Source organism: Bradyrhizobium sp. 2TAF24, assembly GCF_052115025.1.
Taxonomy (GTDB): Bacteria; Pseudomonadota; Alphaproteobacteria; order Rhizobiales; family Xanthobacteraceae; genus Bradyrhizobium_A.
In genome coordinates, this window is record NZ_JBFRFW010000005.1 from 57,672 (window position 1) to 113,562 (window position 55,891).

A 55,891-nucleotide genomic window follows, 5' to 3' on the forward strand; every position below is an offset into this window, starting at 1 on the left:
GTGAACGCGCTTGCTCCGAACCATCCCGACCGCGGGGAGCCTGCATGACCAACCTGCTGGAGATGCGTGGCATCGGCAAGGCTTTCGCCGGCGTCAAGGCGCTGAGTGATGTCAGCTTCACGGTCAGGCCGGGCGAGATTCATGCCCTGGTGGGCGAAAACGGCGCCGGCAAGTCGACGCTGATGAAGGTGCTGAGCGGGGTCTACCCCCATGGTAGCTATGACGGCAGCATCATCTACGACGGCGCGGAACGGCGCTTCCGCGACATCACCGAGTCCGAGGCGCTCGGCATCATCATCATCCATCAGGAGCTGGCGCTGATCCCGCTGCTGTCGATCGCGGAAAACATCTTCATCGCCAATCCGCCGGCGCGGTTCGGGGTGATCGATCGCGACGAGGTGTATGCGCGCGCGCGGCGGCTGCTGGCCAAGGTCGGGCTCGACGAGGCGCCGGACACCCTCGTCACCAATCTCGGGGTGGGCAAGCAGCAACTGGTCGAGATCGCGAAGGCGCTGTCCAAGGAGGTGCGCCTCTTGATCCTGGACGAGCCGACCGCCAGCCTCAACGAGAGCGACAGCGCGGCGCTGCTCGACCTGCTGCTCGAGTTTCGCGCCCAGGGCCTGTCCGCGGTGCTGATCTCGCACAAGCTCAACGAGGTGTCGCGCGTCGCCGACCGCATCACCGTGTTGCGCGACGGCCGCACCGTCGACACCATGGATTGCCACAATGGCGCGGTCGAGGAAGACCGCATCATCCGCAAGATGGTCGATCGCGACCTCGAACATCGCTATCCCCGGCGTGAGCCGAAGATCGGTGAGCCGGTGTTCAGGGTCGAGAACTGGTCGGTCCATCACCCGCAGCACCGGGACCGGCAGGTCATCCGCAATGTCGACTTCCAGGTGCGGCGGGGCGAGATCGTCGGCATCGCCGGCCTGATGGGCGCCGGCCGCACCGAGTTCGCCATGAGCCTGTTCGGGCGGTCATGGGGGCGCAGGATCACCGGCCGCGCCTTCGTGCACGGGCGCGAAGTCGATCTGTCCACCGTCAGCCGCGCCATTGACGCCGGCCTCGCTTATGTCACCGAGGATCGCAAGCAGCTGGGACTGCTGCTCGCCGACGATGTTCGCAAGAACATCACGCTCGCCAACCTCGATGGTGTCGCGTCCGGTCATGTGATCGACGATCTCAGAGAATTGCAGGTGGCGAACGAGCAGCGCAATCGCCTGCGGATACGCTGTTCGGACGTCTACCAGGCCGCGGGCAACCTGTCCGGCGGCAACCAGCAGAAGGTGGTGCTGTCGAAATGGCTGTTCACGGATCCCGAGATCCTGATCCTGGACGAGCCGACCCGCGGCATCGACATCGGCGCCAAGTACGAGATCTACTGCATCATCAACGACCTCGCCGATGCCGGCAAGGCCGTGATCATGATCTCGTCGGAGATGCCGGAGCTGCTCGGCATGTGCGAGCGCATCTGCGTGATGAACGAAGGCGCCTTCGTCGGCGAGTTCGGCCGCGACGAGGCGACCCAAGAGGGGATCATGCGCGCCATCGTTCGCAGGAGCGAGCGCCTCGTCGACCGCCATCTGGCCGAGCGGCTGCAAGATGACGGAGAGGAAGCTTCAGGAGAGGCACATCCATGAGTGACAAGACCGTGGCGCTTCCCGAGGCGCGCAAGCAGGGCGGCTTCCTCAAGGCCAACTTGCGCGAGTACGGCATGCTGCTGTCGCTGTTCGCCATCATGGCGTTCTTCGAGGTGGTCACCGACGGCACGCTGCTGCGACCGCTCAACCTCACCAACCTTGTGCTGCAGAACAGCTACATCGTGATCATGGCGCTTGGCATGCTGCTGGTGATCGTCACCGGGCATATCGATCTCTCGGTCGGCTCGGTGTCGGGCTTCGTCGGGGCGATCGCCGCGGTGCTGATGGTGCGTTATGGCGTGCATTTCATTCCGGCGACGATCATCTGCCTGCTGCTCGGTGCGCTGATCGGCGCGGCGCAGGGCTACTGGGTGGCCTATTTCAAGATCCCGTCCTTCATCGTCACGCTGGCCGGCATGTTGGTGTTCAAGGGGCTGGCGCTCGCGGTGCTGCAGGGGCAATCGGTCGGGCCGTTCTCGCCGACCTTCCAGAAGCTGTCCTCGGGCTTCATCCCCGAGCTGTTCCCGGCGGCCGGTGCGCTCTATCCGACCTCGCTGCTGATCGGCGCGGTGCTGGCGCTGGGGCTGGTCTATGTCAGCGTCAAGACCCGCGCGCGGCGGGCGAGCCATGGCGTCGAGGTCGAGCCCGTCGGCCTCTTCGTGCTCAAGAACGCGATCCTGTTCGGCGTGGTCATCTATTTCACCTATCTGATTGCGTCCCATCGCGGGCTGCCGAACGTGCTGGTGATCATGATCGCGCTGATCGCGTTCTATGGCTTCGTCACCGCGCGCACCATCGTCGGCCGGCAGATCTATGCCGTCGGCGGCAACGAGAAAGCGGCAAAACTGTCCGGCATCAGGACCGAGCGGCTGACCTTCCTGACCTTCGTCAACATGGGCGTTCTCGCCGCGCTCGCCGGGCTGGTGTTCGCCGCCCGGCTCAACACCGCGACGCCCAAGGCCGGGCTCGGCTTCGAGCTCGACGTCATCGCCGCCTGCTTCATCGGCGGGGCGTCGGCCTATGGCGGTGTCGGCCGGGTCGCCGGGGCGGTGATCGGCGCGCTGATCATGGGCGTCATGAACAACGGCATGTCGATTCTCGGCATCGGCATCGATTACCAGCAGGTGATCAAAGGACTGGTCCTGCTCGGTGCCGTCTGTCTCGATGTCTACAATCAGCGGCGGTGACGGCCTGCGCCCCTGATGACAGGGGCAGGCGAACCATGGAATATAGCGGTACACCATGGCCTCTCATCCGCTCGCCCGCATCGTCAGCCAGTTCAAGCGTGAACCCTCGCGCACCGGCTCGCTCATCATCACCTTTCACGGCGACGCCATCCTGCCGCGTGGCGGCTCGGTGTGGCTGGGGACACTGCTGCAGTTTCTCGAGCTGCTGGAAATCGACGGCGGCGTGGTGCGCACCGCGGTGTCACGCCTTGCCGCCGACGGCTGGTTCGACCGCGACAAGGTCGGCCGCAAGAGCTTCTATCGCCTGGCGCCGACCGGACGCGAGCGCTTCGAAGCCGCGATCGAGCATCTCTACAACCCGCATGTCTCCGCTTCGTCCGGACATTTCGAGCTGCTGCTGATCGAGAACGGCGCCGACCGTGACACCGCGCGAGCGGCGCTGGCCGAGGCGGGCTTTGGCAATCCGCTGCCGGGCGTCTGGGTGGCACCGAAGGGCGTGGTGGTGCCCTCAGCCGCTGCCGGAGCGATCCGTGTCGATGTCGCCGCCGCCGGCGAGATGGGGCGGCGCCTGATCAGCGCCAGCTGGTCGCTGGAGCGCATGGCGGACTCCTACCGTGCGTTCGTGAAGACGTTTGCACCGCTCGATGCCTGGATCGCGGCGCCGGACGCCGTGTCGCCGGCGGATGCCATGCTCGCGCGGGTGCTGCTGATCCATCAGTACCGCCGGGTGATCCTGCACGATCCGTTGCTGCCGGCGGAGCTGCTGCCGGCCGACTGGCCGGCGGCCGCGGCGCGGGCGCTGTGCGCCCGGATCTATCGGGCGCTGCTCGGTCCGTCGGAGAAATGGCTGGATTCTCATGGCGAAAGCCCGGCCGGCGTGCTCCCGGCGCCAGGACCGGAACTGCGTCGGCGCTTCGCTGATATGTTACAAAAATAGATTGCGAATGAACATTTTTGTTATATATTAGGAGCGCCTCTAGGGAGAAGACGGCCATGTACACGCAAGCGCTGAATGCGCCGCAGAGCGATGACCGCCACGTTGAAGACGCCGCCAGGTCTGCTGCGTTCCAGGCCCGCATCGATGCCGAGGACCGCATCGAGCCCAATGACTGGATGCCCGCGGCCTACCGCAAGACGCTGACGCGGCAGATTTCCCAGCACGCCCATTCCGAGATCGTCGGCATGCTGCCGGAGGGCAACTGGATCACCCGCGCGCCGACGCTGCGCCGCAAAGCCGCGCTGCTCGCCAAGGTGCAGGACGAGTGCGGCCACGGCCTCTATCTTTACGCCGCCGCCGAGACGCTCGGCACCTCGCGCGAAGAGCTGGTCGACCAGATGCTCAGCGGCAAGGCGAAGTACTCCTCGATCTTCAACTATCCGACCCTGACCTGGGCGGATATCGGCGCGATCGGCTGGCTGGTCGATGGCGCTGCGATCATGAACCAGATCCCGCTGTGCCGCTGCTCCTACGGCCCCTATGCGCGCGCGATGATCCGCGTCTGCAAGGAAGAGTCGTTCCACCAGCGCCAGGGCTACGAGATCATGCTGACGTTGTCGCGCGGCACCGCGGACCAGAAGGCGATGGCGCAGAACGCGCTCGATCGCTGGTGGTGGCCTTGCCTGATGATGTTCGGCCCGCCGGACCAGCACAGCCAGCACGGCGACCAGTCGACGCGCTGGAAGATCAAGCGCTTCTCCAACGACGAGCTGCGGCAGAAGTTCGTCGACGCCACCGTGCCGCAGGCGCAGTATCTCGGCCTGACGATGCCGGACCCGGATCTGAAGTGGAACGATGCGACGGGCCACTGGGACTACGGCGCGATCGACTGGGATGAATTCCGCGAAGTGCTGTCGGGCAACGGCCCCTGCAACCGCGATCGCATGGCGGCGCGGCGCAAGGCCCATGACGACGGCGCCTGGGTCCGCGAGGCCGCGGTCGCCCATGCCGAGAAGCAGCGCGCCCGCAAGGCCGCAGCGGCCGTCGCCGCGTGATGACAGGAGAACGGCGATGACCGTACAGAACATTCAGCTCTGGGAAGTCTTCATCCGCAGCCGCAACGGCCTTGCGCACAAGCATGTCGGTTCGCTGCACGCGACCGATGCAACGCTGGCGCTGCAGGCGGCGCGCGACATCTACACCCGCCGCGGCGAAGGCCTGTCGATCTGGGTGGTGCCGTCGAACGCCATCATCGCGTCCGATCCCGCCGAGAAGGACATGATGTTCGAGCCGGCGATGTCGAAGATCTATCGCCATCCGACCTTCTACGACGTGCCGGAAGAAGTCGGGCACATGTGATTGTCCGTCATGGCCGGGCAGTGCGATCCGTCTTCGGCGGATCGCTAGGGCTAAGGTCTCCCGGCCATCCACGTCTTTGTTGTTGAAGCATCGTGAATACGTGGATGCCCGCGACAAGCGCGGGCATGACGAGCTTGAAAACAAGCGCCGGGCCGTGCGGCCCGATCAACAGAACGGATGTCCCATGGCCGCCGCCTCCATTTCCGTCACCGAAAGCCCGCTGGTGCTCTACGCGCTGCGCCGCGCCGACGATGCGCTGATCCTCGGCCATCGCCTGTCGGAGTGGTGCGGTCATGCGCCGATGCTGGAAGAGGACATGGCGCTCGCCAACATGGGCCTCGACCTGATCGGCCAGGCGCGCGAGCTCTACACCTATGCCGCCGAGGTCGAGAACGCCGGCAACGACGAGGACAAGCTCGCCTATCTGCGCGACGTCCGCCAGTACCGCAACCTGCTGCTGGTCGAGCAGCCCAACGGCGACTTCGCCCGCACCATCGTGCGCCAGCTGTTCTACTCCGCCTTCGCCGATCCCTATTGGCGCGCCATGATGGCCTCGAAGGACGCCACGCTGGCGGCGATCGCCGCCAAGTCCGAGAAGGAAAGCGCCTATCACCTGCGCCACGCTTCGGAATGGGTGATCCGTCTCGGCGACGGCACCGAGGAAAGCCATCGCCGTGCGCAGACCGCGGTCGATGATCTCTGGGCGTTCACGGGCGAACTGTTCCACGCCGACGATAGCGACGCCGGACTGATCGCCAGCGGCATCGCGATTGATCCCGAGACCCTGCGCACGCGCTGGGAGCAGACGGTCGCCGGGGTGATCGGCACCGCCACGCTGAAGCTGCCGACCGCAAGCTGGATGCAGAAAGGCGGCCGCTCCGGCAGCCACAGCGAGCATCTGGGACATCTCCTCAGCGAGCTGCAGTCGATGCAGCGCACGTTTCCGAACGCCACATGGTGACGGTATCAGACCATGCCGTCGACCTGCGCCAGCTCGCCTGGGACGCGGCGGCATGCGTGGTCGATCCGGAGATTCCGGTGCTGACGATCGCCGATCTCGGTGTGCTGCGCGACGTGACTGTTCACGACGATGCCGTCGAGGTGTCGATCACGCCGACCTATTCCGGCTGTCCGGCGATGAACATGATCGCGCTGGAGATCGAGGTCGCGCTCGCCAAGGCCGGCATCCGCAACGCCAGGATTCACACCGTGCTGTCGCCGGCGTGGACGACCGACTGGATGAGCGAGGAAGGTCGCGCCAAGCTCAAGGCCTATGGCATCGCGCCGCCGCAGGCGGGCGGCGGCCGCCGCGCGCTGTTCGGTGAACAGCAGGTCGCCTGTCCGCAGTGCGGCTCGACCGACACCGAGGTTCTGTCCGAATTCGGCTCGACGTCGTGCAAGGCGCTGTGGCGCTGCAAGAGCTGCCGCGAGCCGTTCGATTACTTCAAGTGCCATTAATTCGTCATGCCCGCGCTTGTCGCGGGCATCCACGTCTTCACGTTGCTTCAACAGGAAAGACGTGGATGGCCGGGAGACCTTAGTCCTAGCGATCCGTCGAAGACGGATCGCGCTGCCCGGCCATGACGAAAGAAACGACAGTCGATACGAGGTAGGTAGCCGATGTCCCATGCACCGAAATTCCACCGTCTCGCCGTTCGCGACCTGCGTCGCGAAACCGCCGACGCGGTCTCGATGACCTTTGCCATTCCCGATGCACTTGCGGCCGACTACGCCTTCGCGCCAGGCCAGTACCTGACGCTGCGCACCACCATGGACGGCGAGGAGGTGCGGCGCTCCTACTCGATCTGCTCCGGTCCCGATGATCATGAGCTGCGCATCGCGGTGAAGCGCGTCGACGGCGGCGCGTTCTCGTCCTACGCCATCGAGGAGCTCAAGAGTGGCGACGAGCTCGACGTCATGACGCCGACCGGCCGCTTCGGCGTCGCTCATGCGCCGGGCGAGGCCCGTGTCCATGTCGGCTTCGCCGCCGGCTCCGGCATCACGCCGATCCTCTCCATCGTGCGCGGCATCCTGGCGCGCGAGCCAAACAGCCGCTTCTTCCTGTTCTACGGCAACCGCGCCACCAACGGCATTCTGTTCCGCGAGGCGCTGGAAGAGTTGAAGGACCGCTTCATGGGCCGCCTCTCGGTGTTCCATGTGCTGTCGCAGGAGGAGCAGGATCTGCCGATCCTGCACGGCCGGCTCGACCGCGCCAAGGTCGAGGTGCTGCTGCGCGCCATGGTGCCGGCGGCAAGTGTCGATCATGTCTTCATCTGTGGTCCGGTCGCCATGAGCGAGGAGATCGAGGCGGCCTGCCACGGTCTCGGCATCGCTCCGGAGCGGGTGCATGTCGAGCGCTTCGTCTCCGAGTTCGGTGGCAAGCCGCGGCCCAAGCCCGTGATCGCGCCGGAAGCGCCGCCGAAGGCGGTGGCTGCGTTGATCGTCGACGGCAAGCGCAAGGATGTGCCGGTGGCGGACGGCGAAGCCATCCTCGACGCCGCGCTGCGCGCTGGCATGGACCTGCCATACGCCTGCAAGGGCGGCATGTGCAGCACCTGCCGCGCCAAGATCGTCGAGGGCGAGGTGCAGATGGACGTTAACTACTCGCTGGAGCCGTGGGAGCTGAAGGCCGGCTTCGTGCTGACCTGCCAGGCCCATCCGGTGTCGGAGCGCGTGGTGGTGGACTACGATCAGATGTGAGGGGCGGGCCGGTGCGCCGCAATGGACGCTGCGCTTCGACATCCACCATCGTCATGCGCGGGCTTGACCCGCGCATCCGGCTTGCGGCGCCTCGCTCTTGTTGAAGTCTTCAAGATGGATCACCGGGTCACGGCGCTTCGCGCCGGCCCGGTGATGACGCCGAAAAAATGAGCGTTGCAGGCTACGGCCGAGGCTCGGCTTGCAATGTGGCCGTCCATCCTTCGAGGCTCGCTGCGCTCGCACCTCAGGATGACGGATTAATTCACGGCGTCCTGCCTCGACGCAGCCCTGTCACTTCCCTTCCCGCATCAGCGCATATGCCGTCTGGGCCATCGCCACCGGCCGCGCGTCGCCGTCGGTTGCGATGGTGATGCTGCCATAGGCCATGGTGCGGCCAAGCCGCACGACTTTCGCGTGTGCCAGCAGGTCGGCGCGCACCGCCGGGCGCATGAAGTGGATGGTCTGGTCGACGGTGGTCATCGGCAGGTATTCGCCCGCAGCGGCGGAGACGGCGAATACCATGGAGGTGTCGGCGAGGCTCATCAGCGCCTGGCCGCAGACGACGCCATTGTCGCGGCACAGCTTGTCCGAGAACCGCATCCGCAAGGTCGCGCCTTCGGGCGAGATGGTCTCGATCGACAGGTCGAGGTCTCCGACCCAGGAGGCGAATACGGTCTGGAGCAGGGTGGTGGCGGTGGCCTTGTCGAATGTCGGCATCGGAACGTTCCGGCGTTGTGGGATGAAGGAGGGACTTACGCGAGCCGCACCGGCAGCGTGGTGAAGCCGCGGAAGCGGGCACGGCGGGCGCGGTGGGCTGGGCCGTTGGCGGAGAAGGTCGGGAAACGGGCGAGGAATCGACCGATCGCGATCCGTCCTTCGAGCCGCGCCAGGGCGAGGCCAGCACAGGCGTGGGCGCCGGTGGCGAAGGCGAGATGGCGGTTGGGCGAGCGGCCGACATCGAGGCGATCGGGGTCGGAGAACTGTTCGGGATCGCGGTTGGCGGCGCCGATGCACAGCGTCACCAGCGTGCCTTCCGGCAGCGTGACGCCATCGATCTCGGCGGGCTGCACCACGCGGCGGTTGCCGAGCTGGTTGGAGCTCTCGAAGCGCAGGAATTCCTCGACCGCGGTCTTGATCAGCGAGGGATCGTCGCGCAGGCGCTGCTGCTCGTCCGGGAATCGCATCAGCAGTTCGAGGCCGTTGGCGATGAGATTGGTAGTGGTCTCGTGGCCGGCGTTGAGGATGAAGATGCAGTTCTGCAGCAACTCGATCTCGCTGAGCCGCTCACCGCTGGCCTCGCCCTGGATCAGGCGGGTGAGCACGTCATGTTCGGGATTGCCAGGATTCTGCCGGCGGTCGGCGACGAGATCGCGGAGATAGGCGAGGAAGTCGGCCACGGCCTGCTCGCCGGTCTGCTGCATCTGCGGCGACAGCACCGGCTCGAGCGCGCCGAGGATCGCCAGCGACCAGCCACGCAGCGGATCGCGGTCGGCATGCGGTACCGCCAGGAGATTGCCGATCACCTCGACGGGGATCGCGGAAGCAAAGTCCTCGACGAGGTCGGCCTCGCCCTTCGCCTGCATGCGGTCGAGCAGCTTGTCGACCAGCGCGACCAGCGCCGGCTCCATCTCGGCGATGGCGCGCGGGTTGAGCGCCCCCGCGATCAGCCGACGGACGCGGGTGTGCAGCGGCGGATCATTGAACACGAGGCTGGTGGTGTGGTGCTGGAACAGCAGGGACGACGTGCCGTACTTCGGCGCGAACTCCACCTTCTTGTCGGAGCTGTAGCGCGTGGTGTCCTTGTAGATCGCCTCGAGATCGCGGTGGCGGGTCAGGAACAGCGAGCCGTCCGGCATGCGGTGCACCGGATCGCGCTCCAGCAGCGCGCGATAGGTCGGGTAGGGATCGTCATAGAAGGCGTCGTGCAGGTTCTGCAGCGAGAAGTCGCGAACGAGGGCGGCTGCGTCGGTACCGACCACGGTGGATGGGGTCTTAAGAGAGGGAGATTCCAAGGCGGTCATCCTGCCAGCTCCTTCCAAATGATGTTCAGGCGATTTCGCCGAACGCCACGTCAGGGTTCGTCGTGACGCCGGAGTCGTTCCACATCTTCGGCGTCATCACCGGGCCGGCGCGGAGCGCCGTGACCCGGTGATCCAGCTTCAAACACTCCACGCCACTGTGAGCAAGCTGGATTGCCGGATCAAGTCCGGCAATGACGCAGAGGGTGTGAGGCGCTTCGAGGCCAAGTGAAGCTTGGCAAGTGAAATTAGGCCTCGGCCTCATCCCTCGAAACGCGGCGCAGAGCGCCGCTCCTCAGGATGAGGAGGAACTGCAGCGGCGCTATTCCACCACGTCGTTGATCTGCACGACGGCCTGGGTGTTCGTGAACTTCGGGATGTCGGCGAAGATCTCGCGGCCGTGGGCCTTGCCGGCGGCCTTGAAGTCGTCGAGCGAGCCGAAGGTGAGCAGCGCCATCATCTGGTAGTCGGCGGCGCTGCCGTCGGGCTTGCCGGCGCCGCGCAGCACCTGTGCACTCTTGAGGCCGTAGGGCATCCAGCGCTCCCGCACCAGCGGAATGTGTTTCTGCAGATAGTAGTCGTGGTCGAACGTCGCGTCGCCGCCGGCGGGATACATCACGGTGACAGTAATCATCTGCTTCCTCCATTGTTCTTGTTGTCGTGGGGTCGGGCCGTGGATGGGGGCCGCGGCCGGCCCATAGGCCGGCAGCGGTGTGAGGGTTACGCCTGCGGGCGCACCGCGTTTATGGTCAGCAGCTCGTAGGTCGCCGCCGTCTCGCCCTTGTCGGTCGTGATCTCGACGTCCCAGCGCACCTCGCCATACTGTTTGTTGCGCGGCGACTTGTCCTTGGCGGTGAGCCGCACCCGGATAGCTTCGCCCGGCTGGATCGGCTTGAGGAAGCGCAGCGAGTCGAGGCCGTAATTGGCGAGCACCGGGCCCGGATCGGGATCGACGAACAGGCCGGCGGCGAACGACAGCAGGAGATAGCCATGGGCGACGCGTCCGGGGAAGAATGGATGGCCCCTGGTCGCCTCTTCGTCCATGTGGGCATAGAAGGTGTCGCCGGTGAAGTGGGCGAAGTGCTCGATATCGTCGAGCGTGACGGTGCGGTCCTTCGAGATGAAGGTCTGGCCGATGGCGAGATCCTCGAAGTGGTAGCGGAACGGATGGCGCTCCTGCGTGACTTGCGGCGCGCCCTTGATCCAGCTGCCGGTGACGCCGGTCAGCATCCGCGGCGAACCCTGCAGCGCGGTGCGCTGCATGTAGTGGCTGAGGCTGCGCACACCGCCGAGCTCTTCGCCGCCGCCGGCGCGGCCGGGGCCGCCATGCACCATGTGCGGCATCGGCGAGCCGTGGCCGGTCTGCTCCCTGGCGCAGTCGCGATCGATCAGCACCAGGCGGCCGTGGAATGCGCCGATGCCGAACACGAGGTCGGAGGCGACGCGCGGATCGTGGGTGTAGACGGAGGCGACAAGGCTGCCGCCGCCGCGATTGGCAAGGGTGATCGCCTGGTCGAGGCCGTCATAGCCCATCACGGTCGCGACCGGGCCGAACGCCTCGACGGAATGCACGGCCTGCGCGCGCATCGGGTCGGCGCAATGCAGCAGCAGCGGCGGGATGAAGGCGCCGCGCACCTTGTCCGCCCCCTCGACCGCGAAGTTGTCGGGATCGCCGGCGACCAGCTCCGCCTCCTGGCGCAGCTTCGCCACATGGGCGAGCACGTCGCGGCGCTGAGACTGGCCGACCACCGGGCCCATCCGCACCGTCTCCAGCTCGGGGTTGCCGATCTGGATCTTGGCGAGGCGCTCGCGCAGGGCGTCGATCACAGCGGAAACATGGCCAGCCGGCGCCAGCGCGCGGCGGATCGCCGTGCACTTCTGGCCGGCCTTGACCGTCATCTCCTTGGCGACCTCCTTGATGAAGAGGTCGAACTCGGGCGTGCCGGGTGCGGCATCCGGCGCGAGGATGGCGGCGTTGAGTGAGTCTCGTTCGGCGACGAAGCGCACCGCCTCGCGCGCGATCACCGGATGGCGCTGCAGCATCTCGGAGGTTGCCGCCGAGCCCGTGAACGACACCACATCCTGACAGGTCAGGTGGTCGAACAGGTCGCCGGTCGGGCCGACGACGAACTGCAGCGCGCCGTCGGGGAGGATGCCGGAGGCCTGGATCATGCGGACCAGCGCATGCGCCACATAGGCGGTCACGGTCGCCGGCTTGGTCACCACCGGCACGCCGGCGAGCAGCGCGGGGGCGAATTTCTCCAGCAGGCCCCAGCACGGGAAGTTGAAGGCGTTGATGTGGACGGCGACGCCCTGCAGCGAGGTCACGATGTGCTGGCCGGCGAAAGCACCGGTCTTGCCCAATGGCTCGACGGCGCCGTCGAGCAGGAAGGTGCTGTTGGGCAGTTCGCGGCGGCCCTTGCTGGCATAGACGAACAGCGTGCCGATGCCACCGTCGATGTCGATCATGTTGTCGGTGCGGGTCGCGCCGGTCTGGAACGACAGCTTGTAGAGTTCGTCCTTGCGCTCGGTGATGTACTGGCCGAGGCGCTTGAGGAGGTCGGCGCGCTGGTGGAAGGTCAGGCGCCGCAGCGCCGGCCCGCCGACGCTGCGGGCGTAGGCAAGGATCTCGGCCATGTCGAGGCCGCCGACATTGGCGTCCGCCACCACGTCGCCGGTCACGGCGCTGCGAATATCGATGAGGTCGCGGCCGGGAGCCGCCCAGTGTCCGCGGACGAAGCTTTCGAGTTTCATGGCAGCGCTCTGTGGTTGGGGGTGAACATCATCATTCCGCCGCGGCGGTGCGCCGGCCGGCCGAGGCTGCCGGCGCGCGCAGCTCGCGCGTGCCGTCGGCGATCAGGCGGGTGACGAGCTCGGCATAGTCGGCGCGGGTGACCTCGCCGCCGCTCTTGAACCAGAGATAGTGCCAGTTGAGCATGCCGAACAGCGACATGGTCACGGGCTTCAGCATCTTCGTGCCCTTGAGCTGCGGCGCGACGCCGGCGACCGCGTCGGAGAAGATGCGCACGAGCTCACGCTCCATGCCCTTGAGTTCGGTCTGGCGATCGTCCGGGAGGAAACGCATGCTGTTGATCTGCACATTGTGCTGGGCGTCGGCGTCGCGATAGGCCTCGAGCAGCGCGCCCGCGAGGCCGCGCAGGCGTGCTTCCGGTGCATCGCCGGGCCGGTCCGCAGCCTCCACCGTCTCGAGCAGTTCCTCGAGGTGAAAGCGGATGACGTCGAACAGCAGCTCTTCCTTGTCCTTGTAGTAGTGATAGAGGTTCGCCTTCGACACGCCGCAGGCGTCCGCGATCCTGTTCATCGAGGCGCGGTCGTAGCCGTGCTCGGAGAACAGCTCCGCCGAGCGGTTGAGGATTGCCCGTCGCTTGTCGTCGTAGTCACTGGCGCGGCTGCGTGCCATGTCGTCCGTCGTTCCCTTGTCTTCCGAGCCGAGGCCCGGGCCTCGTCCTTCGAGATGCCCGCTGCGCGGGCTCCTCAGGACGAGGGACGTCTTCAATCCTCATGGTAAGAAGAACCATGAGGCCGATGTATCAGCACCTATTCCTTCGGTCGCCGGTCGATGATGCGCTTGGCCTTGCCGAGGGAACGCTCGATCGTCTCCGGCTCGCGCACGGTGACACGAGCGGTGATGCCGATGGTGTCCTTGACCGATTGCTCCAGGCGGTCGGCCGCGGCCTGGCGCACATCGGCGGTGCGCGCTTCCGGGCGCGCCTCGACCTGGATCTCCATCTGGTCCATGCGGCCGTCGCGGGTCAGGATGATCTGGTAGTGTGCCGACAGCGCCGGAATGGTCAGCAGCTTTTCCTCGATCTGGGTCGGGAACACGTTGACGCCGCGCACGATCATCATGTCGTCGGAGCGGCCGGTGATCTTCTCCATCCGCCGCATGGCGCGCGCGGTGCCCGGCAGCAGCCGCGTCAGGTCGCGGGTGCGATAGCGGATCACCGGCATCGCTTCCTTGGACAGCGACGTGAACACCAGCTCGCCCTTCTCGCCGTCGGGCAGCACCTGGCCGGTTACCGGGTCGACCACCTCCGGATAGAAATGGTCTTCCCAGATGTGCAGGCCATCCTTGGTCTCGACACACTCATTGGCGACCCCGGGACCCATCACTTCGGACAGGCCGTAGATGTCGACGGCGTGGAGGTCGAACGCCTCCTCGATCTCTTCGCGCATGGCGTTGGTCCAGGGCTCGGCACCGAAAATGCCGACCCGCAGCGACGACTTGCGGGGATCGAGCCCCTGCTTCCTGAACTCGTCGAGGATCGCCAGCATGTAGGATGGCGTCACCATGATCACGTCGGGCTGGAAGTCGGTGATGAGCTGCACCTGCCGCTCGGTCATGCCGCCGGACATCGGAATCACGGTACAGCCCAGCCGCTCGGCGCCGTAATGCGCGCCGAGGCCGCCGGTGAACAGGCCGTAGCCATAGGCGATATGCACCTTCATGCCGGGGCGGCCGCCCGAGGCGCGAATCGAGCGCGCCATGCAGTCGCTCCACACCTCGATGTCGCGCTTGGTGTAGCCGACGACCGTGGGCTTGCCGGTGGTGCCGGACGAGGCGTGGATGCGCGCCACCTGCGACTGCGGTACCGCGAACATGCCAAACGGATAGTTGGCGCGCAGGTCCGCCTTGGCCGTGAACGGGAATTTCGCGAGATCCTCGAGGCTTTTGAAATCGTCGGGATGGACGCCCGCGGCGTCGAACGCCTTGCGATAATGCGGCACGTTGTCATAGGCGTGGCGCAGCGACCAGCTGAGACGCTCACGCTGATGGGCGCGCAGTTCGTCGCGCGAGGCGCGTTCGAAGCGGTCGAGAGCGGCCGGCGCGGGGGTCAGCTCGGTGAGCTTGCGGAGTGGGATCTGCTGCAATTCGTCCTCCCGGAAAGTGTCTTGTTGTTCAGGCACGCGTCGCGCTGTCGCCACGGGGCGTGAAGGTGCGCGAATGTCCACGGAATTCAGCGACAACGGCGCCGTGGCTGTCGCGCACGGTGACGTCGTAGATCCCGCCGCGGCCGACCCGCGAGCGCTCCACCGCATGGGCGGTGAGTGTCTCGCCCTCCGGCACCGGGCGGATGAAGGTCACCGCGCATTGCTGCGCCACCGTGGGTTCGCCATAGCTGTTGCAGGCAAAGGCGAAAGCGGAGTCGGCCAGTGTAAAGACGAAGCCGCCATGGCAGATGCGATGACCGTTGACCATGTCCGGCCGCACCTTCATGGTCATGATCGCCTCGCCGATCGCGCTGTGCGCCAGCACCATGCCGAGGCCCTGGCTCGCACGATCCTGAGCCCACATCGCTCGCGCTTCGTCGAGCAGCTTCGCCTCGCCGGCGGGATTGCGGGTGTCCATCAGAATCTCCCCACGAATTTCGCCGGACGCTTGTCGAAGAACGCGGTAACGCCTTCGATATAGTCCGGCGTGCGCCCTGCATCGCCCTGCAGTTCGCATTCGAGGTCGAGCTGGGTATCGAAATCGTTGGTCTCGGCGGCGTCGAGCGCCTTCTTCATCAGCGCAAGGCCGGTGGTCGGTTGGGTGGCGAAATGCGTGGCGAGGCGATGCGCTTCGGTCATCAGCGCGTCGTCGTCGAGCACCTTCCAGATCAGGCCCCAGGCTTCCGCCTGCTCGGCGCTGATCGGCTCGCCGAGCAGTGCGAGGCCCCGTGCGCGTGCGCGGCCGGCAAGGCGCGGCAGCAGCCACGAGCCGCCGGAATCGGGCACCAGGCCGAGCCTGGCGAACGACTGGATGAATTTGGCCGAACGCGCCGCGAGCACGATGTCGCAGCCCAGCGCGATGTTGGCACCGGCGCCGGCCGCGACGCCGTTGACCGCGCAGATGATCGGCATCGGCAGGTCGCGCAGCTTGCGCATCAGCGGGTTGTAATGGCGCGCGATGGTGATGGAGAGATCGGGCGTCTCGCCCGGCGTGAACACGCCGTCGGACAGGTCCTGCCCGGCGCAGAAGCCGCGGCCCGCGCCGGTGAGGATCAGCGCACGGCAGCTCTTGTCGGCGTCGGCCGCCTCCAGCGCCGCCATCAACGCTCCGTGCAGCGCGGCGCTGAACGCGTTGAGGAGGTCGGGGCGGTTAAGGGTGAGAACGCGATAACCGTCGCGCATATCGGTCAGAATGAGATCTTCTGCCACCTTGTCCTCCCGTCGGGCGCGTCCTTCCATGGGCGCCATTGCGACCAATCGTACTATTGACCAACCGTCCGGTCAATTATATTGATGGAGGAAAGCGGGATCGCGACCGAGGCGGCCATTGTGGCTGTGCGGCCGACCCGTGCCGGGCAAGCTCATCAAAAAGAGTACCCCCGAAACCAGGAGGAAACGATGACATCACTTTCCGTGAAGAGTCTTGTCGCGGCCGGCGTGCTCAGCCTCGCCCTCGGCCATGGCGCATCCGCGCAGCAGACCATCAAGATCGGCTCGATCCTGTCGTCCACCGGTCCCGCCTCGTTCCTCGGCGAGCCCGAAGACAAGACGCTGCGCATGTACGTCGACAAGATCAACAGCGCGGGCGGCGTCGACGGCAGGAAGCTCGAACTCGTCGTCTATGATGATGGCGGCGACGCCAACAAGGCGCGCACCTTCGCGACCCGCCTCGTAGAGGACGACAAGGTGGTGGCGATGGTCGGCGGTTCGACCACCGGCACGTCGATGGCCATGATTCCGGTGTTCGAGGAAGCGCAGGTGCCGTTCATCTCGCTCGGCGGCGCCATCGAGATCATCGATCCGGTGCGCAAGTACACCTTCAAGACGCCGCACACCGACAAGATGGCGTGCGAGAAGATTTTCGAGAATCTCAAGCAGCGCAGCCTCACCAAGATCGCGCTGATCTCCGGCACCGACGGCTTCGGTGCCTCGATGCGGGCGCAATGCGTCAAGGTGGCGCCGACCTACGGCATCCAGGTCGTCACCGAGGAGAGCTACGGTCCGCGCGACAGCGACATGACCGCGCAGCTCACCAAGATCAAGAACACCGCAGGTGTGCAGGCGGTGGTCAATCCCGGCTTCGGCCAGGGCCCGGCGATCGTCACCCGCAACTACGCCCAGCTCGGCATGAGCAGCACGCCGCTCTACCAGAGCCATGGCGTCGCCTCGAAGAGCTTCATCGAGCTCGCAGGACAAGCGGCGGAAGGCGTGCGGCTGCCGGCCGCGGCGCTGCTGGTCGGCGACAAGCTGCCGGATAGCGATGCGCAGAAGAAGGTCGTGGTCGACTACAAGAAGACCTACGAGGATGCGACCAAGCAGCCGGTCTCGACCTTCGGCGGCCATGCCTATGACGGCCTGTTCATCCTGGTCGATGCGATCAAGCGCGCGAAGTCGAGCGATCCGAAGCAGATCCGCGACGCCATCGAGGCGACCAAGGGCTTCGTCGGCACCGGTGGTGTCGTCAATATGTCGCCGACCGATCACCTCGGCCTCGACCTCACCGCCTTCCGCATGCTCGAGATCAGGAACGGCGACTGGGTGCTGCTCGCGCCGGGCACGTGAGGATCGCGTTTCGCAGCAGGGGGCCTCATGGTTCGAGACGCGCGGCGTTGCCGCGCTCCTCACCATGAGGAGGACTGTTCTCCGCGGGGAGCGGTAGCCGTCACGCGGAGGATGGTCCTCGCGAGGCCGGAGCTTCTCCCTCATCCTGAGGAGGCGCGCAGCGCCGTCTCGAAGGATGAGGCCAAGGCGCATGACGCTGGTTCACCGACCGTCGCATATGTGCGGCGACGAATACTCTCGCAGACCCGATAACAGAGGCATTCCGACGACAGCATGGCCGAGTTTGTCCAATTCCTGATGTCCGGACTGACGGTTGGCGCTGTTTATGCGCTGGTCGCGCTCGGCTTCACGCTGATCTACAACGCCTCCGATGTCGTCAACTTCGCCCAGGGCGAGTTCGTGATGCTCGGCGGCATGGTCACGGTGTTCGTGTCAGCGGCCGGGGTGCCGTTGCCGCTCGCGGCGCTGGTCGCGGTGGCGGTGACGATCGCGATCGGTCTGCTGCTGTATGCGCTGGCGATCGCCCCGGCGCGCGGCGCTTCGCCGGTGACGCTGATCATCATCACCATCGGCGCCTCGATCCTGCTGCGCGGCGCGGCGCAGGTGCTGTTCGACAAGCAGTTCCACAAGCTGCCGTCGTTCTCCGGCGACACGCCGGTCAACCTGCTCGGCGCTGCGGTGCAGCCGCAGAGCTTCTGGGTGCTCGGCGGCGCGGCGGTGATCGTGCTGGTGCTCTATGCCTTCCTGGAGCGCACGGTGCTCGGCAAGGCGGTGCTCGCTACCTCAGCCAATCGCCTCGCGGCGCGCCTCGTCGGCATCAACACCACGACCGTGATGGCGCTGGCGTTCGGCGGCTCGGCGGCGATCGGCGCCGTCGCCGGCATCCTGATCACGCCGATTACGCTCACGAGTTACGATACCGGCACGCTACTGGCGCTCAAGGGCTTCGCTGCCGCCATGCTCGGCGGCATGGGCAACCCGCTCGGCGCGGTCGCCGGCGGGCTGCTGCTCGGCCTCCTGGAGGCGCTCGCCGCCGGCTACATCTCGTCGACCTACAAGGACGCGTTCGCCTTCATCGTCATCCTGGTGGTGCTGTTCGCGATGCCGCAGGGCCTGTTCGGCCGCCGCATGGTGGAGAGGGTGTGATGCCGCGATTCGATCCGCGCATTGTCACGCTGGTGGTGCTGGCGGCGGTGATCGGCCTGCTGCCGCTCGTGCTGCCGTCGAGCTACTACATCCGCGTCGCCTCGCTGGTGTGGGTGTCGGCGTTTGCCGCCATCGGCCTCAACATCCTGATGGGCCAGGCCGGGCAGGTCAGCCTCGGCCATGCCGGCTTCTTCGGCATCGGCGCCTATGCGGTGGCGATCGGGCCGGCGCATCTCGGCCTGCCGTCCTGGGCGGCGCTGCTGCTCGGCGCCGTGGTCGCGGCGGGGCTCGCCTATCTGGTCGGGCGCCCCATCCTGCGGCTGAAGGGGCATTATCTCGCCATCGCCACCCTCGGCCTCGGCGTGCTCGTCGCCATGGTGCTCACCACCGAGAGCCGCTGGACCGGTGGCCCGGACGGCATGCCGGTGGCGAAACTCGCGCTGTTCGGCTGGCGCGCCAGCGGCTCCGCGACCTGGTACTGGATCAGCGGCGGCATGCTGCTTGTCGGCGCCTGGATCGCGCTCAATCTCGGCGACACGCCGACGGGCCGCGCCTTCCGCGCGCTGCATGACAGCGAGGTCGCCGCCCGCGTTGCCGGCGTCAATGTCGCGCGCTTCAAGCTGCGCGCCTTTGTCATCGCCGCGGTCTATGCGGCGCTCGCCGGCTCGATGCTGGCGCTGATGAACGGCTTCACCAATCCCGACCAGGCCGGCTTTCTGCATTCGGTCGAGCTCGTCACCATGGTGGTGCTGGGCGGGCTCGGCTCGGTCGTCGGGGCGGTGATCGGCGCCGCGGTGCTGATCACCCTGCCGCAGGTGCTGACCGTGTTCCAGGATTACGAGCACCTGCTGCTCGGCGCGATCATCATCGTCTCGATGATCTTCATGCGCGACGGCATCGTGCCGACGGCGGCGCGTCTGCTGACGCGGAGGGCACGGGCATGACCATCCTCGCGGCCCATGACATCGGCATCTCGTTCGGGGGCGTCAAGGCGATCGACGGTGTCAGCTTCCGCGTCGCGCCCGGGCAGATCCTGTCCATCATCGGGCCGAACGGCGCCGGCAAGACCACGCTGTTCAACGTCGTGTCCGGCGTCTATGCGGCCGATCAGGGCCGCGTCGAACTCGCCGGCGTCGACGTCACCGCGGCGGCGCCCGAGCGGCTCGCGGCGCGCGGGCTGTCGCGCACCTTCCAGAACCTGCAGATCTTCCAGCGCATGACCGCGGTCGAGAATGTCATGGTCGGGCGGCACCTGCGCGAGACCTGCAACCTGTTCGCCGACCTGCTTCGCCTGCCGTCGGTGACGCGGCAGAACCGCGCCACGCGCGAGGCGGCGCTGGCCCTGCTCGATGACGTCGGCCTGCGCGACAGCGCCGACCACCTGGCCGGCGCGCTGCCCTATGGCGCCTGCAAGCGGCTGGAGATCGCCCGTGCGCTCGCCGCCGAGCCGAAGGTGCTGCTGCTCGACGAGCCGGCCGCCGGCTGCAACGCGGTCGAGACCGAGGAGATCGACCGCCTGATCAAGCGCGTCGCCGAGAAGGGCATCGCGGTGGTGCTGGTCGAGCACGACATGAAGCTGGTGATGAAGATCTCCGACCGCATCCTGGTGCTGGAGCGCGGCCGGCCGCTGACCGAGGGCACGCCGCGCGAGGTGCGCGACAATCCCGCGGTGCTGGAGGCCTATCTCGGCAAGCATGGATCGCGGGAGGCGGCACGTGCTTGAGGTCCGCGATCTGCACAGCGCCTACGGGCGCATCGTGGTGCTTAAGGGTGTCAGCCTCGCGGTCAATGCCGGCGAGGTGGTGGCGCTGATCGGCTCCAACGGCGCCGGCAAGACCACGCTGCTGCGCGCGCTGTCCGGGGTGCAGCCGATCTGCGGAGGCGAGATCAGTTTCCTTGGCGAGCGCATCGACAAGCTGCCACCGCACCGGCGTGTGGCGCGCGGCATGACCCAGTCGCCGGAGGGCCGCCAGGTGTTCGGCCCGCTCAGCGTCGACGACAATCTGCGGCTCGGCGCCTACATGCGCGGCGATGGCGACATCGAGGCCGACCGCGAGCGGGTATTCGCGATGTTCCCGATTCTCCGCGAGAAGCGCCATCTCGCCGCCGGCGGCCTCTCCGGCGGCCAGCAGCAGATGCTGGCGATCGGCCGCGCCTTGATGGGGCGGCCGAAGTTGCTGCTGCTCGACGAACCGTCGCTGGGGCTCTCTCCGCTGCTGGTCGACCAGATCCTGGCCGCGATCGTGGCGCTGAAGGCGAGCGGTATGACGGTCCTGTTGGTTGAGCAGAACGCCACCGCCGCGCTCGAGATCGCCGACCGCGGCTATGTGCTGGAAACCGGCTGCATCGCATCGAGCGGGACGGGGGCGGCGCTGCTGTCCGATCCCAAGGTCAAGGCGGCCTATCTCGGCGCTGACTAGTCGCGTGAAAGCGCGGTCCGCTGGTTTGCGCCCGCTCCTCCGGCGCGATACCAAGGCGCCATGATTCCCTGGACCCTGATCGACACCGGCACGATTCCCGGAACCGACGGCACGCTGAAGCTGATGCAGCGGGGCGCCGAGTTCTCGATCATGCTCGGCGGCAATCAACTGATGAACAGCCGCCTCAGCGGGTCGGAAGTGGCGCTGGCGACGCTCGCTTGCGCGCGGACGGCCGATCGCGAGGCGCGCCGCATTCTGATCGGCGGCCTCGGTATGGGGTTCACGCTGCGTGCCGCGCTCCAGGTCGCCGGCCCCAAGGCGCAGATTGTCGTCGCCGAGCTGGTGCCGGCGGTGATCGCCTGGGCGAAGGGGCCGCTGTCCGGCCTGTTCGAGAATGCGCTCAGTGATCCGCGCGTCGATCTGCGGCAGGCCGATGTGACCGACGTCATCCGCGCCAAGAAATCGTTCTATGACGCGATCCTGCTCGACGTCGACAATGGTCCGGAAGGGCTGACCCGGTCGGCGAACGATCGGCTCTATCACTCCGCCGGCCTTGCGGAGGCCTATACCGCGCTATGCCCCCGCGGCGTGCTCGCGGTATGGTCGGGCGGGGCGGACGATGCCTTCACACAACGGCTGCGGCGCTCCGGCTTCACCGCCGAGGATATCGCGGTGCGGGCGACCGGGGCGCGCAAGGGCGCGCGGCACCACATCTGGCTGGCGACACGGCCGGCGTCGCGCTCTCGATAAGGCACGCTCGCTAAGGTTCGATGGAACCCTCGTGTGATCCCGTCGATTTTATATATGCCTTGACAGGAATATTCCTAATGAGGCATATTAAGTCGCATGATCGAGACCTTCGCGGCACTGGCCGACCCCAATCGCTTCCGCATCGTCGAATTGCTGCGCGCCGGACCATGTCCGGTGAACGACATCGGCGAGCGCCTGCAGCTCAACCAGCCGCAAGTGTCGAAGCATTTGCGCGTGCTGAAGCAGGCCGGTCTCGTCGAGGTGCAGCCGCGCGCCCAGCAACGGCTCTATGAGCTGCGCCCGCAGTCGCTCCGCAAGCTGCACGACTGGCTCGAACGTTACCGTGAGCTCTGGGATGCCCGTTTCGATGGGCTGGACCAATTGGTTGGAGAGCTCGTGGCGCAGGAGAAGTCGGACAAGCGCAAGAAAAGGACATGAGGACATGCCGGTGAACCAGACGTCGATGGAGCTCAAATCGGATCGTGAGATCATCATCACTCGAACGTTCAATGCTCCGCCGCGCATCGTGTTCGATGCCTGGACCAGGCCCGAACTGGTTCGGCGCTGGTGGGCGCCGATATCGCGCGGCGTGTCCGTGGTGCTCTGCGAAGCGGACGTCCGCGTCGGTGGCAGCTATCGTTATGTGCTGCGCACCGATGCGGGGGACGAGTTCGGTTTCTCCGGGCAGTACAGCGAGGTCACGCCGCACAGCCGTCTCGCTTACACCCAGGTGTTCGAGCCAATGGCCGCGGCAGGCGCCGTCGTCGTCACGGTGACGTTCGAGGACCGTGACGGCAGGACCGCGCTGGTCTCGCACGAAGTCTATCCATCGAAGGAGGCCCGCGAGGCGGCAGTGGGCTCCGGCATGGAGCACGGCATGCGCGAGGCCATCGAGCAGTTGGAGGTCCTGGTGGCCTCGCTGAGCTGATCGGGAAGGGCTGCGACCTGGTGTGGCGGCAACGAAGGCGGCCCGCGGCCCCGGACTACCGGGAACCGGGGGCCTTTTTCACAGGATGATTGCGCTGCAGCAATCTGCTACCCTGAGTCGACTGGCGGCCGACGATTCGATGCCGCAGGTTGTGAGGGCCCGAGCCATGCCCCGTCTGAAGGAAGGCGATCTGGTGGTGCTCAGATCCGGCGGTCCGGTGATGACCGTCGATGCCGTCAACACCAGCGTGTTCGACGACGACAAGGTGACCGGCGTGAGCTGCGTCTGGTTCGTCGGCGAAACGTTTCACCGTGTGCGCTTCGACCCGAATGCCGTGAAGCGGGCCAGGGTGGCGAAAGTCGCTGTTCACCGCACGATCGCGGCGCCCGATGCCGCTGCTCCGCACTACACCAGCGCGCTCGACACGGTGATCGGAGCGATGAACGACATCACCGAGACAGCCAAATCCGTCGTGTCCTCGTCCGCCAATGGCGTGAGCCACCAGGCAACACCAAAAAGACCGTCGCCGCGGGCGACAGCCAAGGTTGTGACGCCCAAGGTGGTGACGTCATAGCCATCCGCGCCGCAGCGAACGGGAGGCGCGCGGATCAGCCGAAATCGGATCGTTTGGTCAGTAGCAGACCCGCGTGCAGGTGCGCCCGCTCGACGGGGTGCTGCTGCAGTTTGAGGTGCAGGTGCGCTGGGCGAAGGCTTCAGCGGTGGTGACGGCGACGCAGGCGAGGGCGGCAGCAAGGATCAGAAATTGGCGCATTGAAAATCACTCCGGCAAAGACAACGGCGCCTCGGAAAAGATGGGAGGCGCGCCGACGCTAACAGGCGTTGCGATATGTTGCCAGACGTTTCCGTCGTGCGCCGCCGCTGCGATGCAGGATGTCGGTCAGTCGCCGGCCTGCGCGTCGCGCCGGCGCAGCACGACGACATTGTAGGCGGCACCGAGTGCCATCAATACGCAGGTGCCGAGAAACACCGCACGCATGCCGATGTGGCCGCCGACGAAGCCGCCGAGCAGCGGCCCCACCACCTGGCCGGCATATTGCGACGAGGTCGAGTAGCCGAGCGCAGCGCCGCTGACGTTGTCAGGCACGTTATGGCGGATCACCGCGGCGATGCATGGCAACAGGCCGCCAAGCGCGATGCCCATCAGGAAGCGTAAGGCGATCAGCTGCCAGCTGTCGGTGACGAAGGCCTGCGGGATCAGCAGCAGCGCCGCAACGGCGAGCGCGCCGGCGATCACCCGCCAGTGGCCGATGCGGTCGGCGAGCTTGCCGAGCCTTGAAGCCGACAGGATGCTGCCGAGCGCGGCCGCCGACATCACGACGCCGGCGACCAGGGTGACACGGCTGGCGTCGCTGACGAGTTCGGCGACATACACAGTGATAATCGGCTCGATCGACATATTGGCGACCATCAGCAACAGGCCGGTGGTCAACATCGCCAGCAGCGGCCCCTTGTCCGGGATGCTGCGCCAGCCGCCGCTCGCGGTTGCCGCCTTGGCCCCTTTCGGCCGCGCATCCTCGTGGATGAAGAAGCAAGTGGCGAGAAACGTGACAAAGATCACCGCGCCCGATAGCCAGAAGGTGCTGCGGATGCCGATCAGCGGTGGCAGCGCGCCGCCGATCAGCGGCCCGACCAGGTTGCCGGCCATGATGCCCGACGACAGCACGCCGAGCGCCCAGCCGGAGCGGTCCTTTGGCGTCTGCGTCGCCACCAGGATCATCGAGCCCGAGGCGTAGCCGCCGGCGAAGCCGACGAACAGCCGCAGCGCTACCAGCTGCCAGACATTGCCCGCCATGCCGATCAGTGGCATGGCGATCGCCATGCCGAGGCTGGCGCGGATCAGCATCAGCTTGCGGCCGTAGCGGTCGGCGAGATGGCCCCACAGCGGTGCCACCAGCGCTGCGGCGAAGAACGTCGCGCCATAGGCCGCGCCCGACCACTGTGCGATGGCGGCGTGGTCGGTGACGCCGAGCTGTTCGACATAGATCGGCAGGAACGGCAGCAGCAGCGTCATCGCCACAATGGTGGTGAATGACCCCAGCAGCACGACGACGAGATTCTGTCGCCAGTGGTGCGCGCCGGAGGCCACCGGGTCGACGGGCGAGACAGGTTCGGGGGGCGCGGAGGCCATTTTCGCCAGACTTTCAATAGCTTGAAGTTCGATGGGATTTGGGATACCAATTTGGGATACATTCATCATCAAGCCATCGGCTTGTCAACGCGCGGAGCATGAAGGCGGCGCATGTCTCAGATGCAGCAGGTGGAGCAGCAGCTCCGCGACATGATCCTCGGCCTCGACATCGCGCCCGGCGAGCGTCTCACCGAGCGCTGGATCGAGGCGCGGTTCGAGGCCTCGCGCACGCCGATCCGGGCCGCGCTGCTGCGGCTGGAGACTGAAGGGTTGGTCGGCCGCGACGGCCGCGGCTGGACAGTGGCGCCGATCAACCTCGTCGAGCTCGAGCAGGTGTCGGTCTATCGCGAGGCCGTCGAAGTGGCCGCGGTGCGGCTGACCTGTGCGCTGCCGGACCGCAGCGCGCTGGAGGCGGTCGAAGGTTTGCTCGAGTCCTGCGATGCCGAGACCTCGCGCGAGGAGTGGCACCGTGTCGGCAACGACTTCCATATCGAGCTGGCGAAGATCTGCGGCAACGAGTTTCTGGCGCGTGGCGTGCGCGACGCCATGATGCGGCTGTCGCGCGCGCGCTGGCTGGAGGTGCGCGAGGGGCCGGCGCGCGACCGCGCCTGGGCGGAGCATCGCGCGATTCTCGCCGCCGTGAAGGCCGGCGACGCCGAGCGCGCAGCCGTGCTGCTCGGCGCCCACATCCGCGGCAGCCGCGACCGCCTCATCGCCTCGCTGCACGACGACCGCCGCGGCCTGCGCGCGCGTGGTTTTGCGGTGGTGGCGGGCTGAGGCGGGGGAATGGGGAGTTTGTTGTTGAACTCGTCATGGCCGGGCTTGTCCCGGCCATCCACGTCTTCCTTGCTGAAACGCTGTAAAGACGTGGATGCCCGGCAGACCTTAGTCCTGGCGATCCGTCGAAGACGGATCGCGCTGGCCGGGCATGACGGAGAAAAGTCGAAAATCCTCATGCTTCAACAAAGGCCTGAAAATGCGAGCTGCATTTCCTATTTGGCTCTCAGAATGACGGATTGTGGCTCAATCCAAACCCGTCAGGCCTACGCGGCGCGCCGCGGCGTGTCGTTGGTGGCGAGCGCCGCGACCAGCCGCTCGACCCGGGCGCGGACATCGGCGATGGCCTTGTCCTTGACCGGGCCGTAGCCGCGGATATCCATCATCGCGCTCGCCAGCGGCAGCAGGGCGGCGGCGCCATGCCTCGGCAGCTCCCGCAGCATCACTGCGATCAGGTCGTCGTACCAGGCGATCAGCGCGCGCTCCATCTTCCTCTCGGCCGTATAGCCGAACGGATCGAGCGCGGTGCCGCGCAGGCCCTTGAGCGCCACGAGCAGGCGGAACGGCCCGCGCAGCCAGCCGCCGATGCGGATCTTGCGGGGGCGGCCGCGGGCGTCCCTGCCGAGCGGCAGCAGCGGCGGCGCGAGATGGTAGTTGAGGCGGATATTGCCATCGAATTCGCGTTTCAGCATATCGGCAAAACTGTCGGCGAGATGCAGCCGCGCGACTTCGTACTCGTCCTTGTAGGACATCAGCTTGAACAGCGATCGGGCCACGGCCTCGGTCAGCGTCTGTGTGCCGAGCGCCTGCTCGGCCGTGCGCACACGCGCGACGGCGGCACGGTAGCGCTGCGCCCAGGCGGCGTTCTGGTATTCCCGGAGGAACGCGGTGCGCCGTTCGATGAGATCGTCGAGGCTCTCCGGCGCGGGCGTATCGGCTGTCGCGGCAAGCGCGTGCGGATCGGTGGCCGCGACCCGGCCGATCGCGAACGCCGTCTTGTTGCGGTCGATCTCGACCTTGTTGAGCGCGATCGCCTGCATCAAGGCGGCGAACGACACCGGCACGAGGCCGAGCTGCCAGGCGGCCCCCAGCATGATCATGTTGGCGTAGACAGTGTCGCCGCACAGCCGCTCGGCGAGTGCGTTGGCGTCGAGGGTGGAGAGGCCGGCGTCGCCGATGGTCCGGCGCAGTGCGGCGAGCCGGCTGCCGACGGCAAGGTCGGCATCGCGCTGGCGCACGATGTCGCCGGTCGGCATTTCGGCGGTGTTGACGATGGCGCGCATCCCCGTGCGGTAGGTGGTCGAGGCCTTGGGCGAGGACGATACCACCACGTCGCAGCCGATCAGCGCGTCGGCGGCGCCCTCGTCGATCCGCACCTGATGAATGTCCTGCGGCCGCGCGGCGATCCGCAAGTAACTCAGCACCGGCCCGAATTTCTGGGCGAAGCCGGTGAAGTCGAGCACGCTCGCGCCTTTGCCTTCGAGGTGAGCGGCCATCGCCACCAGCACGCCGATGGTGATGACGCCGGTGCCGCCGACGCCGGTCACCAGCAGGTCGTAGGGCTTGTCGAGTGATGCCAGGGCGGGACGCGGCAGCGCCTCGGCGCGCGCGACGAGGGCGGGCACGTCAGTGGTGCGTCGACGGCGCGTCGCCCCCTCCACGGTGACGAAGCTCGGGCAGAAGCCGTCGAGACAGGAGAAGTCCTTGTTGCAGGTCGAGAGGTTGATGCGGCGCTTGCGGCCGAACTCGGTCTCCTTGGGCTCGACGCTGAGGCAGTTGGAGGCGATCGAGCAGTCGCCGCAGCCCTCGCACACGAGGTCGTTGATCACGGCGAAGCGCTGCGGGTCAGCCATGGTGCCGCGCTTGCGGCGGCGGCGCTTTTCGGTGGCGCAGGTCTGCTCGTAGATCAGCACGGTGACGCCGGGGAGGACGCGCAGCTCGCGCTGCACGGTGTCGAGGTCGCGGCGGTGGTGCAGCGTCACGCCGGGCGGAAAGTCGCGAAGAGCGAACTTGTCGGGATCATCCGAGACGAGGGCGATGCGTGTCACGCCTTCGGCGCGGACCGAATGGGCGATCGCCTGCACGCTGATCGGGCCGTCGACCGGCTGGCCGCCGGTCATGGCGACGGCGTCGTTGTAGAGGATCTTGTAGGTGATGTTGGCCTTGGCGGCGATCGCCTGGCGGATCGCCATCGAGCCGGAATGATAGTAGGTGCCTTCGCCGAGGTTCTGGAACACGTGACCCTTGCCGGTGAACAGCGATGATGCCGTCCAGTTGACGCCTTCGCCGCCCATCTGGATCAGCGAGGAGGTGTCGCGGTCCATCCAGCTCGCCATGAAATGGCAGCCGATTCCGGCGAGCGCCTTCGATCCTTCCGGCACCCTGGTCGAGGTGTTGTGCGGGCAGCCTGAACAGAAATAGGGCGTGCGGGTCGTGCCCGGCAGCTGGATGACACGGTCGCCATCGGCTTTCAGCGCCCGCGCCCGTGCCGGCAGGTCGAGATCGGGAAAGAACCTGTGCAGCCGCGCCGCGACGATCGGCGCGAGCAGGCGCGGCGACAGCTCGCCCGTCCAGGGAATGAGGTCGTCGCCGTTCTCGTCGGTCTTGCCGACCATGCGCTCGGGCTTGGAGCCCGGGAAATCATAGAAGTATTCCTTGAGCTGGCTCTCGATGATGCCGCGCTTCTCCTCGATCACCAGCACTTCCTGCTTGCCCTGGATGAAGGCGAGGGTGTCGCGCACCGCGAGCGGCCAGACCATGCCGATCTTGTAGATGTCGATGCCGAGGTCGCGGCAGACGGTCTCGTCGAGGCCGAGCAGCCGTAGCGCCTCCATCAGGTCGAGGTGGCCCTTGCCGGTGGTGACGATGCCGTAGCCGGCGTGATCGAGTTCGTAGATATGGCGATCGATCGGATTGGCATCGGCGAACGCCTGCACCGCCTTTTTCTTGGCGACGAGGCGCTGCTCGATCTGCGGCCCCGGCAGGTCGGGCCAGCGGTAGTGCAGGCCGCCGGGCGGCGGCGTGAAGTCGGGCGTGTTGAAGATGCGGTCGGGCTGCAGCTCCACGGAGGCACCGGCCTCGACGGTCTCGGAGACCGCCTTGAAGCCGACCCACATGCCGGAATAGCGCGACAGCGCGTAGCCATATTCGCCGAAGGCGAGATATTCCGACACGGAGGCCGGGTTCAGCGTCGGCATGAAGAAGGTCATGAATGCGACATCGGACTGGTGCGGCATCGACGACGACACGCAGCCATGGTCGTCGCCGGCGACCACCAGCACGCCGCCATGGGGCGAGGAGCCGTAGGCGTTGCCATGCTTGAGCGCGTCGCCGGCGCGGTCGACGCCAGGGCCCTTGCCGTACCACAGCCCGAACACGCCCTCGACCTCGCGGCCGGCCTGGGTCTCCACCTGCTGCGATCCCAGCACGGCGGTTGCGGCGAGGTCCTCGTTGACCGCGGGCATGAAGGCGATGTTGTGCGCTGCCGTCAGGTCCTTGGCGCGCCAGAACTCGAGGTCGACGCCGCCGAGCGGCGAGCCGCGATAGCCGGAGACGAAGCCGGCGGTGGCGCGGCCGGCGGCGCGGTCGCGCCTCGCCTGGTCGAGGGTGATGCGGACGATGGCCTGGGTGCCGGTGAGGAAGACGCGGCCGCTCTGCCGGGTGTAGCGGTCTTCCAGCTGGTAGCCGCCGGTGCCGAACTGCTGCGGGGTTTCGTGCTTCATGGCGCGTCCTCCGTCCCCTACCCTGACTTTGGGAGGAGTCTAGCGCGCGCCGCTGGGGGAGTTTGCCAAAGTGAGCGGCCCGCCGTGACGATCCGCAACAAGCTTTCATTCCCGGCCGCTCTGCGAAAAGTCCTCTCACGCCGGCACGGGCGGGCGAATCGCCGCAAGCGAATTGCACTCGTCTCGCGGTTGCGGCACGCTGTGGCGATCCGGCGCCGCGGCCGCGTCGGCTCCGCGGGCGCGATCGCCCGGTATTCCGTCGGCCGCCAACCAGGATGATTGCCATGAGCCAGCTTGTGATCCGTGCCGGAGACTTCGTGTTCGATGCCCGCTTCGAGGATCAATTGGCGCCCAAGACCTGCGAGGCGTTCCGCAAGGCGATGCCGTTCGAGAGCCACATGATCCATGTGCGCTGGAGCGGCGAAGGGGTGTGGCTACCGCTCGGCGACCTCAATTTCGGCGTCGGCTACGAGAACCACACCAGCTATCCGGCGCCGGGCCAGATCATCCTCTATCCCGGCGGCATCAGCGAGACCGAGATCCTGCTCGCCTATGGCGGGGTGCATTTCGCCAGCAAGATGGGCCAGCTCGCCGGCAACCACTTCATCACCCTGACCTCCGGCCTCGACCGCCTGCCCGAGCTCGGCAAGACCGTGCTGTGGAAGGGCGCCCAGAAGGTCCGCTTCGAGCTGGTTTGATTGCCGCGCGCGCGGGCAGCCACGCTCCGTCATCCTGAGAAATCGCACCCACCGACCTTAGTTTTTGTCGTCGCCGGGCAGCGCGATCCGTCTTTGACAGATCGCCAGGACTAAGGTCTCCCGGCGACCCCGATAAGGAGGGCACTGCGTCCCCAGGCGGGGTGCATAGCAACTCGGCTATGCCGAGTTGCGTTCTAAAAGAGCGCAAGTCGGATATATCCGACTTGCGGGACCCGGCCACGACAGAGAACGACGGAAAGCGCGGTCTCAAACAGGGCGAAAGCAGCCGACGAGTTGCTCTTGCGCCATGATGGACACCGCGCCATCCTCAGGCTGATTTGGAGCCGTCCCGGCGGCCGTGATGGGATCGCGGACATCCGGACGACGACAGCCGAGCGTCATATGGACGCGAGGTAACGGGAGGACACCGTGATCGATCGACGCCGCCTCATTGTGCGGTCCGGAGCCATGTTGGCTGCGCTCGGGACTGCTTCTGCTTTTGGGTCACGCTTTGCCTTCGCCGACACCGTGACCCTGCCGTTCGACAATGGCGAGCGGCCGCTGGTGAAGTACCCGCAGAAGCGGGCGATGATCGGCCTGACCAGCCGCCCACCGCAGCTCGAAACACCGTTCTCGGTGTTCAACGAGGGCGTGATCACGCCGAACGACGCGTTCTTCGTGCGCTATCACCTCGCCGATGTGCCGCTCGACATCGACCCCGACAAGTTCACTATCGAGATCAAGGGCAAGGTCGACAAGCCGTTGAAGCTCTCCATGGCCGAGATCCGCAAGTTGCCGGCGGTGGAGATCGTCGCGGTCAACCAGTGCTCGGGCAACAGCCGCGGCTTTTCCGATCCGCGGGTCGCCGGCGGCCAGCTCGCCAACGGCGCCATGGGCAACGCGCGCTGGCGCGGCGTGCCGCTGAAGACGGTGCTCGACAAGGCCGGCGTGCAGGCGGGGGCCAAGCAGGTGACTTTCAACGGCATGGACGGGCCGGTCAGCGACAAGACGCCGGATTTCGTCAAGGCGCTGGACATCGATCACGCCCGCGACGGCGAGGTGATGCTGGCCTACGCCATGAACGGGCACGACCTGCCGGTGCTCAACGGTTTTCCGCTGCGCCTCGTGGTGCCCGGCCATTACGGCACCTACTGGGTCAAGCATCTCAACGACATCACCGTCATCGACAACGTCTTCGACGGCTTCTGGATGAAGAGCGCCTATCGCATTCCGGACACCGACTGCGCCTGTGTCGAGCCGGGCACGGCGCCGAAGGCCACTGTGCCGATCAACCGCTTCAATGTCCGCTCGTTCGTCACCAGCCTGACCAACGGCGCCAAGGTCAAGGCGGGCAAGCCAACGCTGGTAAAGGGCATCGCCTTCGACGGCGGCAAGGGCATCAAGGAGGTCAGCGTTTCGACCGACGGCGGCAAGACCTGGACCGCGGCGAAGCTCGGCAAGGACCTCGGCAAGTACTCGTTCCGGGAATGGCAGCTGCCGGTGACGTTCGCCGCCGGCGCGCAGCAGATCAAGGTGCGGGCCACCAACAATGCCGGGCAGACCCAGCCGGCGACCGCCACCTGGAACCCGCCGGGCTACATGCGCAATGTCATCGAAACCACGTCCGTGACCGCGGCCTGAGGGAGGAATCATCATGGCTCTGACGATTCGTTCCGCAGTCGTTGCGGCGGTGGTGACGGCGATGCTCGGCCTCGTGCCGGCCAGCGCCAAACCACTGTCCTACAAGCTGCCCGAGGAAACCGCGACGCTCAAGCCGGGCCCCAATGTCGAGGTGGTGCAGAACAACTGCACGGCCTGCCATTCGGTCGACTACATCAAGACCCAGCCGCGCGGCCTGAAGTTCAAGAAGGACTTCTGGCAGGCGGAGGTCACCAAGATGATCAAGGTGTTCGGCGCGCCGATCGACGACGCCGACGTCGGCAAGATCGTCGACTACCTGTCGCAGACCTACTGACCGGACGCGCGGGAAGACGCGAGCGGCTGCCGCCGTGCGCGGCGGCCGTCACGCCGGCCTGGCGGCGACGAGGCGCAGGAAGCTCATCACCGAGCCGAGCGCGGCAAATCCGGCGCCGAGCGCCAGCGCGATGGTCGGCCCGTGGGCGGCGAACAGGCCAAAGCACAACGCCGCCAGCGCCGCGCCGGTGGTCTGGCCGGTGAGGCGCGCGGTGGCGACGATGCCGCTGGCGCTGCCGCTGCGCCCGGGTGGTGCGCTCGACATCAGCGCCTTCATGTTGGGGGACTGGAAGAGGCCGAAGCCCATGCCGCACAGCATCATGCGCCAGACGATATCCGCCATATGCGGATTCTCCGGCAGGGTGGCGAGCAGCACCATGCCGATGGCCAGCACCACCAGGCCGATGCCGCCGAGCACGCCGGCGGGGTAGTGGTTGGAGAGCCGCCCGGCGATCGGCGCCATGATGCCGACCGTCAGCGACCACGGCGTGATCAGGAAGCCGGTGACGACGGCGGTGAGGCCGAGATTGTGCTCGAGATAGAACGGCAGCGCCACGAAGGCGAGGCCCTGGCTCGCGAACGAGCACATCGCGGTGGCCGCGGACAGCGCGAACACCGGCCGGCGGAACAGGTCGATCGGCAGCATCGGGGCCGGGTGGCCGGCCTGGCGGCGCATCAGCAGTGCGCCGAGCAGGATCGCGCCGGCGAGCTGCAGGCCGACATAGAGCAGGTTGACGTCATGGGCGCCGCTGCCGATCGCGGTGATGAACAGGCCGAGGCAGGCGGCGGTGAGCAGCGCGCCGGGAATGTCGAAGGCGTGATCGGCGCGCGGCGTCTGCGGCAGAGTGCGCATGCCGACCAGCACGGCGGCGATGCCGAACGGCACGTTGACGCCGAACAGCCAGGTCCACGGGCCGACCGAAAGCAGGCTGGAGGCGACCGTCGGGCCCACGGTGAACGCGGTGGCGACGACGAGTGCGTTCATGCCGAAGCCATGGCCGTGCAGGCGCTTGGGATAGACGAAGCGCACCAGCGCGGTGTTGACACACATGATGCCGCTGGCGCCGAGCCCCTGCAGCAGCCGCGCCACCAGCAGCGACGGCAGCGACCACGCGAACGCGCACAGCAGCGAGGCGATGGTGAACAGGATCAGGCCGCCGAGATAGATGCGCTGGTGGCCGACGATCTCGCCAAGCGCGGCGAGCGGCAGCAGCGTCGCGACCATCGCGATCTGGTAGATGTTGACCACCCAGACCACATCGGCCGGCGTGACGTGCAGGTCGCTGGCGATCGCCGGCAGCGCGATATTGGCGATCGCGCTGTCGAGCGAGGCCATCGCCAGCGCAGTGAAGATGGCGAGAATGGCGAGGCGTCGCCGCCCCGGAGGCAGCCCGTCAGGGGCGGCCGCGCCGGCGCATGTCACAACTTGCTGCGGGGTTTTGGCGTCCATTCGGTGGTTTGCGAGGGGGCTCGGATGGCGTTACGGCAGCGTGGCCGTTGCTGTGACAATTAGTCCAAACCCGCCGTCTGCAGCAGAGGCGACATCGCATGCGCCGTCCCGGCGCGCGCATGGCAGCGCGCTATGTCGCGCGCGAGTTAAGCCACGCTGTCGTGCGCCGATCTGCAGCGCAAATCTTTTGCGGGAACAGCATGACCTGGAACAGCGTTGCACGACGCCCGACGATGCGCGCCGGTGCTCGCGGAGATGTGACGGCGTCATCTGCGGCGCGCCTGCCGCTGCTGCTCCGCCGCCACGGCGGCGATCAGCTTGCCGAGCTCCAGGAAGTGGCGCTTGCGCGGCGAGCTGCGCCTGAAGGCGAGGCCGACCACCCGCCGCGGCTCGGGGTCGGTGAAGCGGATCAGGCGGATCGCGCCCTGCCGGGTCTCGACGTTGAGACTGAGTTCCGGCAGCAGCGTGATGCCGAGGCCGTTGGCGACCATCTGCACGATGGTCGACAGGCTGGAGGCGCCGGAGGTGTCGATGTTGCCGACCCGCTGCAGCTTGCAGAACGCCAGCGCCTGGTCGCGCAGGCAGTGGCCTTCCTCCAGCAGCAGCAGGCGGTCCTGCTGCAGCAGCTCGGTGGTGGCGCGCACGTTCTTGCTGATGGGACGCTCGGTCGAGGTCGCGAGCAGGAAGCGGTCGTCGAACAGGCGAACGGTCTCGATGTTCGGATCGTCGACCGGCAGGCCGAGCAGCAGCAGGTCGAGCTGGCCATCCAGCAGCGCCTGCACCAGGTGCTGGGTCTGGGTCTCGCGCAGGCGCAGGTCGAGGTCGGGATACCTGTCGCGGATCTCCGGCAGCAGCGGCGGCAGGATATAGGGCGCGATCGAGGGGATGACGCCGAGGCGCAGCGGCCCGGCCAGCACGCTGCCCTGGCGGCGGGCGAAATCGACCATGTCGCGGATGTCGGTCAGCACCTGGGCGGCACGGGAGGCGACCTCGCGGCCGGTGTCGGTGAGGATCACGCCCTTGCGGCCGCGCTCCAGCAACTGCGCACCGAGCAGCTTCTCGAGGTCCTGGATCTGCATCGACAGTGCCGGCTGCGTCACCTCGCACTGCTCGGCGGCCTTGCCGAAGTGCCCGGTCTTCACCACCGCGTCGAAATATCGGAGCTGTTTCAGCGAGATCATGACATCAGATTTTCTGATCTGATGGGGAGTTTAGTGCGGCTCGGCCTGATGGTCCAGTCGCGGCTGGATTCGGTGCTTCGCACGGGTTTGACACGCCCTCCGTCTTGCGCGGGCTTGACCCGCGCATTCAGCTTGCCGCATGACACGGATGGCCTGACACGCGATTGGCGAAACCAAGAGTTTCCAAGGTTTCTATATTTTATGGTCACGTCGCCGGGCTATGGTGCGGCGCCAAGCCGGCACGGCGCGATCGAGGGACGCTCCGAGCCGGCTTTTGCTTCAAACGGTTCTCCTGACATCCGAGGTTCTGGGACATGACGATCAACGTGGTCACCATCAGCGGCAGCCTGCGCAAGGGCTCGTTCAACTCGGCCCTGCAGCGGGCGCTCCCGGCGCTGGCGCCGGCCGGCATGACGCTGACCGAGGCGCCCGCCTATGACAGCTTCCCGCTGTACAACGCCGATATCCAGAACGGCTCCGGCTTCCCCGAGGCGGTGAAGGCGTTCGGTGACGCGCTGCGCGCCGCCGACGGCGTCATCATCATCACTCCCGAATACAACTACTCGGTGCCCGGCGCGCTGAAGAACGCCATCGACTGGGTGTCGCGCCTCGAGCACCAGCCGTTCAAGGACAAGCCGGTGGCGATCCAGTCGGCGACCGGCGGTCCGCTCGGCGGCGCGCGCATGCAGTATCACCTGCGCTCGATCCTGGTGTTCCTCAACGCCTTCACCTTCAATACGCCGGAAATTTTCGTCGGCTCGGCGCACACCAAGTTCAACGAGCAGCTGGAGCTGACCGACGAGCCGACCCGCAAGATCGTCGCGCAGCAGCTCGAGGCGTTCGGCAAGTTCATCGGGCGCGTACGCGCTTGAGCTCGGCCTTCTTCTCCTGACAGGTCACCCAGGACGGCTTCGACAGCCGCCTGGCGAGAAACTCGGCCAGCGCGTCGATGCGCGCTGGCCGCGGCCCCGCCGACGGCGTGACGAAATGCAGCGCTGCCTGCGGGATCTGCCAGTCCTCCAGGATGATCTCCAGCCGCCGCTCGGCGAGCGCGTCGGCGGCGATGAACTCCGGCAGCTCGGCGATGCCGAGGCCCGCGAGCAGCGCCGGCATCAAGGCATCGCTGTTGTTGACCCGCAGGGGACCATTCGGTCGCACGCTGGCATGCTCGCCCGCACTGTTGGAGAAGTGCCAGGTGTCGGCGGTCGACAGATACGCATAGCCGAGACATTGATGCGTCGCGAGGTCGAGCGGATGGCGCGGCCGGCCGTGGCGTTCGAGATAGCTCGGCGCCGCCAGCACATAGCGAGCGATCGCGCACAGACGCCGCGCCACCAGCGACGAATCCGGCATCACCGCGATGCGCAGCGCCGCGTCGAAGCCTTCGCCGACGAGATCGACCGGCGCGTCGCTGAGATGCAGGTCGACCGACACCTCCGGATACATCGCGAGGAAGTCCGGCAGCAGCGCGCCGACATGGCGCACCCCGAACGACATCGGCACCGCGAGACGGATGCGGCCGCGCGGCGTTGCCGACTGCGCCAGCGCGTCGTTCTCGATGGCCTCGCCATCGGCCAGGAGCTGCGCCGCGCGCTCCGCCAGCATCTTGCCGGCATCGGTCAGCGCGAAGCGGCGCGAGGTGCGGTTGAACAGCCGCGTCCCCAGCCGCGCCTCGACCCGGCTGATCGCCTTGGACACCGTGGCCTTGGACAGCCCGAGCTCGCTGGCGGCGCCGACAAAGGAGCGCATCTCCACGACTTTGGCGAAAATCGCGAGGCCTTCCAGGTCGGGGAGTTTGGACATGGGTGATCCGAAACGATGAGCTTCAATAGTTTCTATTTTTGCCTTGAAGCGTCTCCCGGCGCAAGCCGCTCAGCGGCCGAGTGGCCCGAGCTCGCGCGCAAACCGCTCTACCAGTTCCAGTCCGAACGCGGTCGGCCGCAGCGCCGGGCCGCGGTCGTGGACGGTGAGGCCGGCGCGGGCGGCGAACAGCCGCTTGCCGTAGCAGATCAGGCTCTCCACCGACTGCATCACGAACACGATGGCCGGCAGGATGGTCTGGTAGATGCGCTCGGCCTCCGCCTCGTCGCCGGCGCGGAAGGCATCATAGGCGCGCACCGCATGGTCGATGACATCGGGCGCGAGGATGAGGCCGGCGCAGCCGGCCCGCAGGTTGTCGATCAGTTCGAGGCCGCCGCGGCCGTTGAACACCGGCACGCGTCCTTGCGTGCGTTCGATGACGCCGCGGATGTCGGTGGCCGGGCCCTCGCCCTTGAGCAGGCGGATGTTGGGATAGCGCGTCACCAGTTCGGCGATCTCGTCGGCGGTGAGGCCGCGGCCCATATAGGCCGGCGCGTTCTGGATGCCGACCGGCAGGCGCGTCGCTTCGGCGATACGGCCGAAGAAGGAGATGTATTCGCCGGCACCGAAGCTGCCGACCATCGGCGGCTGCAGGATCACCCAGTCGGCGCGGTTCTGCTCGGCCGCGCGCACCTGCGCGATCTGCTCGGCAACCGAGCCGCCAAAAATAGTGAAGCCGAGCGGCACGCGCCCTGCGACATCCTCGGCCGTCCACTCCATCACTGCGACGCGCTCGTCGAAGGTCAGCTTTGACACCTCGGTGGCAAGGCCGAGCGCGGCCATGCCGTGCACGCCGGAGGCGAGGCAGCATTCCACCTGTCGCCGCATCGCCACGCGGTCGAGCTTCTCGCCGGCGTCGAACAGCGCGTAGACGATGCCGTGAATGCCGTGGAAGGCGGTTGCGTCCATCATGGAATGTCTCGTGTTGCGTATTTCCAAACCGTGGTTGGCGTACGGAGATTGTCAGTTTCTCCCCGTCATGCCCGGCCCTGTGCCGGGCATCCACGTCTTTACGGACTGGCTACCAGCAAGACGTGGATGGCCGGGACAAGCCCGGCCATGACGAGTTCAGGAGGAAGCGCCCTGCTTCTTGGTTTCCTTTGAGTTGGACTCCCAGAAGGGGGCGAATTGCATAGAACACACGCCAAGCCATCGTCCTCTACCCGCCCTTCACCGCGCCGGCGGTGAGGCCGGCGACGATCTGGCGCTGCGCCACCAGTGTCAGCAGCAGCACCGGCAGGGTGACGACCAGCGCCGCGGCGGCGAGCGGGCCCCAGCTCAGCTGATCGAACGAGATCATGTTGTAGACCGCGACCGGCAGCGTGCGGGTCTCGCGGCCGGCGAGCACGATGCCGAAGGCGAAGTTGTTCCAGGAGAAGATCACGGCCAGGATGAATGACACCGCGATGCCTGGTTTGGCGATCGGCAGCGCGACATGGCGAAACACCTGCCAGCGGCTGGCGCCGTCGATGATCGCGGCTTCCTCCAGCTCCATCGGCGTGGTGTCGAAGTAGTTGATCATGATGTAAATCACGATCGGCACGGTGATGACGAGATGGATCAGGATCTGCGGCAGCAGCGTGCCCATCAGGCCCAGCCACTGGAACAGCAGGAACAGCGGGATCAGGTAGGACAGGCCGGGCGTCATGCGTGCGATCAGCACCACGAACGCCGACTTCATCGCCTTCATGCGGGCGATGCCGTAACCCGCGGGAACGCCGACGATGAGCCCGAGCAGCGTCGCCGATCCCGTGACGATCAGGCTGTTGAAGAAATACTGCACGAAGCGGTTGGACTGCATCACCTGGACATAATTGTCGAAGGTGACGGTGGTCGGGATCAGGATCGGCGGGTAGGCCGAGTTGTCGACCTCGTATTTCAGCGACAGCGACAGCATCCAGATGAAGAACAGGATCGCCGGCGATACCAGCACGACGGCGGCGAAGACGAGCCCGATGCGCTGCAGGATGGTTCGGATCATGCGCCTGCTCCCACTTCCATCCACTGGGTGCGGCGGCGCAGATACAGCAGCAGTACCGACAGCGCCACCACCAGGAGGAAGAACACCAGCGCGATCGCCGAGCCGTAGCCGACGTCGTAGTACACGAACGCCACGGAGTAGAGGTAGAGGTTGATGGTCTCCGACGCGGTGCCGGGGCCGCCCTGGGTCATCGCGAAGATGATGTCAAAGCTCTTCACCGCATCGATGGTGCGGATGATGGCGGCGACCAGCATGAACGGGGCGAGCAGCGGCAGGGTGATGTAGCGGAACATCTGCCACTGGCTGGCGCCGTCCATCAGCGCGCTCTCATAGGGCTCGGTCGGGATCGCGGCGAGGCCGCCGAGCAGGATCAGCATCACCAGCGGCGTCCACTGCCAGGTCTCGACCAGCACCAGCGACGGGATCACGGTGGCGGGGTGGAAGATCCACAGCTGCGGCGGGATGCCGACCAGCGACAGCAGGTAGTTCATGACGCCGAGCTGCGGGTGGAACATCATGGTCCACACCAGCGCGATGGCGACCGGGGTCGCCATCATCGGCATCACGAACACGCCGCGCAGCAGGCCGCGCGCGGGAAACTTGCTGTGGAAGATCAGCGCCGCGACCACGCCGAGCACCAGCGGCAGGATCACCGCGAGCACGGTATAGACGAGGGTGTGCACCGTGGCATCGATGAAGCGCGCGTCGGTCAGGAGGCGGGTGTAGTTCGACAGCCCGACGAAGCGCGGCGCCTCGCCGACCTTCCAGCCCTGCAGGCTCATCCAGACGGTGAACACCCAGGGGAAGATGATGACGCCGCCGACCACGAGGATGGCGGGCACGACGAACGGCCAGTAGGTCGGCGGCCGCCATTGCGTCGTGCCGGCGGATGGGGCCGGGCCGCGGTCCGCGGCTGCGCCGGTCAAGAGCGGAGTGGACTTGACGTTCGCGTCAACCATTGCAGCAGAACCTTCCGAGCGAACGTTGGGTGTTCGGTCATCCCGGCAACGTTCGGGATGCATTGTTTTTGCTCCGTCATGCCCGGCCTTGTGCCGGGCATCCACGTCTTAACAGCCGATCAGCAGGAAGACGTGGATGGCCGGGAGACCTTAGTCCTGGCGATCCGTCGAAGACGGATCGCGCTGCCCGGCCATGACGACATGGAGGGGCATCGGTGCGACAACGTGAGCAGCAGCATGCTGCTATGTTTGCGTTGCGCCGATCGCTCTCACCCCTTCTCGCTACGCTCCAGGATCGGCTTGAACTGCTCGGTCGCCTTCTTCATCTCGGTGGCCGGGTCGGCGCCGGAGAGGGTGGCGGTCAGCGCGGCGCCGATGACGTCGCGGAATTCGGCGACGGGCACGATCACCGGCAGGCCGAGCTTGCTGATCTTGGCCGAACCGATGACGCAGTCGAGCCACTCGCTCGGCATCTTGACGCCCTTGCGGGTGTCCGGATCGTCGATCACCGAGTTGCGGAAGGGCACGCCGCCGCCGATCTGCAAGAGGCGCCCGCCCATCAGCTTGGACACCGCCCACTGGCTGTAGAGATAGCCGGCCTCCTTGTTCTTGCTGGCCTCTGCGACGCCGATGCCGTCGCCATAGGTGGCGGAGGCGCGGATCTTGGGGCCTTTGGGCATGACACCGTAGCCGACCTTGCCGACCACACGCGAGCGCGTCGGGTCTTCCAGCGGCGGCGCCCAGCCGATGCCGTCGAGCCACATCGCGGCGCGGCCCTGGATGAAGGCGGCCTGGGATTCCATCCAGTTGAAGCCGGCGATGCCGGGCGGGCCGGCCTTGGTGAGGAGATATTGATACTGCTTGGTGGCCTCGATCGCCTCGGGGCTGTCGGTGAGCAGGTTGCCCTTGTCGTCGATGAAGTCGAGGCCGTAGCCGAGATAGATGCTGGCCCACATCGGCAGGTTGGCGTTGCGCAGGCCGCGGCCGACGAAGCCGGAAATGCCTTCCTTGGGATCGTTGAGAAGCTCCGCCGCCCGGATCATGTCGTCGATGGTCTCGGGATAGGGGACGTTCTTCTTCGCGAAGATTTCCTTGTTGTAATACAGCATGAAGTAGTCGACCGACCACGGCAGCGAGCGCAACTGGCCCTTGTCGGTGGTGGCGTAGGTCAGCCCGGCGGCGGAGAAGTCGCTGGGCTTGAGGTCCGCCGTCGTCAGGTTGGGATCCTTGATGAAGCCGGAGAAGTCGGCGAGCCAGCCGGCCTTGTCGAACTGGCGCTTCTGCACGTGGTAGCTGAGGTGCACGACGTCGAAGTTCGGCTTGCCGGAGGTCAGCTCGATCACCGCCTTCTGGCGCTGCTGTTGCTCGGGGATCAGCTCGGACGACACCTTGATGCCGGTGAGCTCGGTGAACTCCTTCTCATGGCGCTGCAGCAGCTCGCCGCGCGGGCCCTTGATCAGGTTGGTCTCCAGCATGGTGCCGGCGTATTTCTTCCATTGCGGATCGCCGAGCGCGGGCAGGCCGGTCAGCCCCAGCGCGCCGGCGGCGATGCCGCCCTGCAGCACCGTGCGGCGGGTGAGTCCGAAGCTGTTACGGCCGGTGGTCAGACGAGGCATCCGGTGGTCCCTCCCTCAGGTCCGCCTTGGGTGGCGGTGATTTGATTGTTTGGTCCCTCCATCGCGGCGCGACGGGGCACGGACACAAAAATTAATATATCAGCGATGAGCCGACAAGGCGGCGTGCGCTAACATGGGTGACCCGCTATGTGGGGTGCGTCCTGTGCGTGCGGGTGATCCCTGTGATTCTCACATGCGCAATCATGCCTACCGATATCGGGCGTGAATGCTAGAATCGGATCACCAGCGCGTCACATCGCGCGCGCCCTGCAGCTTCGAGAGGATCAGTGAGATGGCCAGCACCGGCAGCAACCGCAAATACAGGATCGCCGTGATTGCCGGCGATGGCATCGGCAAGGAGACGGTGCCGGAGGGGCTGCGGGTGCTGGAGGCGGCGGCGGCGAAGCACAAGTTCGAGCTCGAGCTCGATACCTTCGACTTCTCGTCCTACGACTACTACGCCAGGCACGGCCAGATGATGCCGGACGACTGGAAGGCCCAGATCGGCGGCCATGACGCGATCTTCTTCGGCGCTGTCGGCTGGCCGGAAAAGATTCCGGATCACATTTCGCTGTGGGGGTCGCTGATCCTGTTCCGGCGCGAGTTCGACCAGTACGTCAACCTGCGCCCGGTGCGGCTGATGCCGGGGGTGCGCTCGCCGCTCGCCGGCCGCAAGCCCGGCGACATCGACTTCTTCGTGGTGCGCGAGAACACCGAGGGCGAGTATTCGGCGATCGGCGGCCGGGCGTTTCCCGGCACCGAGCGCGAGTTCGTGGTGCAGGAGACCATCATGACCCGCACCGGCGTCGACCGCATCCTGAAGTTCGCCTTCGACCTCGCCCAAAAGCGCGACAAGAAGCACCTGACCTCGGCGACCAAGTCCAACGGCATCTCGATCTCGATGCCGTACTGGGACGAGCGGGTGGAGGAGATGGCCAGGGCGTATCCCGACGTGCGCTGGGACAAGTATCACATCGATATCCTGACCGCGCATTTCGTCATGAACCCGGATCGCTTCGACGTGGTGGTGGCCTCCAACCTGTTCGGCGACATCCTGTCCGACCTCGGGCCGGCCTGCACCGGCACCATCGGCATCGCGCCGTCGGGCAACATCAATCCCGAGCGCAAGTTTCCCTCGCTGTTCGAGCCGGTGCACGGCTCGGCGCCGGATATCGCCGGCCAGGGCATCGCCAATCCGGTCGGCCAGATCTGGTCGGCGGCGATGATGCTCGACCATCTCGGCGAGCCGGAGGCCGGCAAGGCGGTGGTCGCGGCCATCGAGGCGGTACTCAAGGAAGACAAGCTGCGCACCCGCGACCTCGGCGGCGGCGCCGATACCGTGACCTGCGGCAAGGCGATCGCCGACGCGCTGAGCTGACAACCGGCGGCCGTCCTGCCCGACCGGCCGGCGGCCCGGTCACTTCGTCGCGACCCTGGCCGCCCTGGCCAGGGTCCTGCCCAAAAACGCCGTTTTCAGAGCCAAGCTGCGTCCGGCCGCCCCACCCAGGGCGGGCGTGGGCGCGCGCCGTCCCGTCATGCGAGGCGGCGTTACAACAGCGGGCAACCCAATGCCCGGAGGGTCATGATGGTTGTCCCTATTTTCATCAAAGTTTGCTAGACCCGATCATCGGTTATTCGTCGGTACGGACACGGATTTCGCATGCTTGACCCGAAACAGATCAACGTCGGTGCGGAAGAAACGGCCGCCCGTCGCGCCCTCAGCATTGCGTTCGGGATCGAGCGAATCGGCCTGTTGCCGATGCGGGCGCCGATCCTGTCCTGCATCATCCTGGTGGCGCTGTGCATCGGTGCCTTTTTCGGCCTGCAGCGCATCAAGATCGATGATTCGCTGAGCCAGTTGTTCCGCTCCGAGACCCGCGAGTACAAGCAGTACGAGGCGGTGACCAAGCGCTTCCCCTCCACCGAGTTCGACGTGCTCGTGGTGGTCGAAGGCAAGACCCTGCTGGAGCGGCAGAACCTCGAGAAGCTGCGCGACCTCGTCACCGACCTGCAGCTGGTCGACGGCACCCGCGGCATCATCTCGCTGTTCTCGGCGCGCCAGGCACCGGCGCCGGGCCAGTTCCCGGCGGCGCTGTTCCCTCAGAAGCTGCCCGAGGGCGCCGACTACGACAAGTTCATCGCGACGGTGAAATCGAACGAGATCATCCGCGGCAAGCTGCTGTCGGATGACGGCACGCTGGCGCTGATCGTGCTGGCGGTCGAGCCCTCGGTGGTCTCCAGCAAGGGGCTGGGCGCCACCGTCGGCGATATCCGCAAGCTCATGCAGGAGGACCTCGGCGACACCGGGTTGTCGGTGCAGCTGTCTGGCGTGCCCGTGATGCAGCTCGAGATCCGTAACGCGGTGGAGCGCGACGGCCTGATCTACAATGCCGCCGGCATCCTCGCCGGCTGCCTGATCGCCATCGCGTTCTTCCGCAAGATCTCGTTCATGGTCATCGCAGCGTTCCCGCCGCTGCTCGCCATCCTGCTGGCGCTGGGCGGCCTCGGCTGGGCCGGCTTCAGCCTCAACATGTTCCTCAACGTGATGACGCCGCTGATCATGGTGATCAGCTTCTCCGACTCCATGCAGCTGACCTTCGCCGCCCGCGACCGCCTGATCGCCGGCGAGGACAAGCGCACCGCGTTCGCCAATGCGGTGCGGGTGGTCGGGCCGGCCTGCGTGCTGACCCACGCCACCGCCGGCATCTCGTTCCTGGCGCTGCAGTTCTCCAACTCCGACCTGATCCGCGCATTCGGCGAGGCGGGCCTTGCCGCCACCATCATCGCGCTGCTCGCGGTGCTGTCGTTCGTGCCGGTGTTCGGCGTGCTGCTGGTCCGTGGCGAGCAGAAATTCGCCGCCAAGTTCAAGTCCGCGGACGCCGGCGTCACCGCGTTGCGCAACTTCTGCGCCTGGATCGCGGTGCGCATGGTCAGTCGCCCCGGCCTGTTCAGCCTGATCGCCGTGGTCGTGGTCGGCGGGCTGGCGCTGATCTACTCCCAGCTCGAGCCGCGCTATCGCCTCGCCGACCAGGTACCGGACAAGCAGCAGGCGGTCGCTGCCTCGGGCCGGCTCGATGCCAAGCTGACCGGCGCCAACCCGATCGACGTGCTGATCGAATTCCCCAAGGGGGCCTCGCTCTACGCTCCGGACACGCTGCAGACCATCGCCGACGTCCATGCGCTGGTGGAGAAGCAGGCTGGGGTCGGTAACGTCTGGTCACTGGAGACGCTGCGCCGCTGGCTCGCCGAGAAGGCCGGCTCCCATGATGTGGCGACACTCAAGGAGTATGTCGACGTCATCCCCGACCACCTCAAGCACCGCTTCCTCTCGGCGGAGCAGGATGCGGTGGTGGTGTCGGCACGGGTGCCCGACAAGGACTCCAGCCAGATCCTGCCGGTGGTGGAGAATCTCGACAAGGCGATGGATGCGGTGCGCGCCAAGCATCCCGGCTTCGAGATTGCGGTCACCGGCCTGTCGGCGATTGCGGCGCGCAACAGCGCCAGCATGATCGAGAAGCTCAATTCCGGCCTCACCATCGAGTTCGCGTTCGTCGCGGTGTTCATCGGCCTCGCGTTCCGCTCGGTGGTGGTGATGTTCTCCAGCATCCTGCCCGGCATCTTCCCGGTGGTGATGTCGGGCACCGTGCTGTGGGCCTTCGGTGAGGGGCTGCAGTTCGCGAGCGTGGTGGCGCTGACGGTGTCGTTCGGCCTCGGGTTGTCCGCCACCATCCACTTCCTCAACCGCCTGCGGCTGGAAAGCGCGCCGGGGTCAGACCCCGCGGTCGCGGTCGAGCGCGCCACCGTGCTGGTCGGCCCGGCGCTGATCCTGACCACGGTGGTGCTGGCCTGCGGCCTCGTGGTGATGGTGTTCTCCGACCTGCCGTCGCTGCGGCTGTTCGGCTGGCTCAGCGCCTTCTCGATGATCGCGGCGCTGATCGCCGACCTGTTCATCCTGCGGCCGACCGCGATGTTCCTGATCAGTCTGGGGCACAAGGTGCGCGCCGCGGTGCTGGGGCCGGCGAAGACCTGAGGCGCCCTGCTGTCCGCTATCCGAAAAGCGAAACGGCGGCCCGAGGGCCGCCGTTGTGCTATCCGGCTCGGTCGATCCGGCGGCGGCGTCAGCGCGCCAGCGTGATCTGCACGCCCCTGAACTGGGTGTTCTGGGAATTGATGGCGATGGTCTGCCTGTTGCCGCGAGCGGTCACGCGCAGCTCGGCGGCGAAGCCGTTGGCAGTGACCAGCGCGTTGAACTGGCCGTCGCTGGCGCGGCCTTCGACGCCGCCATTGATGCCGCGGCTGGCTTCGCTCCAGGTGCCGGTCAGGCTGCCGCTGCGGTTGGTGACGTCGCTCGACAGGTCAAAGCGATAGCTGTCGCTGGCACAGCGCAGCACCTGCTGCAGGGTGTTGCCGTCGGAGCCGACCGTGTAGGTGGCGCGGCAGCGGATGCGTTCGCTGGCGCCATCGGCGATCTGCACCGTGCCGGTGCCCGACCAGCTGCCGCTCATCCCGGCGAACGGGCCGGACTGGGCATGGCTCGGCGACGCCGCGAGCAGACCCGCCGTGACACAGGCCGCCGTCATCACGTGCCAGAGCATCTTCGAACCGAACGCTGTCATATGAGGTCCCTGCTATCCATCCAGTGCCGGGGTGATGCCCGATCGTCAGTCATCAGCTTAGTCGCGGGGCGTTACCAAGGGTTCAAGCTCCGCTGCCACATTGTCCGTCCGCAGCACAGTTGCAACCGCGTTCGGACCGCGACGGCTCCGCGAGATGCCTCCGTTGCTTTGCAATGGCTTCAAATCACAATGCAGGATGACGGTAAAAAATGAAACTTTCCAGCGCCGACGCAGCGCAGTCAGGCGCCGTCGAGCAATTGTGCACTTGAAATATCAATCAGCGCCGTGCCAATCCTGCAGGTGCTTGCTGATGACAGCGCGACGACAGACGGAGACGGGGGTGGCGGCCGAACCTGCCTGGATAGCGGTCGACTGGGGCACCTCGAACCTGCGTCTGTGGGGGCTCGATCCCGCGGGCGCGGTGCTGTTCTCCGGCGCCTCGGATCGGGGCATGGGCCGCCTGACCCGTGATGGCTATCCGGCGGCGCTGGCGGCGGTGCTCGCCGATCGTGTCGCGCCCGATGGCCCGGCGATCGACGTCATCGTCTGCGGCATGGCAGGTGCGCGGCAGGGCTGGATGGAAGCGCCGTACCTGCCGACGCCGGCCGATCTCGACGACCTCGCGGCGAAGGCCGTGCATCCCGATCCCGGCGCCACGCGTCTTCGTGCCCGCATCCTGCCCGGCTTGTGCCAGACCGGGATAGGTCATGAGGATGTGATGCGTGGCGAGGAGACCCAACTGCTCGGCCTTGCCGCGCTGCAGCCGGGCTTTTCGGGGCTCGTCTGCATGCCCGGCACCCACTGCAAATGGGCGCGGCTCGACGGGCGGCGTGTCGCGCGTTTCACCTCGGCGATGACGGGCGAGCTGTTCGAACTGTTGCAGCTGCACTCGGTGCTGCGGCATTCGCTGAATGGTGCAGACGATCCTGTGGCGCGCGAGCAGGGCCTCGATGAAGGGCTCGCCATCGGGTTGACCGCGCCGGAGCAGTTGATGAGCCGCCTGTTCAAGGTGCGCGCCGCCTCGCTGCTGTCGGACCGGCCGCCGGCATGGTGCGCGGGCTTCCTGTCCGGGCTGCTGGTTGGCAGCGAGGTCGGCGGCCAGCGCGCCGACCTCGGGCATGACGAGATTCCGCTGATCGGCGGCGCCGCGCTGGCGCGGATCTACGCCCGGGCACTGGCCATGATCGGGGTGCGCTCGCGCCATGTCGATGCCGCGGACGCGGTGCTGGCGGGGCTTGCTGCAGCGCGGAAGGCGGGCGCCTAGCGCAGCGGTTCGACATTCGCCCCGACGGGGCGGATAGCGGCCGTGGACGGCTCCTCGACTTAGTGCCGACGGGAACCCGGTGCAGGGCGACTCGCTTCCGGGCGCTAAACCCAGTATGCCGGCTGTCCGAGTCATGAGGAGAATGATTGATGACCGCAACCGCGACGCCTGCCATCGGGGACAGCGCCGACCGCCGCCGACGTATCTTTGCGATCTTCGGCTCCTCCTCCGGCAACCTGGTGGAATGGTACGACTTCTACGCCTACGCGTTCACCGCGCTGTACTTCGCGCCGTCGTTCTTCCCCAAGGACGACCAGACCACACAATTGCTGTATGCCGCAGCGGTGTTCGCTGTCGGCTTCCTGATGCGGCCGATCGGCGGCTACCTGTTCGGCTTCATCGCCGACAAGTTCGGCCGCAAGACCTCGATGATGATCTCGGTGCTGATGATGTGCGCCGGCTCGCTCGCCATCGCGGTGATGCCGACCTACCACAGCATCGGCGGCCTCGCACCGGTGCTGCTGCTGCTGGCTCGCTTGATGCAGGGCCTGTCGGTCGGCGGCGAGTATGGCACCAGCGCGACCTATATGAGTGAGGTGGCGCTGCCGGGGCGGCGCGGCTTCTTCGCCTCGTTCCAGTACGTCACGCTGATCGGAGGCCAGCTGCTGGCGTCGCTGGTGATCCTGCTCGTGCAGCAGTCGATGACCGACGTCGAGCTGCGCGCCTGGGGTTGGCGTATCCCGTTCTTCATCGGCGCCGCCTGCGCAGTGGTGGCGTTCCTGTTGCGGCGCGCGCTACACGAGACCTCGTCGGCCGAGACGCGGGCGCGCAAGGAGGCGGGTTCGCTCAGCGAGCTGTTCGGCAAGCACAGCCGCGCCTTCCTGATCGTGCTCGGCTACACCGCCGGCGGCTCGCTGATCTTCTACACTTTCACCACCTACATGCAGAAATACCTGGTCAACACCGCCCACATGAACGACCGCACGGCCAACCTCGTCATGACCGCGGTGCTGTTCACCTACATGATCCTGCAGCCGCCGTTTGGCGCCTTCGCCGACAAGTTCGGCCGCAAGACCGCGATGCTGCTGTTCGGCGGCCTGGCGACGGTCTTCACCGTGCCGCTGATGTATGCCATCGGCGGCGTCAGCAGTCCCTATGCAGCTTATGGCCTGATCATCGCGGCGCTGGCGATCGTGTCGTTCTACACCTCGATCAGCGGCCTCGTGAAAGCCGAGATGTTCCCGACCGAAGTGCGCGCCCTCGGCGTCGGCCTTGCCTACGCCATCGCCAACGCCATCTTCGGCGGCTCGGCGGAGTACGTCGCGCTGTGGTTCAAGAACGCAGGCGTCGAGACCTACTTCTACTGGTACGTCACCGCGATGTGCGCGATCGCGTTCCTGTCCGCGGTGGTGATGGCTGACTCGCGCACCCACGGCTACCTGCGCGGCGAGGAGCACTGAGGCCGCACCACGGCGCCGGACAACCAAAGGCCGTCGCCTCGGGCGACGGCCTTTTTTTGTTGGCGCGCGCGGTCAGGCGCTGCAGGTGGCGCGCTGCGCCGCCGGGCGGAAGGTGAGGTAGCTCGCCGCCGCGAGGGTCCAGACGCCGAGCCCGCCATAGAGCAGCACCGTGCCGAAGCCGCTCACCAGGGCGGCGTGGACGAGATCGGCGGAAGCACCGGGCAGGTCGGCGACGTGCCCGGCGGCGATGCGTCCGGCAAGGTCGTGCAGCGGCAGGCCAGCCGCGCCATCGGGCAGGGCGTCGCGCAATGTCGCGAGGATGCCGCGTTCGAGCAGGAAGCCCATCACCGCGATGTTGATCGCCAGCGAAATCAGTCGCGCGCTCATGTCGAGGCCGGACGCCATCCCGGCGCGTTCGGGCGACACCGATCCGGTGGTGGTGTTGGTCACCGGGGTGTTGGTAATGCCAAGGCCAATGCCGGCGAGCAGCGCGCCCGGCAGCATGGTCAGCCAGCTGGCCTGCGCGGCCGCACTACCGAATCGCATCAGCAGGAAGCCGGCGCCGATGGTGATGAGGCCGGCGGGAATGACGACGCCAGGCCGGTAGCGCAGCGCCAGCCGTTCGCCGAGCGGCGGGAACACCAGCGTCGGCAACGTATAGGCGAGCAGCGACAGCCCCGCGGTCACCGCGTCATAGCCGAGGCCGCTCTGGAAATAGATCGGCAGATAGATCATGAACGGCCAGAAGCTGAAGTTCATACCCATCGAGCCGAGCAGCGCGCCGGAGAAGCTGCGGATGCGGAACACCGAGGCATCGAACATCGGATGAAGGCTTGCCCGCTCGATCAGCACGAAGGCGACGAGGCTGACGGCTGCAGCCGCAAGGATCGCGACGCCGGCGACGCTGGCAAAGCCGAGATCGGGGCCCTGCGTGATGTAGAAGGTCAGCCCGAACACCGCGATCGATAGCGTGGCGATGCCGGGAAGATCTATGCGGCCCGCGTTCGGGTCACGGGACTCCTCGACGCCTGCGGCGATCAGCACCAGCGTCACCACGGCGACGACCGCATGGATCAGGAACACCCATGGCCAGCCGGACAGCGCGACGATCAGGCCGCCGATGATCGGGCCGAAGCCGAGTCCGATGCCGAACACGATGCCCCACAGGCCGAACGCCCGGCCGCGCGCGGCAGGCTCCCGGAATTGATGCGACAGGATGGCGATCTGGCAGATCAGCATCGCGCCGCCGCTCAGGCCCTGCAGGAAGCGGCTGGCGATCAGCGCTCCTGCACTCGGGGCGAAGCCGCACAGCAGCGAGGTGATGCCGAACGCCACCACGGTGACGACCAGCAGGCGGCGCCGCCCGAAACGGTCCGCGAGCGCGCCGGTCGGCATCAGCACCGTGGTGCAGGCGATGGTGTAGGCGTTCATGATCCATTGCATGTCGCGGAAGCTGCCGTGCAGCACCTGCTCGAGGGTCGGCAGGATTGTTGGCACGCTGGAGATTTCCAGGCCGAACATCAGCGAGGCGAGGCAGATGGCGGCGAGGGCGAGCGCGTTCTTGATGGATGGAGAGAGGGGCATCGGTTGACATTCCAGGTTGGGCAGAGGGGCGCGACCGTAAAGCCGGCGAGCGCCAGGTCGCTCGCCGGAAACGGACGTGATCATGAGAGCGCGGCGTGTTCTGCCGCGGCTGGATCTAGAAGCCGAGCAGGCGCGCGACGTGCAGCACGGCGCCGGTGAGGCCGAGCACCAGGGCTGCGCCGGCGACGAGGCCCATCACGCAGGCGGCGAGATCGGCGCCGGCGTCGATCTGTCGAGATGACATGCGCTTTGACATCGCGACCTCCTCAGCGGAGCTGTGTGCAGGCGCGACCGATCTGCGCGCCGGCGGCGGCGAGAACCGGCAGAGCATAGCCGAAGCTCATGCGAATATAGGGCGACAGGCCGTTGTCGCTGCCCGGATGCACGGCGACGCCGGCGGCGTCGAGCAGGTAGACGGCGACATCACGGTCGGTGGCAAGCCGCATCCCGTCCGGCGTGGTGCGGCCGATCAGGTCGGCGCAGGAGGCGAAGAGGTAGAGCGCGCCTTCGGGCGCGGTACAGGACAGCCCTTCGCACCGGTTGATCAATGCAATGACCGCGTCGCGCCGCCCTTCGAGCTCCGCGACCCGCGCGCGCAGCAGGTCCTGCGGCCCCGTCAGCGCGGCGATCGCCGCTGCCTGGCTGATCGAGGAGGCGCATGATGTCGTCAGCGACTGGATCTTGGCGATCTCAGCGATCAGCGTGGCCGGGCCGGCGGCGTAGCCGATGCGCCAGCCTGTCATGGCATAGGCCTTGGCAACGCCACTGACGGTGAGGATGCGGTCGCGCAGCTGCGGCGCGACGGCGGCGAAAGTGGGTGCGCGGCGGCCGCCGTAGACAATGTGCTCGTAGAGACCGTCGGCGAGGATCGAAATCCGCGGATGGTCCTGCAGCAGGGCGGCGAGCGCGGCGAGGTCGCTCTCGGAATAGACGGCGCCGGTCGGATTGACCGGATTGTTGAGGATCAGCCAGCGGGTGCGCGGGGTGATCGCGGCGGCAAGGTCCTCGGGCCGTAGCCGGAAGCCGTTGTTCTGCGGGCACGCCACCGTCACCGGCACGCCGTCGGCGAGGCGCACCTGGTCGAGATAGGGCGCCCAGTAGGGCGCCGGCACGATGACCTCGTCGCCGGGCGCGAGGGTGGCGAGCAGCGCGTTGTACAGCGCCTGGATCGAGCCGTTGCAGACCGCGATCTCCTCGCGGGTGAAAGCGAGGCCATGGTCGCGCGCGAGGGCTGCACGCACCGCATCCTTCATCTCGGGCGAGCCGTCAGTGCTGGTGTAGTGGGTCTCGCCGCGCAGTGCGGCGGCATGGGCGGCCGCGATGACACGGTCGGGCGTGGCGAAGTCGAGCTCGCCCGACGACATGTCGATGACGGTGCGGCCTGTGGCCCGCAGAGCGGCGATCCGGCGGCGCAGCACCGCGACGGGCGCCGGGGCGATGCGGCTGCTGCGCGGAGACAGCAGCGGCTGATGCAGGGCAATGGTCATGGCGGTCAATCCCGGACGTATTGCGCGAGGCCGTGCCCGAACGACCAGTTCTCCGGCAGCACCTCGACGAGGCTGATGAAGATGTCTTCGGGGCGCAGCCCGGGGCTGTCGGTCAGCCGCTCGGCGATGCGGCGGTACAGCGCCTGCTTCTGCGCCACGGTGCGGGTGTTGCTGACGGTGATCTGGATGATGACGAGGTCGTCGCTGCGATCGATGCCGAGATAGCCACCGTAGGAAAAGTCGGTGGCGTCGTGCTCGGTCAGGACCATGAAGCGATCATCTTCGGGGTACCCGAAGGCCTCGCGCAAGGCGCGATGGAGGCTGTCGAGCAGGGCCGCGCGATAGGCGGCAGGCTTGCCCCGGCGCAGGAAGACGCGGGTGAGCGGCATGGCAGGTTCCTTGTTGCTGGCCATGCTGAAGGTAGCCTTCCACCCGGCATTTAAAAACGATATGATTGGATATTTCAGTCATTGAGAAATGTAATGGTTGGCAGGGCACTCGATCTCGAAGCGGTTCAGGCATTCGTGCTGGTGGCGGAGCTGAAGAGCTTCACCCGCGCGGCAGAAGCGATGGGGTCGACGCAGTCCGCGGTCAGCCTCAAGATCAAGCGGCTGGAGAGCGGCATCGGCCGCCATCTGATCGAGCGCACGCCACGGCTGGTGCGCCTGTCGTCGGACGGCGAGACCTTTCTGTGTGCCGCGCGCCAGCTCGTCGCCGCCCATGAATCCGCGCTTACCGCCTTCACCACCGAGCGGCGGCGGCTCACCGTCGGCATCAGCCATCACATCGTCGGCGCCGAGCTGCCGCACCTGCTGAAGCGGCTGAACAGCTCCGACCCGACGCTGGTGGTGGAGCTGCGCGTCGCCGCCTCGCGCGAGGTGCTGGCGGAGTTCGACGACGGCCGGCTGGATGCGGCGATCGTGCTCCGCCATGACCGCACCGGCCGCCAGGGCGAGGTGCTGTTCACCGAGGGCTTCGGCTGGATCTCGGCGCCGGACTTCAGCTACGCGGCGGGCGAGCGGCTGCGTCTTGCCACCCAGGCGGAGCCGTGCAGCGTGCGCGCCATGGCGGTCAAGGCGCTCGACGATGCCGGCATTTCCTGGACAGAAGTTTTCGTCGGCGGCGGCACCGCCACCATCGGCGCGGCGGTGTCTGCGGGTCTTGCGGTGGCGGCGCTGGCGCGGCGGGTGGCGCCGGCGGGCACCATCGATGTCGGGCCGCAGCTCGGCCTGCCGCGCCTGCCGTCACGCGAGGTGATGCTGTACACCACCGCAGCCGATGCGCCCGCGCGCGCCGCGATGCGGCTGCTATCGGCGAGCTTTCGTGCGATGGCGGCGTAACGCCGCGTGACATCGGCCGCAATGTGAAGTGATTGGCAGGGCCCGTGGCGTCTCGCCATGATCGGCCGATGATCCCGTCCGACGACAGGCCGAGCGACGCCGAGATCGCGACGATCAATGCGCGGCATCTCGCGGTCACGCCGCTGAAGCCGGCCGACCTGCTGTTCGTGTTCGGCTCGCGCGAGGGCGTGGCGCTGCGCGTGGCCTCCGCCGCGCGGCTGTGGCGCGCGGGATTCTTCCGCCGGGCGATCGTCAGCGGCGGTGTCACGCCCGGTGGCGCGCTGTCGGAATGCGCGGTGATCAAGGCGGCGATGGTGGAAGCGGGCGTGCCGGGCGAACTGATCCTCGAGGAGCTTGCGGCGACCAACACCGGCGAGAACGTCATTTTGTCGCTGCCGGTGCTCGACGCCGAGGTCGGGCTCGACCGGATCCACAGCGTCATCTGCCTCGGCAATGCCTGGACCGCGCGGCGCTACCCGATGACGCTTCACCGCCACTGGCCGGCCGTCGAGAAAATGCTTTTGACCGTCAACAGCTTCGGAGTTCCAATGGCGTCCTGGCCCGACCATCCGGTGCTGCGCGCGCTGGTGCTCGCGGAATGGGCGAAGATCGAGCCTTACAAGCGCAACGGTTTCATCGCCGACTGGCCGGCGATCGGCGTTTGAGGCCTCAAGGATTCGCCGCTTGACTGCCGTGGCGGCCCCGCTAGTCTAAGCATGTCTATACAACCTGGGAGGGTTCAGTGCGCAGTCCGGTTCAACTCGTCAGTGCGGTCATTGTTGCGGCGTCGCTCGGTACAGCGGCTCACGCGCAGGACGCGATCAAGATCGGTTTCCATGCTCCGCTCACCGGCTTCGCCGCGGCGGACGGCAAGTCGGCGAAGCAGGGCGCCGAACTCGCGGTGCAGCAGGCCAATGCGGCCGGCGGCATCGGCGGCAAGAAGATCGAGCTCGTCAGCTATGACGACGAGGGCAAGCCGGAAAACGCCATTCCGGTGGCCAACAAGCTGATCGGCCAGGACAAGGTGGTGGCCACCGTGTCGGGCAGCTATTCCGGCCCGACCCGCGCCGCCGCCGCTGTGTTCCAGCGCGCCGGCATGCCCTATCTGTCGGCCTACGCGATCCATCCGGACATCACCCGCGCCGGCGACTTCGTGTTCCGCACCGGCACCATGGGTGAGGTGCAGGGCCGCGCCGGCGCCAAGCTGGTCGGCGAGACGCTGAAGAAAAAGAAGGTCGAGATCGTCGCCGTCAACAACGACTTCGGCCAGGCGCTGACCGCCGGCTTCAAGGAAGCGGCGCCGAAGTTCGGCCTGGAGATCGTCGGCGAGCGCACCTTCGGCATGCCCGACCGCCAGTTCGGCCCGCTGGTGACCCAGATCAAGGCCGACAATCCCGATGTGATCTACGCGCCGGGCTACTTCTTCAATGCCGGCCCCCTCGTGGCGCAGCTGCGCGCCGCGGGCGTCACCGCCGACATCATCGGCCAGGAAGGCTACGACAGCCAGCGCTTCATCGAGATCGCCGGCAAGGCCTCCGAGGGCGTGATCGTCACCACCTCGCTCGACCGCGACTCGCAGTCGCCGGCGACCCGCGCCTTCATCGACAACTACGAGAAGGAGTTCAAGGATCGCGTCGACATGGTTGCGGCCTCCGGCTACACGGCGATGTCGGTGGCGATCGAGGCGCTGAAAAAGGCCGGTACGCAGGACGGCAAGGCGGTTCGCGATACCATCCGCGGCAACAGCTTCGACACCGCGATCGGCAAGCTGTCGTTCAACAGCCTCGGCGAGGTCAAGAAGGCCGTGCAGGTGCAGGTCGTCAAGGACGGCAACTTCCACCGCTATGGCGTGATCGACGACCTGCAGTACCTCACCCCGCCCGAAAAATAAGCCTGCCCGGTCGGCGGCGAGCGAAGATAACCGCGTATGCTTCACATCGAACTGGTGCTCCAGGGCCTCGTCAACGGCAGCATGTATGCTGTCGTTGCCGTCGGCCTCACCCTGATCTACGGGTTGCTGCGCGTCCTGCATGTCGCCCATGCCGGCCTGTTCACGCTCGGCGCCTACATCACCGTGCTGATCACCAACGCCACCGGTAACCTCGTGCTCGGCACGCTGGTGTCGATGGTGGTGGTCGGCATCGTCGGCATGGTGGTGTACCGCCTGCTCTATGAGCCGCTGCTCAAGCAGCCTCCCTACGTCGCGCTGATCGCCTCGATCGGGTTGTTCATCGCGATGGAGGAGGGCTACCGCATCCTGTTCGGGCCCTACGGCAACTCCTTCACCACCACCTGGTTGACCGAGCGCGTGTCGCTCGGGCCGATCAGCCTCGCGGCCGCCGATCTCGCCATGCTGCTCGGCGCCATCGTGCTGCTGACCTTCCTGGCGCTGCTGATGGGCCGAACCCGGCTCGGCATGTCGTGGCGCGCCACCGTCACCGATCCGGCGATGGCGCGTTCGTTCGGCGTCGACACCATCAAGGTGCGCTACGGCATCTTCTTCCTCGCCTCGGTGTTCGCCGCCGCCGCCGGTTCGCTGGTGTCGGTGCTCAACAACCTGGTCGAGCCGACCATGGGCAGCGTGCCGAGCTACAAGTCGCTGGCCATCATCGTGCTCGGCGGCCTCGGCAACATCGGCGGCACGCTGATCGCGGCGCTGCTGCTCGGCGTCATCGAGGCCTACGGCACGATCTATTCCGGCGCCTATCTCGATCGTGATGCCATCGCCTTCGTGTTCCTGATCGCGGTGCTGATGGTCCGCCCGCAGGGCCTGTTCGGAGCAAGGGCATGACGCTTGGCGCTTATGAAGTCTCGCTGATCGTCATCGTGGCGATCAATGTCATGCTCGCACTGAGCCTGAACATCATCACCGGCCTGTGCGGCCAGGTGTCGCTGGGCCATGCCGCGTTCTTCGGCGTCGGCGCCTATGCCGCCGCGGTGCTGGCGCGCAACGGCGTGCCGTTCGCCGCGGTGCTGCCGCTCGCCGGCCTCGTCGGCTGCGCGGTGGGGCTGCTGGTCGGCCTCGCCTCGCTGCGGGTGCGCGCCGACTTCCTCGCGATCACCACCATGGGCGTAGGCTTCGTGTTCGTCGGTTTCGTGCGCAAGCAGAACTGGCTCGGTGCCGAGATGGGGCTGTCGGACATTCCCGATCACGGGCTCGGCGACGTCGG

Annotated in this window: 54 protein-coding genes (1 of these 54 running past the window's edge); 31 read left to right on the forward strand and 23 right to left on the reverse strand. The window is 66.9% G+C overall.

The window, feature by feature from the left end; all coding sequences use genetic code 11:
* The first annotated feature begins 44 nt into the window (after positions 1–44).
* From mmsA to paaE, 8 genes are all read left to right on the forward strand, one after another.
* Complete coding sequence (gene mmsA, locus AB4Z37_RS09795) at positions 45–1,643, forward strand: multiple monosaccharide ABC transporter ATP-binding protein (RefSeq protein WP_441516533.1); 1,599 nt, start codon at positions 45–47, stop codon at positions 1,641–1,643.
* Positions 1,640–2,830, forward strand: a complete 1,191-nt coding sequence (mmsB, locus tag AB4Z37_RS09800) for a multiple monosaccharide ABC transporter permease (protein WP_441516534.1) — start codon at positions 1,640–1,642, stop codon at positions 2,828–2,830. Before mmsA ends, mmsB begins: the two co-directional genes overlap by 4 nt.
* A gap of 55 nt (positions 2,831–2,885) precedes the next feature.
* Positions 2,886–3,767: a phenylacetic acid degradation operon negative regulatory protein PaaX gene (gene paaX, locus AB4Z37_RS09805; protein WP_441516535.1), complete on the forward strand. Its 882-nt coding sequence runs from the start codon at positions 2,886–2,888 to the stop codon at positions 3,765–3,767.
* Between the two features lie 56 nt (positions 3,768–3,823).
* Positions 3,824–4,822, forward strand: a complete 999-nt coding sequence (paaA, locus tag AB4Z37_RS09810) for a 1,2-phenylacetyl-CoA epoxidase subunit PaaA (protein ID WP_441516536.1) — start codon at positions 3,824–3,826, stop codon at positions 4,820–4,822.
* Between the two features lie 16 nt (positions 4,823–4,838).
* The gene (gene paaB, locus AB4Z37_RS09815; protein WP_441516537.1) at positions 4,839–5,126 is read left to right on the forward strand and encodes a 1,2-phenylacetyl-CoA epoxidase subunit PaaB; all 288 of its coding nucleotides are present in this window, start codon (positions 4,839–4,841) and stop codon (positions 5,124–5,126) included.
* A 184-nt stretch (positions 5,127–5,310) separates the two neighbouring features.
* Positions 5,311–6,087, forward strand: a complete 777-nt coding sequence (gene paaC / locus AB4Z37_RS09820; RefSeq protein WP_441516538.1) for a 1,2-phenylacetyl-CoA epoxidase subunit PaaC — start codon at positions 5,311–5,313, stop codon at positions 6,085–6,087.
* Positions 6,081–6,584, forward strand: a complete 504-nt coding sequence (paaD, locus tag AB4Z37_RS09825) for a 1,2-phenylacetyl-CoA epoxidase subunit PaaD (protein WP_441516539.1) — start codon at positions 6,081–6,083, stop codon at positions 6,582–6,584. The genes paaC and paaD overlap by 7 nt, the downstream gene beginning before the upstream one ends.
* A 162-nt stretch (positions 6,585–6,746) precedes the next feature.
* Entirely contained in the window at positions 6,747–7,826 is a 1,080-nt protein-coding gene (gene paaE / locus AB4Z37_RS09830) for a 1,2-phenylacetyl-CoA epoxidase subunit PaaE (RefSeq protein ID WP_441516540.1), read from the forward strand.
* A gap of 291 nt (positions 7,827–8,117) precedes the next feature.
* Here paaE and AB4Z37_RS09835 read toward each other — a convergent pair whose 3' ends face one another.
* The 8 genes from AB4Z37_RS09835 to paaG all read right to left on the reverse strand — a co-directional run bounded on the left by AB4Z37_RS09835 (position 8,118) and on the right by paaG (position 15,979).
* Positions 8,118–8,543 carry a PaaI family thioesterase gene (locus AB4Z37_RS09835; protein ID WP_441516541.1) on the reverse strand — a complete coding sequence of 142 codons (426 nt, stop codon included), beginning with the start codon at positions 8,541–8,543 and terminating at the stop codon, positions 8,118–8,120.
* Between the two features lie 35 nt (positions 8,544–8,578).
* Positions 8,579–9,847: a cytochrome P450 gene (locus AB4Z37_RS09840; RefSeq protein ID WP_441516542.1), complete on the reverse strand. Its 1,269-nt coding sequence runs from the start codon at positions 9,845–9,847 to the stop codon at positions 8,579–8,581.
* Positions 9,848–10,166: 319 nt separating this feature from the next.
* Positions 10,167–10,478 (reverse strand): EthD family reductase, encoded by a 312-nt coding sequence (locus AB4Z37_RS09845; RefSeq protein ID WP_441516543.1) that lies wholly within the window; start codon positions 10,476–10,478, stop codon positions 10,167–10,169.
* 86 nt (positions 10,479–10,564) lie between these two features.
* The gene (gene paaZ, locus AB4Z37_RS09850; protein ID WP_441516544.1) at positions 10,565–12,598 is read right to left on the reverse strand and encodes a phenylacetic acid degradation bifunctional protein PaaZ; all 2,034 of its coding nucleotides are present in this window, start codon (positions 12,596–12,598) and stop codon (positions 10,565–10,567) included.
* A gap of 31 nt (positions 12,599–12,629) precedes the next feature.
* On the reverse strand, positions 12,630–13,265 hold the full coding sequence (locus AB4Z37_RS09855; protein ID WP_441516545.1) for a TetR/AcrR family transcriptional regulator: 636 nt from the start codon (positions 13,263–13,265) through the stop codon (positions 12,630–12,632).
* Positions 13,266–13,402: 137 nt separating this feature from the next.
* Positions 13,403–14,737, reverse strand: a complete 1,335-nt coding sequence (paaK, locus tag AB4Z37_RS09860; RefSeq protein ID WP_441516546.1) for a phenylacetate--CoA ligase PaaK — start codon at positions 14,735–14,737, stop codon at positions 13,403–13,405.
* A gap of 28 nt (positions 14,738–14,765) precedes the next feature.
* On the reverse strand, positions 14,766–15,215 hold the full coding sequence (paaI, locus tag AB4Z37_RS09865) for a hydroxyphenylacetyl-CoA thioesterase PaaI (protein WP_441516547.1): 450 nt from the start codon (positions 15,213–15,215) through the stop codon (positions 14,766–14,768).
* Positions 15,215–15,979, reverse strand: a complete 765-nt coding sequence (paaG, locus tag AB4Z37_RS09870; RefSeq protein ID WP_441516761.1) for a 2-(1,2-epoxy-1,2-dihydrophenyl)acetyl-CoA isomerase PaaG — start codon at positions 15,977–15,979, stop codon at positions 15,215–15,217. Before paaG ends, paaI begins: the two co-directional genes overlap by 1 nt.
* Positions 15,980–16,195: 216 nt before the next feature.
* On the opposite strand from paaG, the gene AB4Z37_RS09875 reads away from it, so the two are divergent.
* From AB4Z37_RS09875 to AB4Z37_RS09915, 9 genes are all read left to right on the forward strand, one after another.
* On the forward strand, positions 16,196–17,359 hold the full coding sequence (locus AB4Z37_RS09875; RefSeq protein ID WP_441516548.1) for an ABC transporter substrate-binding protein: 1,164 nt from the start codon (positions 16,196–16,198) through the stop codon (positions 17,357–17,359).
* Between the two features lie 273 nt (positions 17,360–17,632).
* Entirely contained in the window at positions 17,633–18,505 is an 873-nt protein-coding gene (locus AB4Z37_RS09880; protein ID WP_441516549.1) for a branched-chain amino acid ABC transporter permease, read from the forward strand.
* The gene (locus AB4Z37_RS09885; RefSeq protein ID WP_441516550.1) at positions 18,505–19,449 is read left to right on the forward strand and encodes a branched-chain amino acid ABC transporter permease; all 945 of its coding nucleotides are present in this window, start codon (positions 18,505–18,507) and stop codon (positions 19,447–19,449) included. The genes AB4Z37_RS09880 and AB4Z37_RS09885 overlap by 1 nt, the downstream gene beginning before the upstream one ends.
* Entirely contained in the window at positions 19,446–20,228 is a 783-nt protein-coding gene (locus AB4Z37_RS09890; protein WP_441516551.1) for an ABC transporter ATP-binding protein, read from the forward strand. Before AB4Z37_RS09885 ends, AB4Z37_RS09890 begins: the two co-directional genes overlap by 4 nt.
* Complete coding sequence (locus tag AB4Z37_RS09895; protein ID WP_441516552.1) at positions 20,221–20,925, forward strand: ABC transporter ATP-binding protein; 705 nt, start codon at positions 20,221–20,223, stop codon at positions 20,923–20,925. Before AB4Z37_RS09890 ends, AB4Z37_RS09895 begins: the two co-directional genes overlap by 8 nt.
* A gap of 60 nt (positions 20,926–20,985) precedes the next feature.
* Entirely contained in the window at positions 20,986–21,675 is a 690-nt protein-coding gene (locus AB4Z37_RS09900; RefSeq protein WP_441516553.1) for a spermidine synthase, read from the forward strand.
* Positions 21,676–21,771: 96 nt separating this feature from the next.
* Positions 21,772–22,113 (forward strand): ArsR/SmtB family transcription factor, encoded by a 342-nt coding sequence (locus AB4Z37_RS09905; RefSeq protein WP_441516554.1) that lies wholly within the window; start codon positions 21,772–21,774, stop codon positions 22,111–22,113.
* Between the two features lie 4 nt (positions 22,114–22,117).
* Positions 22,118–22,603: an SRPBCC family protein gene (locus tag AB4Z37_RS09910; RefSeq protein WP_441516555.1), complete on the forward strand. Its 486-nt coding sequence runs from the start codon at positions 22,118–22,120 to the stop codon at positions 22,601–22,603.
* Positions 22,604–22,688: 85 nt separating this feature from the next.
* Positions 22,689–23,177 carry a DUF2158 domain-containing protein gene (locus tag AB4Z37_RS09915; protein WP_441516556.1) on the forward strand — a complete coding sequence of 163 codons (489 nt, stop codon included), beginning with the start codon at positions 22,689–22,691 and terminating at the stop codon, positions 23,175–23,177.
* A 57-nt stretch (positions 23,178–23,234) separates the two neighbouring features.
* On the opposite strand, the gene AB4Z37_RS09920 is transcribed toward AB4Z37_RS09915, so the two are convergent.
* Entirely contained in the window at positions 23,235–23,375 is a 141-nt protein-coding gene (locus AB4Z37_RS09920) for a hypothetical protein (RefSeq protein ID WP_441516557.1), read from the reverse strand.
* A gap of 126 nt (positions 23,376–23,501) precedes the next feature.
* Positions 23,502–24,752 (reverse strand): multidrug efflux MFS transporter, encoded by a 1,251-nt coding sequence (locus AB4Z37_RS09925; protein WP_441516558.1) that lies wholly within the window; start codon positions 24,750–24,752, stop codon positions 23,502–23,504.
* A 111-nt stretch (positions 24,753–24,863) separates the two neighbouring features.
* Here AB4Z37_RS09925 and AB4Z37_RS09930 point away from each other — a divergent pair, with 111 nt between their 5' ends.
* Positions 24,864–25,529 (forward strand): GntR family transcriptional regulator, encoded by a 666-nt coding sequence (locus tag AB4Z37_RS09930; protein WP_441516559.1) that lies wholly within the window; start codon positions 24,864–24,866, stop codon positions 25,527–25,529.
* Positions 25,530–25,795: 266 nt separating this feature from the next.
* Here AB4Z37_RS09930 and AB4Z37_RS09935 read toward each other — a convergent pair whose 3' ends face one another.
* Entirely contained in the window at positions 25,796–29,251 is a 3,456-nt protein-coding gene (locus AB4Z37_RS09935; protein ID WP_441516560.1) for an indolepyruvate ferredoxin oxidoreductase family protein, read from the reverse strand.
* Positions 29,252–29,535: 284 nt separating this feature from the next.
* Between AB4Z37_RS09935 and AB4Z37_RS09940 the strand changes: the two genes are divergently transcribed.
* From AB4Z37_RS09940 to sorB, 3 genes are all read left to right on the forward strand, one after another.
* Positions 29,536–29,949 (forward strand): DUF3830 family protein, encoded by a 414-nt coding sequence (locus AB4Z37_RS09940; RefSeq protein ID WP_441516561.1) that lies wholly within the window; start codon positions 29,536–29,538, stop codon positions 29,947–29,949.
* A 429-nt stretch (positions 29,950–30,378) separates the two neighbouring features.
* Entirely contained in the window at positions 30,379–31,590 is a 1,212-nt protein-coding gene (sorA, locus tag AB4Z37_RS09945) for a SorA family sulfite dehydrogenase catalytic subunit (protein WP_441516562.1), read from the forward strand.
* Positions 31,591–31,651: 61 nt separating this feature from the next.
* On the forward strand, positions 31,652–31,924 hold the full coding sequence (sorB, locus tag AB4Z37_RS09950; protein WP_441516762.1) for a SorB family sulfite dehydrogenase c-type cytochrome subunit: 273 nt from the start codon (positions 31,652–31,654) through the stop codon (positions 31,922–31,924).
* 48 nt (positions 31,925–31,972) lie between these two features.
* Here sorB and AB4Z37_RS09955 read toward each other — a convergent pair whose 3' ends face one another.
* Both AB4Z37_RS09955 and AB4Z37_RS09960 read right to left on the reverse strand, forming a co-directional pair.
* On the reverse strand, positions 31,973–33,373 hold the full coding sequence (locus tag AB4Z37_RS09955; protein ID WP_441516563.1) for an MFS transporter: 1,401 nt from the start codon (positions 33,371–33,373) through the stop codon (positions 31,973–31,975).
* Positions 33,374–33,639: 266 nt separating this feature from the next.
* A complete protein-coding gene (locus tag AB4Z37_RS09960; protein ID WP_441516564.1) occupies positions 33,640–34,554 on the reverse strand; it encodes a hydrogen peroxide-inducible genes activator in 915 nt (304 codons plus the stop codon).
* A 314-nt stretch (positions 34,555–34,868) separates the two neighbouring features.
* On the opposite strand from AB4Z37_RS09960, the gene AB4Z37_RS09965 reads away from it, so the two are divergent.
* Positions 34,869–35,426: an NADPH-dependent FMN reductase gene (locus tag AB4Z37_RS09965; RefSeq protein WP_441516565.1), complete on the forward strand. Its 558-nt coding sequence runs from the start codon at positions 34,869–34,871 to the stop codon at positions 35,424–35,426.
* On the opposite strand, the gene AB4Z37_RS09970 is transcribed toward AB4Z37_RS09965, so the two are convergent.
* The 5 genes from AB4Z37_RS09970 to AB4Z37_RS09990 all read right to left on the reverse strand — a co-directional run bounded on the left by AB4Z37_RS09970 (position 35,404) and on the right by AB4Z37_RS09990 (position 40,970).
* A complete protein-coding gene (locus AB4Z37_RS09970; protein ID WP_441516566.1) occupies positions 35,404–36,357 on the reverse strand; it encodes a LysR family transcriptional regulator in 954 nt (317 codons plus the stop codon). The two genes, AB4Z37_RS09965 and AB4Z37_RS09970, sit on opposite strands and share 23 nt — an antisense overlap.
* 69 nt (positions 36,358–36,426) lie before the next feature.
* Positions 36,427–37,326, reverse strand: coding sequence for a dihydrodipicolinate synthase family protein (locus AB4Z37_RS09975; RefSeq protein WP_441516567.1), 900 nt, complete (start codon positions 37,324–37,326; stop codon positions 36,427–36,429).
* Between the two features lie 247 nt (positions 37,327–37,573).
* Positions 37,574–38,395: a carbohydrate ABC transporter permease gene (locus tag AB4Z37_RS09980; RefSeq protein ID WP_441516568.1), complete on the reverse strand. Its 822-nt coding sequence runs from the start codon at positions 38,393–38,395 to the stop codon at positions 37,574–37,576.
* Positions 38,392–39,354, reverse strand: a complete 963-nt coding sequence (locus AB4Z37_RS09985) for a carbohydrate ABC transporter permease (RefSeq protein WP_441516569.1) — start codon at positions 39,352–39,354, stop codon at positions 38,392–38,394. Before AB4Z37_RS09985 ends, AB4Z37_RS09980 begins: the two co-directional genes overlap by 4 nt.
* Before the next feature lie 269 nt (positions 39,355–39,623).
* Complete coding sequence (locus tag AB4Z37_RS09990; protein ID WP_441516570.1) at positions 39,624–40,970, reverse strand: ABC transporter substrate-binding protein; 1,347 nt, start codon at positions 40,968–40,970, stop codon at positions 39,624–39,626.
* A gap of 292 nt (positions 40,971–41,262) precedes the next feature.
* Between AB4Z37_RS09990 and AB4Z37_RS09995 the strand changes: the two genes are divergently transcribed.
* Positions 41,263–42,348 (forward strand): tartrate dehydrogenase, encoded by a 1,086-nt coding sequence (locus AB4Z37_RS09995; RefSeq protein ID WP_441516571.1) that lies wholly within the window; start codon positions 41,263–41,265, stop codon positions 42,346–42,348.
* Positions 42,349–42,630: 282 nt separating this feature from the next.
* Positions 42,631–45,000 (forward strand): efflux RND transporter permease subunit, encoded by a 2,370-nt coding sequence (locus AB4Z37_RS10000; protein ID WP_441516572.1) that lies wholly within the window; start codon positions 42,631–42,633, stop codon positions 44,998–45,000.
* 88 nt (positions 45,001–45,088) lie between these two features.
* On the opposite strand, the gene AB4Z37_RS10005 is transcribed toward AB4Z37_RS10000, so the two are convergent.
* Positions 45,089–45,586 carry a hypothetical protein gene (locus AB4Z37_RS10005; RefSeq protein ID WP_441516573.1) on the reverse strand — a complete coding sequence of 166 codons (498 nt, stop codon included), beginning with the start codon at positions 45,584–45,586 and terminating at the stop codon, positions 45,089–45,091.
* A 340-nt stretch (positions 45,587–45,926) separates the two neighbouring features.
* Between AB4Z37_RS10005 and AB4Z37_RS10010 the strand changes: the two genes are divergently transcribed.
* Together AB4Z37_RS10010 and AB4Z37_RS10015 are read left to right on the forward strand one after the other, a co-directional pair.
* A complete protein-coding gene (locus AB4Z37_RS10010; RefSeq protein WP_441516574.1) occupies positions 45,927–46,850 on the forward strand; it encodes a 2-dehydro-3-deoxygalactonokinase in 924 nt (307 codons plus the stop codon).
* 149 nt (positions 46,851–46,999) lie between these two features.
* Positions 47,000–48,310, forward strand: a complete 1,311-nt coding sequence (locus tag AB4Z37_RS10015; RefSeq protein WP_441516575.1) for an MFS family transporter — start codon at positions 47,000–47,002, stop codon at positions 48,308–48,310.
* A 72-nt stretch (positions 48,311–48,382) separates the two neighbouring features.
* On the opposite strand, the gene AB4Z37_RS10020 is transcribed toward AB4Z37_RS10015, so the two are convergent.
* The 4 genes from AB4Z37_RS10020 to AB4Z37_RS10035 form a co-directional block, all read right to left on the reverse strand.
* Positions 48,383–49,894: an MFS transporter gene (locus AB4Z37_RS10020; RefSeq protein ID WP_441516576.1), complete on the reverse strand. Its 1,512-nt coding sequence runs from the start codon at positions 49,892–49,894 to the stop codon at positions 48,383–48,385.
* A gap of 115 nt (positions 49,895–50,009) precedes the next feature.
* Positions 50,010–50,150: a hypothetical protein gene (locus AB4Z37_RS10025; RefSeq protein WP_441516577.1), complete on the reverse strand. Its 141-nt coding sequence runs from the start codon at positions 50,148–50,150 to the stop codon at positions 50,010–50,012.
* Between the two features lie 10 nt (positions 50,151–50,160).
* A complete protein-coding gene (locus tag AB4Z37_RS10030) occupies positions 50,161–51,381 on the reverse strand; it encodes an aminotransferase class I/II-fold pyridoxal phosphate-dependent enzyme (RefSeq protein WP_441516578.1) in 1,221 nt (406 codons plus the stop codon).
* Positions 51,382–51,386: 5 nt separating this feature from the next.
* The gene (locus AB4Z37_RS10035) at positions 51,387–51,770 is read right to left on the reverse strand and encodes a tautomerase family protein (protein WP_441516579.1); all 384 of its coding nucleotides are present in this window, start codon (positions 51,768–51,770) and stop codon (positions 51,387–51,389) included.
* Positions 51,771–51,863: 93 nt separating this feature from the next.
* On the opposite strand from AB4Z37_RS10035, the gene AB4Z37_RS10040 reads away from it, so the two are divergent.
* The 5 genes from AB4Z37_RS10040 to AB4Z37_RS10060 form a co-directional block, all read left to right on the forward strand.
* On the forward strand, positions 51,864–52,721 hold the full coding sequence (locus tag AB4Z37_RS10040) for a LysR substrate-binding domain-containing protein (protein ID WP_441516580.1): 858 nt from the start codon (positions 51,864–51,866) through the stop codon (positions 52,719–52,721).
* Between the two features lie 68 nt (positions 52,722–52,789).
* The gene (locus tag AB4Z37_RS10045) at positions 52,790–53,386 is read left to right on the forward strand and encodes a YdcF family protein (RefSeq protein WP_441516581.1); all 597 of its coding nucleotides are present in this window, start codon (positions 52,790–52,792) and stop codon (positions 53,384–53,386) included.
* Positions 53,387–53,463: 77 nt separating this feature from the next.
* Entirely contained in the window at positions 53,464–54,612 is a 1,149-nt protein-coding gene (locus AB4Z37_RS10050) for an ABC transporter substrate-binding protein (protein WP_441516582.1), read from the forward strand.
* 36 nt (positions 54,613–54,648) lie between these two features.
* Complete coding sequence (locus AB4Z37_RS10055) at positions 54,649–55,512, forward strand: branched-chain amino acid ABC transporter permease (RefSeq protein WP_441516583.1); 864 nt, start codon at positions 54,649–54,651, stop codon at positions 55,510–55,512.
* Positions 55,509–55,891 carry the 5' end (the start) of a branched-chain amino acid ABC transporter permease gene (locus tag AB4Z37_RS10060; protein WP_441516584.1) on the forward strand. 475 nt of this gene lie beyond the right edge of the window, so only the first 383 of its 858 coding nucleotides appear in the window; the start codon lies at positions 55,509–55,511; the stop codon falls past the right edge of the window. Before AB4Z37_RS10055 ends, AB4Z37_RS10060 begins: the two co-directional genes overlap by 4 nt.

Bases quoted from the DNA above. Each gene is read 5' to 3' on its own strand.
- mmsA (WP_441516533.1), top strand. From the start codon at position 45: ATGACCAACCTGCTGGAGATGCGTGGCATCGGCAAGGCTTTCGCCGGC.
- mmsB (WP_441516534.1), top strand. From the start codon at position 1,640: ATGAGTGACAAGACCGTGGCGCTTCCCGAGGCGCGCAAGCAGGGCGGC.
- paaX (WP_441516535.1), top strand. From the start codon at position 2,886: ATGGCCTCTCATCCGCTCGCCCGCATCGTCAGCCAGTTCAAGCGTGAA.
- paaA (WP_441516536.1), top strand. From the start codon at position 3,824: ATGTACACGCAAGCGCTGAATGCGCCGCAGAGCGATGACCGCCACGTT.
- paaB (WP_441516537.1), top strand. From the start codon at position 4,839: ATGACCGTACAGAACATTCAGCTCTGGGAAGTCTTCATCCGCAGCCGC.
- paaC (WP_441516538.1), top strand. From the start codon at position 5,311: ATGGCCGCCGCCTCCATTTCCGTCACCGAAAGCCCGCTGGTGCTCTAC.
- paaD (WP_441516539.1), top strand. From the start codon at position 6,081: ATGGTGACGGTATCAGACCATGCCGTCGACCTGCGCCAGCTCGCCTGG.
- paaE (WP_441516540.1), top strand. From the start codon at position 6,747: ATGTCCCATGCACCGAAATTCCACCGTCTCGCCGTTCGCGACCTGCGT.
- AB4Z37_RS09835 (WP_441516541.1), bottom strand. From the start codon at position 8,543: ATGCCGACATTCGACAAGGCCACCGCCACCACCCTGCTCCAGACCGTA.
- AB4Z37_RS09840 (WP_441516542.1), bottom strand. From the start codon at position 9,847: ATGACCGCCTTGGAATCTCCCTCTCTTAAGACCCCATCCACCGTGGTC.
- AB4Z37_RS09845 (WP_441516543.1), bottom strand. From the start codon at position 10,478: ATGATTACTGTCACCGTGATGTATCCCGCCGGCGGCGACGCGACGTTC.
- paaZ (WP_441516544.1), bottom strand. From the start codon at position 12,598: ATGAAACTCGAAAGCTTCGTCCGCGGACACTGGGCGGCTCCCGGCCGC.
- AB4Z37_RS09855 (WP_441516545.1), bottom strand. From the start codon at position 13,265: ATGGCACGCAGCCGCGCCAGTGACTACGACGACAAGCGACGGGCAATC.
- paaI (WP_441516547.1), bottom strand. From the start codon at position 15,215: ATGGACACCCGCAATCCCGCCGGCGAGGCGAAGCTGCTCGACGAAGCG.
- paaG (WP_441516761.1), bottom strand. From the start codon at position 15,979: ATGCGCGACGGTTATCGCGTTCTCACCCTTAACCGCCCCGACCTCCTC.
- AB4Z37_RS09875 (WP_441516548.1), top strand. From the start codon at position 16,196: ATGACATCACTTTCCGTGAAGAGTCTTGTCGCGGCCGGCGTGCTCAGC.
- AB4Z37_RS09880 (WP_441516549.1), top strand. From the start codon at position 17,633: ATGGCCGAGTTTGTCCAATTCCTGATGTCCGGACTGACGGTTGGCGCT.
- AB4Z37_RS09885 (WP_441516550.1), top strand. From the start codon at position 18,505: ATGCCGCGATTCGATCCGCGCATTGTCACGCTGGTGGTGCTGGCGGCG.
- AB4Z37_RS09890 (WP_441516551.1), top strand. From the start codon at position 19,446: ATGACCATCCTCGCGGCCCATGACATCGGCATCTCGTTCGGGGGCGTC.
- AB4Z37_RS09900 (WP_441516553.1), top strand. From the start codon at position 20,986: ATGATTCCCTGGACCCTGATCGACACCGGCACGATTCCCGGAACCGAC.
- AB4Z37_RS09905 (WP_441516554.1), top strand. From the start codon at position 21,772: ATGATCGAGACCTTCGCGGCACTGGCCGACCCCAATCGCTTCCGCATC.
- AB4Z37_RS09910 (WP_441516555.1), top strand. From the start codon at position 22,118: ATGCCGGTGAACCAGACGTCGATGGAGCTCAAATCGGATCGTGAGATC.
- AB4Z37_RS09915 (WP_441516556.1), top strand. From the start codon at position 22,689: ATGATTGCGCTGCAGCAATCTGCTACCCTGAGTCGACTGGCGGCCGAC.
- AB4Z37_RS09920 (WP_441516557.1), bottom strand. From the start codon at position 23,375: ATGCGCCAATTTCTGATCCTTGCTGCCGCCCTCGCCTGCGTCGCCGTC.
- AB4Z37_RS09925 (WP_441516558.1), bottom strand. From the start codon at position 24,752: ATGGCCTCCGCGCCCCCCGAACCTGTCTCGCCCGTCGACCCGGTGGCC.
- AB4Z37_RS09930 (WP_441516559.1), top strand. From the start codon at position 24,864: ATGTCTCAGATGCAGCAGGTGGAGCAGCAGCTCCGCGACATGATCCTC.
- AB4Z37_RS09935 (WP_441516560.1), bottom strand. From the start codon at position 29,251: ATGAAGCACGAAACCCCGCAGCAGTTCGGCACCGGCGGCTACCAGCTG.
- AB4Z37_RS09940 (WP_441516561.1), top strand. From the start codon at position 29,536: ATGAGCCAGCTTGTGATCCGTGCCGGAGACTTCGTGTTCGATGCCCGC.
- sorB (WP_441516762.1), top strand. From the start codon at position 31,652: ATGCTCGGCCTCGTGCCGGCCAGCGCCAAACCACTGTCCTACAAGCTG.
- AB4Z37_RS09955 (WP_441516563.1), bottom strand. From the start codon at position 33,373: ATGGACGCCAAAACCCCGCAGCAAGTTGTGACATGCGCCGGCGCGGCC.
- AB4Z37_RS09960 (WP_441516564.1), bottom strand. From the start codon at position 34,554: ATGATCTCGCTGAAACAGCTCCGATATTTCGACGCGGTGGTGAAGACC.
- AB4Z37_RS09965 (WP_441516565.1), top strand. From the start codon at position 34,869: ATGACGATCAACGTGGTCACCATCAGCGGCAGCCTGCGCAAGGGCTCG.
- AB4Z37_RS09970 (WP_441516566.1), bottom strand. From the start codon at position 36,357: ATGTCCAAACTCCCCGACCTGGAAGGCCTCGCGATTTTCGCCAAAGTC.
- AB4Z37_RS09975 (WP_441516567.1), bottom strand. From the start codon at position 37,326: ATGATGGACGCAACCGCCTTCCACGGCATTCACGGCATCGTCTACGCG.
- AB4Z37_RS09980 (WP_441516568.1), bottom strand. From the start codon at position 38,395: ATGATCCGAACCATCCTGCAGCGCATCGGGCTCGTCTTCGCCGCCGTC.
- AB4Z37_RS09985 (WP_441516569.1), bottom strand. From the start codon at position 39,354: ATGGTTGACGCGAACGTCAAGTCCACTCCGCTCTTGACCGGCGCAGCC.
- AB4Z37_RS09990 (WP_441516570.1), bottom strand. From the start codon at position 40,970: ATGCCTCGTCTGACCACCGGCCGTAACAGCTTCGGACTCACCCGCCGC.
- AB4Z37_RS09995 (WP_441516571.1), top strand. From the start codon at position 41,263: ATGGCCAGCACCGGCAGCAACCGCAAATACAGGATCGCCGTGATTGCC.
- AB4Z37_RS10000 (WP_441516572.1), top strand. From the start codon at position 42,631: ATGCTTGACCCGAAACAGATCAACGTCGGTGCGGAAGAAACGGCCGCC.
- AB4Z37_RS10005 (WP_441516573.1), bottom strand. From the start codon at position 45,586: ATGACAGCGTTCGGTTCGAAGATGCTCTGGCACGTGATGACGGCGGCC.
- AB4Z37_RS10015 (WP_441516575.1), top strand. From the start codon at position 47,000: ATGACCGCAACCGCGACGCCTGCCATCGGGGACAGCGCCGACCGCCGC.
- AB4Z37_RS10020 (WP_441516576.1), bottom strand. From the start codon at position 49,894: ATGCCCCTCTCTCCATCCATCAAGAACGCGCTCGCCCTCGCCGCCATC.
- AB4Z37_RS10025 (WP_441516577.1), bottom strand. From the start codon at position 50,150: ATGTCAAAGCGCATGTCATCTCGACAGATCGACGCCGGCGCCGATCTC.
- AB4Z37_RS10030 (WP_441516578.1), bottom strand. From the start codon at position 51,381: ATGACCATTGCCCTGCATCAGCCGCTGCTGTCTCCGCGCAGCAGCCGC.
- AB4Z37_RS10035 (WP_441516579.1), bottom strand. From the start codon at position 51,770: ATGCCGCTCACCCGCGTCTTCCTGCGCCGGGGCAAGCCTGCCGCCTAT.
- AB4Z37_RS10040 (WP_441516580.1), top strand. From the start codon at position 51,864: ATGGTTGGCAGGGCACTCGATCTCGAAGCGGTTCAGGCATTCGTGCTG.
- AB4Z37_RS10045 (WP_441516581.1), top strand. From the start codon at position 52,790: ATGATCCCGTCCGACGACAGGCCGAGCGACGCCGAGATCGCGACGATC.
- AB4Z37_RS10055 (WP_441516583.1), top strand. From the start codon at position 54,649: ATGCTTCACATCGAACTGGTGCTCCAGGGCCTCGTCAACGGCAGCATG.